The following is a 57,671-nucleotide window of genomic DNA, read 5'->3' as shown; positions in this document are numbered from 1 at the left end:
TTAGATAAACCATCACCACCGTCATGTCCGCCACCATAAGCAATATTGCCCTCAATCTGTCCTTGATTATGGTCGGCCATAGGAATACCATCTAATACAATCAATGGAGAATTGGTTCCTAAAATAGAAGCATTACCACGTAATAGAATTTTAGATGAACCACCCGCTCCTGTTGAATTAGGAGTGATCACCAATCCTGCTGTTTTACCTTGCAGTGCATTTATAAAATTTGCATCTTTTGCGCGTGTCAACTCTTTACCGTCTACCTTTTGAGTTGCATATGTCAGTGATTTAGCAGCACGTTCAATTCCCATAGCAGTAACTACCACCTCATTTAGCATTTGGGTATCTTCTTCCATTACGATATCGAAAGATTTAGTATTGGCAACAGGAAGACTTATTTTCCGATAACCGATATAGGAGATTTCTAATACAGCACTGTTATTAGCCACTTCAATAGAATAATCTCCGTTTATGTCGGTAATAGTCCCGTTAGCGGTACCTTTAATCAAGACACTTACACCAATTAGTGGTTCTCCGTGTGTATCGGAGATATGTCCTTTGATAACACGTTTGTTCTGCGTTACAGTATTTACAGTTTCCCCTTTATTTGTAAATAGTACTAAATACTTGTCACGAATAGAATAAGAGGCACCTGAATTCTTTAATAAACGTGTCATCACAACTGATAGCTTTTCATGAGAAGCTCTGATTGTGACCATCTGATCAGGATTTACATCTTTTGTATTATAGACAACAGAAAGAGAGGCTTGATGCCCGATTTCAGTTAAAACCTTACTCAATGAAGCATTTGTAAAGTCTAAATTCAATAATACATCTTGTGCAGAAGCGCTCAACACTGTTGGAGCCAGAAGAAAAAGGAATAATAGCAAGATTCGGCTCTTGCCCTTTGTAATTTTTTTCATTTCATATTCTTTTAACGTTAACAATTCCTAGAATTATCTCAATATCAAACTTCGGTATAGAAAATAGTTTGTGTGTAATCTATAATTCTTTATCAAATTACATATTAATAATTTAAACGTTTTATATAATACAATCCATTTAATAAACTTACTAAAGAAAAAGAAAAAAAAATCATTTAATTACATTCCATCATTTTCAACGAGATGATAGGACACTTCAGCTTAACTATTTCGATTATCCAACATACTTTATTGACAACCTATGTCTTAATTATATATTCTTTGGTAAGAAACAAACAAACTTATATCCACTCATTTCGTATACTTTGGGGAATCTATATCTATATTACCTAATAGACATAAATCCCGTATCGTGCACTTAAAACATCCGGATGTTTTCCTAAAGAACATGGGGATGTTGTACATAAAAACATCCCCATGTTTTATATAACAACATGCGGATGTTATTGAAAGAGAAGTCTTATATAAAGATGAACAAGAAGCTATGGTACAACCTGGTACATCCATATATTGTTGTACTACAAAAAGCTACGAAATAGCCTGGGTATAAACACCAACCAGTTACCGATCAAACAAGGCTGATTTTTCTGCCTTTTTCATTATTTATAACTAACAGCCTGCTTTCTCTTTCCATTATTGTTGCAGATAAGCAAAAAATAATCTACTTTTGTTCTTCATTCAGTAAATAGTAAACTATATAAAGCAAAAGAATATGATAGACGTAAAGACTTGTATCAACGATTCACAAGAGAAAATGGATATGGCCATTATGTACCTGGAAGAGGCACTGGCTCACATCCGCGCCGGTAAAGCAAGTACCAGATTGCTGGATGGAATCCGTGTAGATTCTTATGGAAGCATGGTACCTATTAGTAATGTAGCTGCCGTAACCACTCCGGATGCACGTAGCATTACTATCAAACCGTGGGATAAAGGTATGTTCCGTATCATTGAAAAAGCAATTATTGACTCTGATTTAGGTATTATGCCCGAGAACAATGGTGAGATCATCCGTATCGGTATCCCTCCTTTGACAGAGGAACGTCGTAAGCAACTGGCAAAGCAGTGTAAAGCTGAAGGTGAGACAGCCAAAGTAAGCGTACGTAATGCCCGCCGTGACGGTATTGACACACTGAAGAAAGCCCTGAAAGAAGGTCTTGCAGAGGATGAACAGAAGAATGCAGAAGCCAAACTGCAGAAAATCCATGATAAGTATATCAAGCAGATTGATGATATGCTGGCTGAAAAGGACAAAGAAATTATGACAGTGTAAATTAGTAGTTAAGTAATCAAGTAGTTAAGTAGTAAGTAGCAGATGTTTCTGTTTGTATCCTACTTAACTACTTGACTACTCACTACTTGACTACTAAAGAATGATGAGAGGACTGGTAATAAAGAATACAGGGAGCTGGTATCAGGTAAAAACTGATGACGGGCAGTTTATCGAATGCAAGATAAAGGGAAATTTCCGTCTGAAAGGAATACGTAGCACCAATCCTGTTGCTGTGGGCGATCGTGTTCAAATCATACTAAATCAGGAGGGTACTGCTTTTATCAGCGAAATAGAAGACAGAAAGAACTACATCGTTCGCCGTTCCTCCAATCTTTCTAAACAATCTCACATCCTTGCTGCCAATCTCGACCAGTGTATGTTAGTGGTGACGGTGAATTACCCCGAAACATCCACAATCTTCATCGACCGTTTTCTTGCCTCGGCAGAAGCCTATCGTGTACCGGTAAAGCTGATATTCAATAAAGTAGACGCTTACAATGAAGATGAACTGCATTATCTGGACAGCCTCATCAACCTCTATACAAATATCGGTTACCCCTGTTTCAAAATCTCAGCTAAAAAGGGAGAAGGGATTGATACCATCAAAGAAGAGCTGAAAGGACGGATTACTCTATTTTCCGGGCATTCGGGAGTGGGGAAATCAACTCTGATCAATGCCATACTTCCGGAACAGGAAGTAAAGACCGCTGAAATATCTGCGTATCACAATAAGGGAATGCATACTACTACTTTCTCCGAAATGTTTGCCGTAGCAGACGGAGGTTATATCATCGACACTCCGGGTATCAAAGGATTCGGAACCTTCGACATGGAAGAAGAAGAAATAGGACATTACTTCCCGGAAATATTCAAATTTTCTGCTGACTGCAAATACAACAACTGTACTCACAGGCACGAACCCGGCTGCGCAGTCCGGCAAGCCGTAGAGCAACATTACATCAGCGAATCACGTTACACTTCTTATCTGAATATGCTCGAAGATAAAGAAGAGGGAAAATACCGTGCCGCCTATTGATTTATTAACTCTTTTTCACTCACTGCGTATTAAACTATCTTCCCAATCGCCTGTCTAAATTAAGACGTTATATACTATACTTAACAGGTACACAACACCACATCGCGTACCTATAATATAAAACATACATGGACAAGAGGATTAAATGGGGTATTATCATCATCGTAGGCGCCGGATTGATAGGAGGTGGCATCTACTCGCAAATGCCTAAACAAAACGCCGAACTGGCAGCAGCCGACAAAGTAACCCAAAATCAAAAGGGAGGTAAAAAGATTCTGAATGTAAATGCACGGATTATAAAGCCGCAATTGCTTACAGATGAAATACGCATCAGCGGTAGCCTGCTACCCGATGAAGAGGTTGACCTTTCATTTGAAACATCGGGAAAGATTGTAGAAATCAACTTTGAAGAAGGCAGTGCCGTAAAAAAAGGCCAACTATTGGCTAAAGTAAACGACCGGCAACTGCAAGCACAACTACAGCGCCTTGTCTCCCAACTGAAGCTGGCAGAAGACCGTGTATTCCGCCAGAATGCCCTGTTGGAAAGAGATGCTGTCAGCAAAGAAGCTTACGAACAGGTAAAAACAGAACTTGCCACACTGAATGCTGATATAGATATTGTCAAAGCAAACATAGCACTGACAGAACTTCGTGCCCCGTTTGACGGCGTTATCGGTCTGCGACAAGTCAGCGTAGGAGCCTATGCCTCTCCCAGTACCATTGTAGCCAAACTAACCAAGATATCTCCGTTGAAAGTAGAGTTTGCAGTACCAGAGCGATATGCCGGGCAAGTAAAAAAAGGAGCAAACCTGACCTTCCACCTCGAAGGGCAACTTGACGGGTTCGATGCCAAAGTATATGCCACCGAGTCAAAAATCAGTGAGATGCACTCACTAACCATACGTGCACTCTACCCCAACAGTAGTGGTAGTGTACTTCCCGGTCGTTATGTAAGTGTTCATTTGAAGAAAGAAGAGATTCCCAACGCAATTGCAGTACCTTCGGAAGCGATTGTCCCCGAAATGGGAAAGGACAAAATATACCTTTACAGAAACGGAAAAGCACAACCGGTAGAGATCTCCACCGGCATACGTACCGAAGCTGAAGTACAGGTACTAAGAGGTCTGCAAGTAGGCGATACTATTATAACTTCGGGAACACTGCAACTTCGTACAGCACTACCTGTCACTCTTGATAACATTGATTAAACCAGCCGCCTTATGAATATATCCGAATTAAGCATACGCCGGCCGGTATTATCAACGGTACTGACAATTATTATCCTCCTCTTCGGGTTCATCGGATACAGCTATCTTGGTGTACGCGAATATCCGTCGGTGGATAATCCCATTATATCGGTATCCTGCTCCTACCCCGGTGCAAATGCTGATGTTATTGAAAATCAGATCACAGAACCACTGGAACAGAATATCAACGGTATTCCCGGTATTCGCTCTCTGTCGAGTGTCAGCCAGCAGGGACAATGTCGTATTACGGTAGAGTTTGAGCTTTCCGTCGATCTGGAAACAGCGGCCAATGATGTGCGTGACAAAGTATCACGTGCCCAGCGCTATTTGCCCCGCGATTGTGATCCTCCTACGGTATCAAAAGCCGATGCCGATGCCATGCCTATCCTTATGGTAGCCCTCCAGAGCGAAAGACGTTCGCTACTGGAACTGAGTGAAATAGCCGACCTTACCGTAAAGGAACAGCTTCAGACAATTGCCGATGTAAGTAGCGTATCTATCTGGGGTGAAAAACGTTACTCCATGCGTTTGTGGCTGGACCCTATCAAGATGTCCGGTTATGGTATCACGCCTATCGACGTAAAGAATGCAGTGGACAAAGAGAATGTGGAATTGCCTTCGGGTAGTATCGAAGGAAACACCATAGAACTGACGATTCGTACGCTGGGTTTGATGCATACGGCAGAAGAGTTCAACGACCTCATTATTAAAGAGGACAATAATCAGATTGTTCGTTTCAGTGATATTGGTCGCGCCGAATTGGGTCCGGCAGACATCAAAAGTTACATGAAAATGAACGGAGTCCCCATGGTTGGTGTAGTTGTCATCCCCCAACCGGGTGCTAACCATATCAAGATTGCCGATGCAGTGTACGACCGTATGGAAAGAATGCAAAAAGATCTTCCGGAGGATGTGCACTACAACTATGGATTCGATAATACCAAATTTATCCGTGCTTCCATCAATGAAGTAAAACAAACGGTGTACGAAGCATTTGTACTGGTTATCATCATCATTTTCCTTTTCCTGCGCGACTGGCGCGTGACACTCGTACCGTGTATTGTGATCCCCGTTTCACTGATTGGCGCATTCTTCGTCATGTACCTGGCGGGATTCTCTATCAACGTGCTTTCGATGCTTGCGGTAGTTCTGTCGGTGGGGCTTGTGGTGGATGATGCAATTGTTATGACCGAAAACATTTATGTCCGGATTGAACAGGGTATGGCACCGAAAGAGGCAGGAATCGAAGGAGCCAAAGAAATTTTCTTTGCCGTTATCTCCACTACGATTACGCTGGTAGCCGTGTTCTTCCCTATTGTGTTCATGGATGGTATGACAGGACGGCTCTTCCGGGAGTTCAGTCTGGTTATTTCAGGATCGGTTATTATATCCTCTTTTGCAGCATTGACTTTCACACCGATGCTTGCTACCAAACTGCTGATAAAGCGTGAAAAGCAAAACTGGTTTTACAGAAAAACAGAACCATTCTTTGAAGGAATGAATCGCCTATATAGCCGTTCGCTGGCAGCATTTCTGCGGAAACGCTGGTTGGCATTACCCGTTATCGCCGTTACTATCGGAATCATTGTATTCTTATGGGACTATATTCCTGCAGAAATGGCACCGCTGGAAGACCGTTCTCAAATCAGTATCAATACACGTGGAGCAGAAGGTGTAACCTATGAATATATACGAGATTATACAGAGGACATCAACGACCTTGTCGATTCCATTATTCCCGATGCAGAATCCGTAACTGCCCGTGTTTCAAGTGGTAGCGGTAACGTACGTATCACACTGAAAGATATGAAGGACCGTAACTACTCACAGATGGACGTAGCCGAAAACCTGTCTAAAGCAGTACAGAAAAAGACCATGGCACGCTCGTTTGTGCAGCAGTCTTCTTCTTTCGGAGGACGACGCGGAGGTATGCCTGTACAATATGTATTGCAAGCTACCAATCTGGAAAAACTTCAGGAAGTACTGCCGAAGTTTATGGCAAAAGTATACGAAAACCCGGTATTCCAAATGGCCGATGTCGACCTGAAATTCAGTAAACCCGAAGCACGTATCAATATCAATCGTGATAAAGCCAGCATTATGGGAGTCAGTACCCGCAACATTGCCCAAACCCTGCAATATGGATTGAGCGGACAGCGTATGGGCTACTTCTATATGAATGGAAAGCAATACGAGATTTTAGGTGAGATCAATCGTCAGCAACGTAATAAGCCTGCGGACCTGAAAGCCATCTATGTACGCAGCGACAACGGAGACATGGTACAGCTTGACAATCTGATAGAATTGACAAACGGTATCGCTCCTCCGAAACTCTACCGCTATAACCGTTTCGTATCGGCTACGGTTTCTGCCGGACTGGCAGATGGTAAGACTATCGGACAAGGACTGGACGAAATGGATAAAATAGCCAAAGAGACGCTGGACGATTCGTTCCGTACGGCACTGACCGGAGATTCAAAAGAATATCGCGAAAGTTCATCAAGCCTGATGTTCGCCTTCGTTCTGGCTATCTTCCTGATTTATCTGATCCTGGCCGCCCAGTTTGAAAGTTTCAAAGACCCATTGATCGTGATGCTGACAGTACCGCTCGCCATTGCCGGTGCCCTGATCTTCATGTACTTCGGTGGAATAACAATGAACATTTTCAGCCAGATTGGTATTATTATGCTTATCGGACTGGTAGCAAAGAATGGTATCCTTATTGTGGAGTTTGCCAATCAGAAACAAGAAAGCGGCGAAGACAAGATGAGTGCCATCAAAGACGCTTCTCTGCAACGTCTGCGCCCTATCCTGATGACAAGTGCATCTACCATATTGGGACTTATTCCACTTGCTTTTGCCACCAGTGAAGGTTGTAACCAGCGTATTGCCATGGGTACGGCAGTAGTAGGAGGAATGCTTATCTCTACGCTGATGACGATGTACATCGTACCGGCCATATACAGTTATATTTCAACGAACCGGAGACTCACGCCTGTCCTTTCCAAAAACGAGGAAGACGAAACAACTCCAACGACGACCCATAATTAAGTAAGAAAGATGGATAAGAAGAAACTTTTAATCTCCCTACTCGTTCTCTGTACCTGCTCTCCCTTCCTTGGGAGAGGTTTCGGAGGTGAGGTATCAGCACAAGAGGTCTATACTTTGAAGTCCTGTCTGGAAAAGGGATTACAAAACAACTATTCACTACGTATCATTCATAACGAAGAACAGGTGAGTAAGAATAATGCTACCCCGGGGAATGCCGGTTATCTGCCTACTCTCGACTTCTCAGCCGGATATAAAGGTACGGTGGACAACACGCAGACCAAAGTACGCGAAAGCGGAGAAACGATCAAAGAGAACGGTGTATTTGACCAGACAATCAACGTGGGACTCAATCTCAACTGGACCATCTTTGACGGATTCAACATCCAGGCAAACTATAAGATATTGAAAGAGCTGGAACGCCAGGGTGAGACCAATACACGTATCGCCATTGAAGATTTCATAGCGAGCCTTGCCGCCGAATACTATAACTACGTTCAGCAAAAGATTCGTCTGGCCAATCTGCATTATGCCGTGAAACTCTCCAAGGAACGGTTGCGCATTGTAGAAGAACGTTATCACATCGGAAACTTCTCCCGACTGGACTATCAGCAAGCCAAAGTAGACTTCAATGCAGATAGTGCCAAGTATATGAAACAGCAGGAGCTATTGCATACCTCACGCATCAACCTGAATGAACTAATGGCAAATGCCAATGTAGACCAGCCGCTCTCTATTGTAGATTCTATTATCAGAGTCAACGCCAACTTAAACTTTGAAGAATTATGGGATGCAACACTGGCTACCAATGCCTCTTTGCTAAAAGCTGATCAGAATACTACGATAGCCCAACTGGACTATAAGAAGATAAACTCCCGCAACTATCCGTATCTGAAACTAAATACCGGCTATGGATATACGCTCAATAAATATGATATAGCTGCCAATAGCCAACGTGGTAATCTGGGATTCAATGGTGGGTTGACTGTAGGTTTCAATATATTCGATGGCAATCGCCGCCGGGAAAAGAGAAATGCAAGTATTGCCATTAAGAATGCCCGTTTGCAACGTCAGGAAGTGGAGCAGGCCCTACGGGCTGACATCAGTAACCTATGGCAGGCCTATCGCAACAATCTCAAAATGCTGAACCTGGAACGTCAGAATCTTGTTGCAGCCAAAGAGAATCACGAAATTGCCATGGAACGTTATATGCTTGGAGACCTTGCAGGTATCGAGATGCGCGAAGCCCAGAAAAGCTTACTTGATGCCGAAGAACGTATCCTCTCTGCCGAATATGATACCAAACTTTGCGAAATCTCGCTGTTACAGATTAGTGGTAAAGTATTGAAATATCTGAATTAGTGATAAGTGAGTAGTGATAAGTGATTAGTACCATGCGGTATAATTGCGCAGCCAGCTAATCACTTATCACTACTCACTCATCACTAATTATCAATTTTCCCCCTATATAAAACAATTTTTACCGTCCCTTTCTTCCACTTTCCGCTACCTTTGCCTCCATACAATAAGTTTTAAACAATAACAAACCATGAAGAAATTAGTATTGATGGCTTTGTCATGTTTCTGCCTGACAAGCCTTTCTGCCCAAACGGACAATAATTACAAAGAAAAGCATCCTTATAAAGACTGGGTAAAAATTGCACCGCAGTTTGATGACGCTTTCTTCAAAACGCCGGAAGCCACCCGTATTGCCGACAATGTATTACTCTATCAACAAACTACCGGAGGATGGCCCAAAAACATTTACATGGCTGCCGAATTAAACAAAAAAGAACGCGCAGAGGCACTCAAGATGAAAGAAAATGTAAATTTGAGTACCATTGACAATAAAGCTACCATTACAGAGATTAATTACCTGGCCCGCATCTATTTAGCTACTCAGGACAAGAAATATAAAGACGCTGTACTCCACGGATTGCAGTACCTTTTTGAAGCACAATATGAAAACGGAGGCTGGCCACAGTTTTACCCCCGTTCCAAAGGATATTACATTCACATCACGTACAATGATGATGCAATGATCAATGTAATGAAACTCCTGAGAGACATTACTAAAAAGAAAGCTCCTTATACCTTCCTACCCGATTCTATTATTCAAAAAGCCCAGGTAGCTTTAGACAAAGGAGTGGATTGCATTTTGAAAACCCAGGTAGAACAAAATGGAAAATTAACCGTATGGTGTGCACAGCACGACCGCGAAACACTTGCTCCTGCCAAAGCACGTGCCTATGAACTCCCATCACTGAGTGGACAAGAATCTGATGACATCGTATTGTTCCTTATGTCGCTCTCTAAACCTTCACCGGAGGTGGTCACATGTGTTGAAGCAGCAGTAGAATGGTTCAAAGAGTCGGAAATAAAAGGATTGAAAAAAGAATACTTTACCAATGAAGAGGGTAAAAAAGATTACCGGATGGTTCCTTGTACAGACTGTGACCCTTTATGGGCACGTTTCTATGAGTTAGATACCAACCGTCCTTTCTTTTGTGACCGTGACGGGATCAAAAAATATGATATCTCGGAGATTGGGCACGAACGCCGCAACGGATACAGTTGGTACAATAACGGTGGATTGAAAGTATTAAAGAAATACGAGGAGTGGAAGGAGAAACTGCAGAAATAATACTGCCTTTCAGTTAAGCCTCAAGATAACCGTTCCCATTGTTTGCAATAACACCTTGTAAGCAATGGGAACGGTTATTAAATAACAGAGCTATCTTCCTCCACCAAGGTATGAAATAAGCAATATCTCCAATCCTTCGATTTACGATGGAGGGTTATTTATTTCTTTGTATGAGACAAATGAGCACAAAATAGACAGAATTGTATCATTAAGCAGCAAGCAAATGAATTACTTTTGCCTATCGTTTAATAATTCAAAATACAAATCCTTTAAATCAAACAAACCGTATGACACAACTCCCCTCATCAAAGCTTGTTTGGAGAAACACATTGCCAGGTCTCTTTTCCCTCTTATTAATCTTCTTGTCGAACTCCTATCTTAGTGCACAAGAGTATCCAAAGCTGATTCTGCCGGGCGATTATCCCGATCCATCTATCATGCGCGATGGTGACGATTATTATATGACACATTCTCCCTTTACTTATAAACCGGGACTACTCATCTGGCACTCGAAAGACTTGCTGAACTGGGAACCGATAGTCCGTGCCCTACCCGACTTTGAGGGTTCGGCATGGGCCACCGATCTGCTTAAATACAAAGATACCTACTATGTATACTATCCTTCGGCAGGTACAAACTGGGTGATCTGGGCAAAAGATATCAAAGGTCCTTGGAGTACCCCCGTCGACTTGAAAGTTAGTGGAATCGACCCGGGACATATAGCCGATGAAAACGGCAATCGGTATCTGTATGTGGACAATGGAGCAGTCATCCGCCTCACAGACGATGGGTTGGTCACCATTGGTGAGAAAAGGAAAGTGTATGACGGTTGGAAATATCCTGACTCATGGGAAACGGAGTGTATGTGTCTGGAAACTCCGAAGTTGAACTTTCACAATGGTTACTACTACCTTACTTCAGCACAAGGAGGAACTGCCGGCCCTGCAACGAGCCACATGGTTGTTTCTGCCCGGTCAAAGAACATTACCGGTCCCTGGGAAAACTCCCCATACAACCCCATCGTGCATACATATAGCGCGGCAGACGATTGGTGGTCTAAGGGACACGGTACGCTGGTGGATGACGTTAATGGCAATTGGTGGATATTCTATCATGCTTATGCCAAAGACTATCACACACTAGGGCGGTCTACCCTGATGGAACCTATCGAATGGACAGCAGACGGATGGTTTCGTACCAAACAGACCGTTACACCGATAGTGACACGGCAGCAGATAAAGCACGGCATGGAACTTTCGGACAACTTTAAAAACCCAGAATTAGGTCTACAATGGACTTTCTGGAAAGAGTATGCCCCGCAGGCAGTTTCGATTGAACGGGGTACACTGTGGCTGAATGCCAATGGAGAGACGCCTGCCAATGGACGTACCTTGTTGGTGAACGTAGGAAATAAACAGTATGAAGCGCAAGTGGAGATCAAAGTAGGCAAAGCGAATACAGCCGGATTAATTTTATTCTACAACGAAAAGGCTTATGCCGGAGTCGCTTCCGACGGAATAAAGTTCACCCTCTATCTCAATGCGGAAAAGAAACTGGAAATTCCCAATACATTGGGCAAGCACTTTATCGCCAAAATACGAAATCAAGGTAATCGTGTAACCATCGCCGTTAGCAAGAACGGGAAAAAATGGATTTCGCTAATAGATAATTTGGATGTATCTGCTCTGAACCATAACAATCAAGGGGGATTCTGCTCCCTACGCGTGGCACTTCTCTCGACCGGAGAAGGCAGAGCCGGCTTCAGCAGTTTCCGCTATCGTGACAAATTTTTGTAAGAGCAAGAAGTGAGTTACTTTACAACGGATGAAGGTAGTACATTGATATTATGTAGTCATCCCTTAAAAGTATATTTCAGCGAAACATCTCCTGCAATGAGTGCTTCGCTGATTAAAAATACCGACTATTTATCCATGTAGAAAAGGGACTAAAAGCAATCCCCAAGAACCTGTTTCGCTGTATCCACGCAGTCTCCTTCCGGTTCAGCTTGATACGGATTCGTTCTTTTTACCCAAGCTTCTTCCACTGCGTAGAAATCTGTTTCCGGAATCGTTTCCCCTTCCATCTTACGGGAAAGATTATCAAAGTATAGCTTCCAACGCACATAATAGAAATCTTTCAGCAGACCGTTCCACTCTTTATGAGCATAATCCCGAAGGCCTCCCCTTTCGGCAGCATTCCGGTTTCCCCAAGTAGTAACCTGTACACGGGCATTCCATTCGTACAACGCTTTCTCTTCAGGAGTAACACCCAGAGCACGAGCGCTGTTAATCCATCCTCCCAACCGAAACTCTGCACGAGTACCCAACAATTGATCCTGCAACAGTATCAGATTCAGGAATTTCTGAGAAGCCATTGCAAAAAGTTCTTTATCACCTGCACGATAAGCAGCCGTAACCGCTTTCTGCATCAGCCTTCCTTTCTCAGCAATAGCCTGACGAACAACATCTACCAAATCGTACTCAAAGTTAGTATTCCCTCTATACCGGTCGGCCACAGAAACCATCAGACGGGCAGCCTCTATCACCTCTTGCGGGTCATAATAATCTTTCATTTCCGACCAACTGGAGACCTGATAAACATCCAATCCCGGACGGGCACAGAACACCGACTCGTGTGTTCCTTGCTGGGTCAGCTCCTTCGGAGCATTATAGATAGAATTTGCCAGCTTGCCCCAGGCCAGTTGCAGAGCCGGTTCGTCTTTACCATAACGTGCTTTAACATATCCTTTCAACCAGTCTTCTTTCGTAAAACGCTCCGGACGCCAAGGCAACTCCATCAGCAGTTCGTACATCACAGGATTATTATCTATCCCTTCGGGGGTCATACCTACTCCTTTCAGAGTAGCGCAGGCCCGGGGATTTTCTTTCGCTAAGTAGTAGTTATCGATCACGTTGTCCATCTTCCCATGCAATCCGACATTGGCACCATAATTCAGTAACATACAATATACCCAATTATGCTTTCCATATCCATCTTTACGATACCACTCTGATTCCGGGTCACCCCATTGCGGCCGGCACTCACTTGTGAGATCAAGTATTAATAAATCTCCGGTTTCCAAATTTTTAATCAGTTCAGGACGAGGATTTGCCTGCCACGCTTGAATCACCCAGACAGCTTTCGGATTCGCCTTCTTCATGGCTTTCATTACAGCTTTACCTACAGCATCCAAATTAACACCGTCCGTATTACCCCCCTCATGGAAAGGATCCATTGAATAGTAGTTTGCCTTGCCATATAGTTTTTCCAGCTCTTTGTAATAGAGTGATGATATCTCTTCGAAACGCGAATCGTCAGGTTGAAGGAAAGCAGGGCGACGATAACCACACCACACACCGGGATCGGAAACATTCAAACCTAACTTTGCTTTTGCATTGTGAGGCACCATTCCACAATATCCCGGCAGGACGGGCTCTATCCCATACTCATGCATTCGTTTCAGAATTTTCTTCTGAAGCGACACCCGCTGTGTATACCAATGATCCGGATTCGGACCACCCCATCCTTCAAGATTATTCATCAGCCACCAAGCAAAGAAGCCCGGTCCTGAGATGAACTCATTTATCTCCGTCTTGTTATATCCCAGTTTCTGAAGCACATTATACCATACTGTTTCCGTTCCGGTGATCGCCAAAGGAAGATTGATACCGTGCAATGCCATCCAGTCAATCTCTTTCTCCCACCGTTCCCAGTCCCAGAATGCCATGGAATAGGAGTATGTACAATAATTCAGATCATAACGCCACGGTAATTTCGTCTCATGGCGCTCTTTCTTCATTACAGGAGGAAGAACATCCGGCAGTGTAGCTGTCATCCCGTTCCATGAAAGATGAATACCGGCATAATACTTCAGATACCAGTTCAGCCCGGTTGCTATGCTGACAGAGTTATTTCCCCGAATCACCACCCGGCTACCTTTCTGGTCAAATTCAAAGAAGTCGGTATCAGACTTCACCTCTTCAATAATAAACTTCTTTGAAGCTCCTCTATCGATACGCTCTAATAAGCCTGTGATGGGAGAAGCTGAGGCGATGACTGTAATCACAGCTAACAGCAATACTACACCAATCCGTTTCATTGTATTATTCTATAAATTAACCCACAAAGTATTTCGCACCTTTACTAAAATACCGATAAATCATCGCTACAAAGAGCCATGAGATACAGAATGCCACCACGGCAGCGAGTGGAATCTGGATACTTATAGGAACGTTCAGTGCTCTCATAAGAAGTACGGAAGGTCCGGTCAGGAAGTAATGAACCATATAGATACCAAAGCCACAAAGTGTAAGATTGGCCAAAGCTTTCCGTACACGTTCCGAACGAATCTCCGCTTTCTTTGCCAGCATAAACACAGGAATCGTCATCATCACCACATTGATAGAACAGTAGGTAAAGAAGAGTTCGTACATTTCGGGCGTACATTCCGGCAATGCAGAGATATGGCGGAAACCAAAGAATGTAATAACATAGCCAACAATAAACATCGGGATGCCGATAGCCAATGTCTTACTCAAAGACCAATCAAGATTTCTCAGATAATGTCCCAGTAACAGATAACCATTGAATCCGGCAAAGGCATAGAGCATGCCAAAGGAATTCCAGGAACAAGTACCCCACAGATATTGAGCTACAAACTGATTGTAGTAAGGCAAGAATAGCGTGATTCCCCATACCAACAGAAACCAGAGTTTGGCACGTTCGGATGCCTTCTCCACCCAGGCTGAGAAAATGGGCATATAAAGATAAAGTCCGATCAGCAGATAGATATACCACATGTGTACAGCCAGAATAGAGAAATTGAAAGGTATCTCCAATATATATTGAACAGCCACAGAGAGCGACTGACGCATTACATCTTCTCCGGCATAAGGGAAGAAATCAAGTACAACCTGAGGGCTAAGTCCCAACAGCCCGGTCACCCACGGAAAAATATTGTAAATAACCGACCAGATAAGGAAAGGGAACAGCACACGCGGAATACGCTTCTTATAAAATACAGAGGCATCGCCACGTACCGGTAACAGCAAAGCGCCGGTAATCATAACAAATAAAGGAACACACGGTCGTAACGCCGCACCATAAGCAGCTCCCCAGAATTTGATTTCATCAATATTGGGAGCGTCGCCCGGATAAAAATTGAAAGGGTCCGTGCAATGGCAGCAGACCACGGTAAACATGGCTATCAGTCTTACGACATCCAGCCAGACAATGTGATTCTTTTGTTGCAGTAGTTCAGTCGGTGCTTGTTTCATGATATGTATAAGGTGTTAAATTATAAAAAGGGCACCTGTACTAATCTAAAATACAGATGCCCAAAAAGTTACTCAAATGTTACAGATGATACATAGTCGCGGCATTACTTACCTTCGCAACTACCACCTGCACAACGCGGTTTAATCTGTTTGAAAAAGTCATTGCCTTTATCATCTACCAGAATGAATGCCGGGAAGTTTTCTACTTCAATCTTCCAGATAGCTTCCATACCCAGTTCGGGATATTCCACACATTCAATGCTCTTGATATTGTTCTGAGCAAGGATAGCTGCAGGGCCACCGATAGAACCCAGATAGAAACCGCCATACTTCTTACAAGCATCAGTCACCTGCTGGCTACGATTACCCTTGGCAAGCATAATCATACTTCCACCGTGACTCTGGAACAACTCTACATACGAGTCCATACGTCCGGCAGTAGTGGGGCCCATAGAGCCACAGGCCATTCCCTGAGGAGTCTTGGCAGGACCGGCATAGTAAATCGGATGATCCTTAATATACTGAGGCAGATCCTCACCACGGTCCAAACGTTCTTTCAGCTTAGCATGAGCGATATCACGACCTACGATAATTGTTCCGTTAAGTGACAGGCGGGTAGATACCGGATACTTAGTCAGTTCTTTCAGAATCTCCTGCATCGGACGGTTCAGATCAATCTTAACTGCATCGCCTTCACCTGTATTGCGAAGCTCAACAGGAATCAGGCTACCCGGATTTTCATCCAGTTTCTCAATCCAGATACCATCTTTATTGATCTTACATTTAATATTACGATCAGCAGAACAAGATACGCCAAGGCCTACCGGACAGGAAGCACCATGACGGGGCAAACGGATGATACGTACATCATGTGCCAGATATTTACCGCCGAACTGTGCACCAAGTCCTATGCGCTGAGCCTCAGCCAGCACTTCTTTTTCCAGTTCGATATCACGGAAAGCACGACCGTACTCATTTCCGGTAGTAGGCAGTTCGTCATAATAATGTGTAGAAGCCAACTTCACGGTCAGCAGGTTCTTTTCGGCCGAAGTACCACCAATCACGAATGCAATGTGATAAGGAGGACAGGCAGCTGTGCCCAACGTCTTCATCTTCTCCACAAGGAAAGGAACAAGCGTACCCGGATTCAGGATCGCTTTTGTTTCCTGATATAAATAAGTTTTATTGGCAGATCCACCTCCTTTGGTCACACAAAGGAATCTGTACTCCATGCCTTCTGTTGCCTCAATATCGATTTGGGCAGGCAGGTTACATTTTGTATTCACCTCATCGTACATGTTCAAAGGAGCATTCTGAGAGTAACGCAGGTTCTCTTCGGTATACGTTTTGTAAACACCGAGTGAGAGTGCTTCTTCGTCACAATAGCCAGTCCATACCTGCTGTCCTTTTTCACCATGCACGATAGCCGTACCGGTATCCTGACAGAAAGGCAATACACCTTTAGCTGCAACTTCTGCATTACGCAGGAAAGTGAGTGCTACGTATTTGTCGTTATCACTTGCTTCGGGATCGCTCAGAATCTTTGCCACCTGCTCGTTGTGCGAACGGCGCAACATGAACGATACATCACGGAAAGCTGTATTAGCCATAGCCGTGAGCCCCTCTTTCTCTACTTTCAGAATCGGATTTCCTTCAAACTCGCTTACCGATACATAGTCTTTGGTAAGCAGATAATACTCAGTCTTATCTTCTCCATGTTCAAACATGGGTTGATACTTAAACGGAGGTGTTGCCATATCTTTACTTTTTATTACGTAATGTTAGTTAGTGAGGCAAAGGTAATAATAGTTTTCCGAAGTACAGAAAATGGAGGGCTAAAAAAGATAAACAGAAAAAGGCGGTTACCAGGAGAATCTTGTCAAGAGCAGATTTATTGATTCTTAACTGAAAAGAGGACATTTCGGGAGAAAATGGCTGTTACATTGCAACACAATAGCATTTGCATCGCAACATACCGGGAAATGCATCGTAACATAGTAACAAACGAACCGTTACATGCCGAGATATTTTCGGTAAGTACCGGGAAGAATTGTAGAAAACACCCTACTCACAAACGTTCTATTGGCTATATACATAAAAATAAGGAGAAAGCTTAGACTTCCTCCTTAATATGTGTAGTTTAACTGAATCTACTTTATAGTTACAGTGACAAAGATACGATATAAAATGTAAAAGTCAAGTTTCCAAAAGTTTATTTTAGGCGAATGGCTCTTATTACTTTCCACAAGACTATAGAAAAATTGACTAATCCTATCAAAATTACAATAGAAAATTCGATATACTGCTCTTTTGCTGGATGAAAAAATATATATAAGAGCGTAAACAAGCATACATATGCTATGGAATATACAAAGAAAAGAATTAAGAATAGTATATTATAAACTTTGTTCTCCCAAAACAGCCGCAAGACGCACAATGCCAATGCAATGGCTGCCGACACAACAACCTCCATCATCCCCATGCCTCTACACAGCAAGAGTAATAAAGCTTGAATCATCCAGTATATAGCCCATATTCGTTCCATAATCAATCTTTGCTAACTTTCATAAATCGCGCTAATTTAATAAGAATAAACGTATATTTACTAATTGGCCCCAAATTAATCAACAAGATTTTCTATCGGCTTTCAATCACAAGAGTAGCTTTCTTCAATCCTTTACCGGTAACTTCCAATACAATTTTCCCTGCATTATCCGAAGATTGCACTATTGCTGTCATCATGCCATTGAAAGCATGCATCTGAGGCAAGTGAAACAAATCCAGACAAGCGGGATCTCCATTGGCTCCTGCACGATAAGTACCTGCACCTTTTACTTTAAAGTTTAACAGATGCCCCGCACCAGGACAAAGGCTACCCTCTTTATCAACAATCCGCACAGTTACAAAAGACAAATCTTTTCCGTCAGCCTGAATTTCTTTCCTGTCGGGAATCAACTCAATATGGTGGGGCACGCCAGCAGTATGTATCTCTTTCTCAGCGACTGCCTTCCCATCCTTATCATAAGCCACAACCTTTATCGTACCCGGCTCGTAACGGGTATCCATCCACATTAACCGATAACGTTTCTGACGTTTGAATTCACGCATAGAAACAGAGTCTTCGCTATTGAATAAGGTGACACTCATGTCTTTGGTACGCTTACCCTGACTTTTACCATTAATAAACAGTTCGGCCGAAGGATAATTGGTATAAACAAAAACCGGAGTTACTTCTCCTTCACGCCCTTTCCAATTCCAATGCGGAAGAATATGTAATGTTTCTTTCTCCCCATTCCAATGGCTGCGATATAAATAATAACGATCTTTAGGTAAACCGGCAAGATCTACTATACCAAACAAAGAAGAGTGGCTGGGCCAATCGGTATAGTAAGGAGTAGGTTCACCTAAATAATCAAAACCAGTCCATACAAATTCACCAATACAATAAGGTAAATCTTCGTGCTGAATGAAATCATCTTCGGGCAGATTGGACCAGGCACAGAATTCTACATCGTAAGAAGAGGCTTGATGATCATCATACTTCTTCATATCCTGACGTACTACCGGGAATTTATAAACTCCCCGGGAACTAACCGTAGAAGCCGTTTCACTACCAAGTATTATTTGTTGCGGTAGCTTTGCATAATTTATCTGATATCTGTGCGGACGATAATTAAAACCGGGAATATCCAAAACAGCAGCCATATTGTTTTTTATAACCACATCCGGTGCATCCATTCCCATAGTTACCGGACGTGTAGGGTCTTCCCGATGGCATATATTCTGTAAATAACGGGTTATTTTTGCTCCTAACTCCGCATTGCTCCACTGCTCGGTAACTTCATTTCCGATGCACCACATAACAATACTCGGATTGTTCCGAAACTGGTGTAACAAGTTAATCATGTCTTTTTCCGACCATTCTTTAAAATTCTGATGATAACCGTTCACACATTTAGCCTCCATCCACTCATCGAAGGTTTCAGCCATCACCATCATCCCCATTTCATCACAAGCTTTTATCAATTCGGGCGCAGGCATATTATGAGAAGTACGAATGGCATTACAACCCATTTCTTTCATAATACGAATCTGCCGACGAATAGCTGCATCGTTTACAGCACCACCCAATGGCCCTGAATCATGATGTATGCAAACTCCTTTAAAATAAGTCTTCTCACCATTCAGAAAGAATCCTTTATCGGGGATAAACTCGAGTGAACGAATACCAAAAGTAGTTACATGTTCATCTAACAATGTTTGCCCGGAATATATCCTGGAATATGCTTTATATAAATCAGGAGTATCAGGCGACCATAGTAAAGGTGATTTCACTATGAAATTCTGTTCGAAAACATTCTCATCACCATATTCTAATAACTTTTCTCCATGATCTATTATCCTGCCATCCTTATCCTTGATTTCTGTAATAATACGATATCCTACTGAGTTTGGCATGCCTGCATCCAATCTCGTTTTCAAATTCACTTTGGCAAAATCTTTATTTACTACCGGAGTAGCCAATTGTGTCCCCCATACCGGAATGTGCACCGGATTATTTATCCGTAAATGCACATTACGATACAAGCCTGCTCCCGGATACCACCGGGAAGATTCCGGCTTATTTTCCAAACGGACTGCTAATGTATTAACGACCTTTTCTTTTAAATAAGGAGTTACATCTAAATAAAAAGAGTTATAACCATAGGGCCAGTATCCGACCTTATTACCGTTAACATAGACCTGAGCATGGCTCATGGCACCGTCAAAAATCAAAGTAGCTTTTTTATCTTTCGTAAATTCAGGAACTTCAAATTTCAGGCGATACCATCCTGTACCTACAAACGGTAATCCTCCTGTCCGTCCGGCATGTGCCATCTCAGTTTCCTGTCCATCCTGCACAATCGCGACCTTCTGCAGGTCATTATTCCTATCGAAAGGACCATAGATAGCCCAATCATGGGGGATTGTAACCGTTTGCCACGAAGTATCATCACAATTGGCAGCACTAAAACCAGCATTGTCTTCACGGGTAAACTTCCAGCCCTTCTCTAAATAATGTTCTGTGCGAACCTGTGCTTCTGCATACCAAAGCTGCACAATTAAAATAAGTAGTAGATTTATTCTTTTCATCATAAGAGTTACTCTTTACAATAGTTATAAACTTTAAAATTACTAATATGGCTCCTGAACTTCCCAGCCTTTTCCAGTGGAAACACAAGCGTCCGGTAATACTCTAATGAATCTTTTCCCTGGTTATAATAATTCATTTGAATATTCATATGATCTATTACTTTGCCATTCACTTTCAACGTAGTAGAACAACTGTCTCCACTGATCTGTATATGATCATTCTCTCCGTCACGAACTTTATATCTGAACGTATTCAAATAGCCATCGCGTGCAAACCCTAATAATCCACAGATCGGATCGGACAAATAAAAAACAGCATTAGGTGAGCGGAACAGTTCTGTTCCTTCTGTTTCATTCATTGATTGAAGGTCAAAAGAAACTGTATAATTATAACCAATCTCAGTCAGCCCGATCGCAGAACCAGGAGTTATCTCTTCTGTTTCATATACCAATGACATCCCATCTCCCACCCGTGCCAGTTGATTCACTCCGGGTGCTTCACTCAGTATTTTGCGTTTTTTATTGAAATCGGCAAAAGATAAAGATGCCTGATCCCTTGTCCACGTTTTTACTGATAGCGTTTGCATGGCAGGAAATATCCGATGATTAATATCTTTAATAGAAATCCCATTCCCAACATGGTCATTCCATAAAGCAAACATTCCCCCAAGAATAGCCGGATTGTCCTCAGCCAAAGTTTCTCCTCCAATCTGTCTGGGGGTCCATTCTTCATACAACTGCTTCAAATTCAAATAGTCATGGTAATAAGGAGCACCCGGAACAATATATAACAATCTGTCCGGAATACTAATCAGCTGATATCCCTCTGCAATCATGTCTTTGGGGTTGGCAAAACCAATGGACCAGTTACTCATGATAACGTTTTCCGACTTAACCGGGGTTTCTCCTTTGGCATGTGTCAATGCTCCCCATAGACAGGCTTGTTTACCATAACTTTCTACCAGACGAATGTAATGATCGGTAAAATACCGGAATTTTTCCACCACTTTCCGGTCTTCATTAGAATATTCATCCGTACCGATGTGGACACGTTTTCCACAAAACACCGGATCATCTCCTTCCAGATATTCTTTGAAAAGTCCGTCTAAAAAATCATAGGTTTTAGACGAAAAAAGATCCAGATGATCCATCCCATATTTCTCACTACCTATTTCGGGCATATATTGAGAGAAACATAATGAATGTGCAGGTACATCGATCTCCGGAATTATTTCAATTCCATAATTCACAGCCCACTTCTGAAACTCCCGAAACTCAGCCTTTGTATAAAAGCCATCAAAAGCAGTCAAACCCGGATAGGTATCGGACTCCAGTCGGAAAGCAGCATATGTCTTACCCCAGTTATGATCAAAATATTGCTTAAATCCATTATCATTCAAATGAATTTGTAGCGTATTCATTTTATAATAGGACATCACTTTCACCAGATCATTCAGATAAGACATCGGAATAAACTTACGTCCGCAATCGAGCATAAAGCCACGGATAGATGAGTCGGGATAGTCGCGGATAACTCCTCTTGGGATTCGCTGATTATCATTCTGTTCTGCGAGTTGTAATAGTGTACGGGTTCCCCAATAGATACCGATAGCCTCAGGTGCAGATATCACTACACGATCTGATAAAACAATCGAATATCCCTCTTTACCTAAATGTTTATCAGGATGTAATACGATTTCAATATCACCAACCCGGGATGCTCCGGAGACAATCTGTAACTTTCGATTAAACATTTTATAATAATCATCAGATAATTGCTGTGCAATACGTACTAAATCCGGCTGCTTCTGATTATACACAATTCTCGAACCTTCATCGAATGTAAAATAGCCTTTCTTTACCGTCCATTCCTTTAGTTCAGGAATAACAAATGGCTTATCTGTAACTTTTGCTATGCAGAAATCGCATAACAAGCAAAACATAATTAACAGAATATTTCTCAATGTATCAAGCATGGTTCTCTTTCTTTTAATCTTCATCTCAAAACTGTAATTCATTAATAAACAGAGCCTCAGGGGCATTACATTCTGTGCCGAAGAGACTCCATTAAAATATTTACTTCCACAAAAGAAATCTATTAATCATAGTCATATTCATCATTACCTGCAGCCACGCCAGCACTCTTATAAGGCCATCCAGGACTCTGATAAATAGTAGATGTAGAAGCATCTGAGTTTTGAGATGTCATAATAATTTCACTTACAGGTACGGGATCCAAATAATGTGCTTTCGGGAAGTTATAACCGCCATAAGCTTTATCCGAAATATATCTTCGGTGAGGACAAATACGTGCACCATCACTTTCCGGACTAACAACACCTGCTTTGTTTAACTCAGACAGGACATAACGAGTATAAAACTGATCCCAAAGATTGAAACCCCTCATCACATACCCTTCATTATCATCCATTGGATTTTTATTTCCTTTCGCATTCATCATATCCAAAGCTCTCCAACGGCGTAAATCATCCAAACGGAATCCTTCGGCAATAAATTCACATCTACGTTCACGACGGATGTTATACAAGGTCTTATCTATCAATATCCCTTTAGACCACACAGCCAAATCATTCTCTTTATCCAAGTCGGTATGATCGATTGTATATTGATAATTAACATTTACCTTTGCCCGAGTTCGCAAAGCTTCCCAAAAAGTTTTACAATAAGAATCTAATGCATTATGTCTTTCGTAATAAGCTTCCATATAAATCAGATAAGCTTCTGCCAAACGAAATATTGGAGTATCCGTAATTCCTTTGGAAAATTCATTGGCCTGCTCTGGATTCGTAACATGATACTTACGAATTTCATACCCCGTGGGAGAACCTGTTTCAGTAGTGTTAAGGATACGTGGTATCCCCAGATAAGATGCAGCAACATTATCGTAAGCTTCCACATTCAAATCACCAGGTTTATTAACGGATACTACCAAACGCTCATCACGATCTATCATCTCCGTTACAATAGAAGTATCTCTACGTTCTTCCACATATTCATCTGAAGCATAAATTGGTAATCCATCTTTCATTAAGAAAGAGTTCACTAATGCTTGTGTATATCCACAATTATTAGAACCGGCAGCCAATAGTTTTGGTACACTGTGAGCTACCGCCCCAACAGCATATTTTTTCACCAATATCATTTCTGAAAGCTTCTCCGTGCCGGTAGAATTGAATAAAGCCTCATAATTATCGGAGAGCGTTCTACCCTCTGAAGCTTTTTGCGCATATTCAATAGCTAAATCAAAAAAATACTCAATTTCTTTTTCAGCACTGCCACTCTTAAAAGCAAAATCAGGATGTGCTTTCGCGCCAAACCATTTAGGATTACCAGGGACAAACACTGTATTCGCATGGTACTTCTCCCACGTAGCCTCAAACAATGCCACACGTGCCAACATCAATTGGGCGCAAGCTCTATTCAAACGATTCATCTGAGGAGCAGCTGGTTGTAATAATCCACATGCAGTAATTAAATCATCGATAGCAAAACGTGCTACTTCATTACGAGGTTGCCGTATACTAACCAACTTCAATTCTTCTTCATTATCACTTGGAACTTTATTTATAATCGGAGCATCGCCAAAGGATTTCAGTAATCTGAAATGCTCATAAGCCCTAAAGAAATAGAATTCACCCAGATAATGATTAATATCGGCTTCTGGCCCACTTATTACACCAGCTTTCATTCGTTCCTCTATCAAAGCAATAAAGTAATTAATTTCACGGAGATCCCCAAATTTCCATTCACTATTTTCCAAATCAGGTGTAACTCTACTGCCTGGATAAAAATTAGAATCCGACCATCCTCCACACTGATTGTCGCTATTGTTGTCTACAGTAAATAATCCATCTTTCTGGGGTTCATTATTTCCCGGAAAAAGCTCATAAAAGTTATTTGCAGCATCCCGCAAATCAGTGGAAGTATTGAAATAAGTAACCGAAGAACCAAAATCCAGCGGGGTACGTTGCAAAAAGTCATCGCAGGAAGAAAGCAACCCCATTGTAACCAATACTATTATTATATTTTTTTTCATTTCTATAATCCTCATTATTTAGAATGTTGCAGATAAACCAATTGAATATGTACGGAACATTGGATAAGTCATACCCGGCCCCCAAGTTGCCGATGACAATCCGATAGCTTCCGGATCATAAATACGCAAAGGAGAGAATGTCAGAAGATTTTCACCAGATACATAAACACGAAGTTTCTTAATAATTTTGCTCACCCTCAGATTTTGAGGTAAAGTATAACCAATAGTAACATTCTTCAAACGCAAGTATGCCCCATTTTGAAGATAATAATCATTCACCTGATTGTTTGCAGCATCCGTCCGGGGACGAGCGTAATAAGCATCCAGATTCTCACCAAAATAGTTATCTGCATACCTGAAATAATCCATATGTTCTTTGGCTATTGGACGGTCATAGGCATCTCCTATACCATCAAAGTTACTAGCTGTAAAATACAAATCTCTTTTACCGATACCCTGCCAGAACATACTGAAGTCGATAAATTTCCACACCAATGAACCACGAAATCCATATTGATATCTGGGAGTAGAATTACCAATCACATCTAAGTCGCCACGATTATCCCAAGTATTAGAACCATTGTCAATTTTGCCATCATTATTCAAGTCCTCATACATAAAGTCACCACCTCCCCATACTTTAGAAAAAGCGCTTTGGTCGTGTCCGGCTGCAATCCATTCATTCATTTCATCATCATTCTTAGCAATACCGTGCACCCGATATCCATAAATATCACCAAAATGTTTACCTGTAAAAAACTTACCTTCTTTCAATGGTTTATCGGCAGAATCATACTTCAGTATCTTTTCAGTATAGTCACTCACCGAAGCGCTAATCTCATAACTCCAATCGGAATTAATACGATCACGCCAAGCTATTTCAAGCTCCCATCCTGTAGTACGAAATTCAGCATTGTTTGTATCAGGCACCTCTGCTCCAAAAACATTAGGCAACGCTTTGGCAGGACCAACCATCTCCTCCGTAGTACGTTGGTACCAGTCAAAAGATGCACTCAAACGATTTGACAATAACGCGATATCAAGACCTAAGTCTATCGTTTTAACTGTTTCCCATGTTATACTGGTAGAAAATGGCTTCGGTGCAAGAATACTCCCTATTTGAGAACCATCAAAAGTATATGAGGGAGTCCCAGTTTCTACATGTTCAAAATATGGATATATATTTTTTGTATTCTGATTACCCAAAGAGCCATACGATGCTCTAAGTTTCAACATATCAAATCCTTTATCTCTCAAGTTTTCAAAAAAGTTCTCCTGAGCAATATTCCATCCGGCCGAAAAAGAGGGAAAGTATCCCCAACGTTGATTCGAAGGAAAACGGGAAGCAGCATCCGTACGGAAGTTTGCTTCCAATAGATAGCGGTCATTCCATGAGTAATTAATACGAGCAAATATACCGAGAGTAGCCCAATCGCCTTTACTATTGTAACCAATAAGATTACTTTCACCAGAAGTTGACGGAAGAAATGGAGTATCATCAAGAATAACTCCCGTGCTTCCCACGGCTACTTTGTTAGTTTTATAGTATTCAAGTTGTGTACCCAGCAACACTTTAAAATAATGTTTACCAAACTTTTTCTCATAATCCGTTCTGGCATTTGCATTATAATAAGTTATATGCGTATTCTGCTCCTCATACCAACGGTCTCCAGCAGCCGGTTGTATATCAAAACCACCATCTTTGACCTTATAGTCTCCACTACTAAGTCCCTTGAAAACAGGTATATATCTTTCCTCTCCGTTAGGTAATACTTCTTGTAATTGTTTAATCTGACGAGTATAAGTAGGCGTTTCAATACGGTTAGAAAAGTCAACGTATATTTTCCAGTCCTTTACCGGTTCAATAGTTAACTTAAACTGGTTGTAGAATAATTGATTATTAGAAACCTGCTGCCCTCCATCACGCAACGCCGGAACAAAAGAATATGCATTATAATCACCGTTTGGCATAGTTAGCGGAGTTGTAGGAAACAGTTTACTTAGATTTCTAAAAAACAAATCATTCATAGCAGAAGGTTTGTCAGTAGTTTCAGACGTCAAACGTGTATTCCATGCAAATGAAATTTTATCATTGATTGTGAAGTTAAAGTTACCATTCACAGAAAGTGTATTATACTCATCTTTCATATAGTTATATAAACCGTTTTGTTGGTAATATCGTCCCGAAACATAGTATGTCAACTTATCATTGCCACCACTTAAATTCACATTATGTTCCTGAGAGTAAGATATTTTTTTCAGGTAAACATCATACCAATTTGTATTGGCCCATGTTCCACTTTCCCATTCCCAATCATCCATAATCGTTTCACCACGAGGTCCTGTACCCCATTCTATATGTTTATCATTACCATCTTTATCATACATCTTTTGTCCTTGCTGATAAGCTAAAATCTTGTCCAGCATACCCTGTCCAAAAAGAGCACCGCCACCAGCATTCTGATTAGCATCGTTAGAAACCAATGCGTGTGTATATGAATCGACCATATGAGGAGTATTCAACGGATTTTGCATACGGATATTTCCGCTATAAGTGACAGCAAGCCCTTTCTTACCTTTCTTTGTAGTAACCAAAAGTACACCGAACGGAGCACGTGAACCATAAATAGAAGCAGCGGCTGCATCTTTCAACACTGAAATATTCTCAATATCATTCGGATTTACCAGAGACAAATCACCTTCAATACCATCAATCAACACCAAAGGGTCTCCTTTGGACGATGTCCCTACTGTACCCGTACCACGAATATTTATATTCATTTTTTGTCCGGGGGCTCCTCCATTATCATTCGTAATACTCAAACCTGCTACAGCTCCTTGCAAGCCAGAGACGACATTGGTTATCGGGCGTGCATCCAGTACTTTTACATCAACACTTTTCACTGCACCTGTCAGATTCTCTTTCTTCTGCGTACCGAATCCAACTATAACCACTTCATCAATCATCTTTGAGTCTTCAACCAATTTAATACGCAAACTGTTTTTATCTCCTACTGATACTTCTTGTTGGGCATATCCGATAAAAGAAAAAATAAGATTGGATTTTCTACTTGGTACTTTAATCGTAAAATTACCATCTATATCAGTTATTGTACCTGTTGTACCATCCTTTAGAGTAACATTTACACCCGGAAGCCCCATATTCTCACTGTCGACTACTATCCCTGTGATTTTTAATTCTTGTGCAAAAACTGTTGTTGCACAAAACATTAAGCAACACAAAAATAATTTAATAAATAGACTTTTCATTTTGACATAATATTAGATGATGTTTAATAATTTCCCTTCTGAAAAATGACATACTTCTTCACACAGGAAGAGTCACCTGTTGTAAAATAGATATAAGCGCGACGATCCTTAACACTCGTATTTACTTTTACGCTTGAAGTTGTAGTAGAATTACCTCCCCCAAAAGTAGGTTGCGGATTTGCGAGCCAGGTTATTGAACCTGTTGCTGCCCATGCTTTTTGCTTTGAGAGCTTCCAGCTTGCATTGGATGTAATATGGAATATAAAATCAAAAGCCTCTTTATCCAACACAATTGAATCTCCTGTTTTTTGAAGAATCTTTTTAGAACGAAGTAGGGTATCGACATCCAAATTAGTTCTGTCAAGAGGATAAGCTTTGAGAACGACACCTGACGCATCTTTGACTTCAATCTCCATGGTAATTTCTTTTTTAGAATTAGAGTCATCATCGCAAGCCCAGAAAAAAAGAAATAGCATTGCAAAAAATAGTGGAATAATAAATTTGTTCTTCATAATAATTAAAATTAAGTTCACTTCAAATTTGGGAACAAAAGTATGCAGACACTCTTCTTTCGACATCAGACAACGTCTAAAATATATCATAAATCATATATAATGCTCTAAAAGCTAAAAACAAACAATATAATAACAATACCTAACCACATGTTTTATCAGATTTAGCAAATTTCTGACTTCTTTGAGACAATAACGGAGTTCACCCCACGAAACGATTCGGATATTTGCATCCAGAAAAGACAATGATAAACTGTCTTTTTTATAAACCGATTTATTAACCATATTATTTTTTTATTATGAAGAAGATTACATTATTTTCAATGCTAATTTCATTAGCTATCACTAACGCTACATTTGCTCAAGAAAATGTAGACGTAACTCCTGCTAAATTTGTATTTGCTAATCAGGAAGTAGGACCTTTTGTATATGATGGAGTGGCAGAAGCAGAGTATACTACTAATGCAACAGCTAAAAATCCTGTTTATAAAAGTGATGCAGGTGGTTATACCTACCTGATGGGATGGGGAAAGTTTAATGTCAAAAACGGTATAGATCAAGGAAATACTCCTTATATGCGTACTATGAGTAACATTATAGACTTAGGAGGAGAAGTAGGTAAAGTACTGTGTTTTAAAGGGCATGCATGTACGGACGAAGTATTTAAATACGGTATTAAACCGAATGCAAGCCAACTTGTTGGTGATATAGAATGGCCAGCCATGGCACTCTTTTTAGGATATAAAATGAGTGGTGCTAATTATCAAAATAAAGAATATAAAGCACGTTTATCCATAACATGGAGAATTTGTCTCCCGGCAGACGATTATTCAGATGATTCTAAAGCATTTGCAATACGAATGAATGATTATAGTATCAATACCAAACCATTTAATAACTATGGTGACGAATTACTTGCTTATACCTATGAAACGGAAGATGCTGATACATGGTGTACACAAGAAGGGGATTTCACTTTCAATGGTGATGATGAACAAGTGCCCCTCCTCATCAAATTCTCATTCGATAAATTTGTAACTACGAGTGCTTTATTAATTAAAGAAATCAAAATAACAATCAACCCCACCGGAGAGCCCGTCACAGTAGCACACAAAACATTAACGATGAATCCAGCACCAACTGCTATTCAAAATCAAACAGTTTCTTCATACAATTATTCTGTAACTGGTAATAACCTATACATTGGTAATCTGTCTGGTGAAAAGATTACAGTATATAATACTTTAGGAGCAATGATTACTTCATTTACTGCTACGCAATCTACCGAAAATATCTTATTAAAAGATAACGGTATCTTTATCGTGCAAGTAGGTAATGAAAGATTTAAAGTATCTAAGTAAAAACTAGAATTAAAAGAAGTTCGTCAATTCTAAATTCCGGATTGGCGAACTTTTTTCATAATAAACTATATAAAAAAAATGCTTATGAAACGACACATCTTGTTTTTCTTTCTATTATTAAGCGCCGTATCCTCTTTTGCACAAATAGAGAATTATGCGTTCAAATTTACGGATTCAGGAAGTATCAATTGCGGTTCTATCACTTCATTAAATAATAAAGATACATACACCCTTCAGTGTTGGATATCTCCTTCAGTATGGACACAAGGAGCCTGCATCTGGAAACGAGGTACTGAAACAGAGTTTATGGGATTGAAATTGGGAAATGAAGGAACCCTTATCTACAAGGCAGGAAATCAAGAATTGCCAATCACATCAGAAGCACTTAAAACTAATGTCTGGACTCAGATTACAATTATGCAATCACAGGAAGGGATCAATGTATGGATCAATAATATGAAAGTAATTTCCAATGCAACGGCTATGAACATTCCCGCCAGTGAAGCAGATGTAGAAATTGGGCACAATTATACAGGACGCATCGATGAAATACGTTTCTGGAATACCAATATTGATACCAACTATCTCTTATGGCAAAACACAGTGAATTCTTTCCATCCTAATTATCAAAATCTGGTAGCATATTATAAAGGAGATCAAAAAAACTGTATACAAAAACTATATGATTATACCAATGTCCATCATGGTAAACTAAATGCAGGAGTTACCCGGGAAAAGGTGACAGACAATCCATATTTTGAATACAAAATATTAACCGCATACACCAATATTACACGTTTTTTTGATCGTAATATCCAAAAAGAAAATTACCTGATGGCTAATGATATTATCATCTTAGGTATTGAAACAAACAACAAAGGAGAAGCCTATTTATCTACCCCTAACAACCATGCAACAATTATCAATGGAACATATCTGAAAGATTTCAAGGAACACTCTGGTGTATTGTCTCTACAAGGAGAAGGTGCACAAATAAATGCTGGTCTAAGGGCCTTACACCCAGAAGACGGATGGTACAAAAAGAAAAATCAATATTCCCTCTTAACATGGATTTATCTTGAAAAATGGACCCAAGGTGCTTATTTATTCCGTAAAGAACGTTCTGCAACGGAAGGTTTTTCTGTACGCTTGGGAAATGAGGAGAAGCATGAGTTAATTGTCAGGTTGAACGGAACAGATTATATTTGGAAAGATTTAGGAACAACAAGTAAACCCTATCTCAAAACCGGCGAATGGATACATATCGGTATAAGTACCTCAACTGCAAGTGCTACCAGTGCTGTTCCGGGAAGAGAAAAGCAATTATTCAGGGTAGGTTTTAATGGAAAATCTCGTTTTCCTGACGAAGGGCCATCAATAATTCTCGATTCTGATCTATCAATTTACAGCGATGTTCCCCTAATTATCGGAGAAAATTTAAATGCCAAACTAGATCAGACCACCGTATGGCATCGGGAATGCAGCTCTGATTATATGAAAAAAGAGATGGAAGAAGGAATGGCAATGCCTTCCATCGGAGGCTATATTGATGAAGTATATGCAGCCTGTGCCACGACCTACTATCAATATGATGATCCGGAATGGTTAGGATATGACTCCTTCTCAACGGACGAATTCATAAAAATTATGCGTTCCGCTTTCGAAGGAAGAACCGGCTATACCATGAGACTGGGTATCTCAGGACATGATAATTGGCAAAACACGTTAGGAGACGCTGCTAAACGTGAAAAAATGGCCAATCAGATAAAAGAGATAGTAGATGCCACCAAAGTAGATGGAGTAGAGACGGATATGGAATGGGCTTACTCTAATCCGGGAGTAACCAATTATTCTAATCTCATCGCTTTATTAAAAGAGAAAATGCCGGATAAAATTGTTTCATCTTCACCTCATGCCGTAGCTTATAACTTAAACCAAAATGCGATTGATGCTGCTAATAGATTCTCATTCCAGGTATATACCAACAGGCAGTTCTTCACAATGGATGGATTCAAAAGTGCATATAATGGTATTAAAAATAAATATCCTAAGAATAAAATTGTACTCTCTTATGGTGCAACTACTTCAACAGGAAGTACCAGTGGAGTAGAAAATGGCTATAGAAGTGTCATCGGTTATGATCCCCGTCCGGACGTCACAAGTATAACAACTCCCGATGGAAATAATTATCTGGTATGTAGTGTCAACCAGGTAAAAGAACGAGCTCAATTTGTTATAGACAACGATTTGCCAGGACTAATGTATTGGGATATGGGGAATGACTTAGCGGCAACAGACGAATTATCACTGTGTCGCGCCGTGAATTTTGTAATGGCATCCAATGTAGATTACCTCTATACAGATGAGAATATGCCAACTGGAGTAGAAGCAGTGCACCAAAGCAACAAACAGCACATTGTTTATCCTAATCCGGTAAATGATTACTTCACCTGTACATTGCCTAATGATGAACGAATTGTGAACTTGTCTATTTATACGCCCGAGGGAAAGCTCATCACGCAAAAATCATATTCGGAGGAAAACTCTGTAACGCAAAATTGCCAACAATTGGAACGCGGCATTTATATAATCTCGGTTTTGAATAGTAAGGGAAGAAGATATTCTCAGAACCTCATAAAGAGGTAGGATAACAACGTCTTTTTTCTAAATAGGATTAACAGTAGTCAAAGAAATAGTAATTCGGGTTATTACTGTTAATTCTTTTTTCATACATTTAAAACTCTATCAATATACAACTACCATGAAAAGAATCATCCTGTTACTTATGTATGCATTCATTGCAGGAAGAGTAATGAATGCCCAATCTTCACAGCCTCAATTACCCGATTTTATCCACACAACTTATTCAGTAGGAGGATCATTGCATAACACAAAAGAAATAGAATGCTCAGATTATGATACATTTCAGTTTATTTACCTTATGGCTGCTCCACAATGGAATGAAATAGATTTCGATGTATCAATGGATAGCATATATCAACATGCTAACTTATTTGAGTATGAAAAGGCACCTTATGGGATGCCTCTTGTTCCTCAAATGATCAATACCGCTCATGAAAAAGGAACCAGAGTATTACTTTCTTTTGCAGGAGAAGGTTTTAATGCGATTGTTGAGAATACTTCCAGGCGAAAAAAGTTTATCAATTATATGATACGGCTAATAGATAAACACAATTATGATGGAATTGAGATAGACTGGGAAACCGGAGTGGAATTAGGCTTGCATGCGATCTTTATACATGAAATTCGCACTGAACTAAACAAACTGTCAATCCTCAAAAATAAATACTATTACTTAACCACCGCCCTTCACTATTTCCAGCGATATGACCAAAAGTTAGCAAATAAGGTCAGTAAAGATGTGGACTGGATTAATATTATGACTTATGATATGGGAGGAGGCATATGGGGAAACACTGCCACTCATAATACTCCGTTAGCAGAGATCAAAACATCATTAGAACATTGGAAAGTGTTCAGCCCGAAACAATTATGTATCGGACTCGCAAACTATGGTTTCCGATACAAAAACATTATGCCTGGGCAGAAGATAGAAGGTAAATTAAATCAGTATGGTCAATACTTCAGCTACAACGATTTTCTACCTCTTCTCAATCAAGGATGGAAAGAAGAATATGACAAGACCGAACAGGTATCCTATTACTTCTCTCCTGATCAAAAAGAATTCATCACAATGGAAAACCCGTCTACAATCTTAGAAAAGATTAAATGGATTACCCGACAAGGTTACAGAGGAGTATTCTGGTGGGAGTTTCACTACGATTTCATACTACCGGATGATTCTGCTACTACGGGTAAACATCATTTAATTGATATCGTTTCCGGTTATCTCAAACCAAAATCATCCGTTCAATAATAACTTAACACGATAAATTATCTCTTCTCTTTTTCCTCCTGAGCATTCTGGCGAAATTGAGAAGGGGTAACCCCCTTTGCCTGTTTGAATACCGAACTGAAATAACGCTGATAACTGAAACCTGCTTGTTCGGAAATCTCTGTTATGCTCAGATCGGTGTTCAGTAGCAAATCAATAGCTTTGTCTATCCTGAATTTGTTGATATAATCATTCACCCCCATATCAGTTAATGCCCTTACTTTATTATACAAACTTGCCCGACTCATTGCCATATTATCAGTCAAGAACTTCACATCTAATTCCGGATTATCGATATTATCACAAATCAACTTATTCAATTTCAACAAGAATCGTTCATCTACGTTACTAATAGTACTCTCTTGGGCAGTTGGTAATAATGAACTGTCTCTATAACGCAGTTTTATCTTTTCCCGGTTTTTAAGAATATTCTTCAATACGGTTACAAGTAGTTCTGTTTCAAATGGTTTTGGTAAGTATGCATCAGCCCCCATCTTATATCCCAGCATATTACTTTCCGTATCATTTCTCGCAGTTAGTAAAACGATTGGTATATGACTAATATCCAAATCATTTTTAACTGTTTGGCACAATTCAAATCCATCCATTTTAGGCATCATAACGTCGCTAACAATAATATCCGGCATGCGGTTTCTGATCACTTCCATTGCTTCACAACCATCCATTGCCGCATAAACATGTAGAAAATGTTCTTGCAGAATTTCCTGAAGAAACTTATTCATATCCAGGTTATCTTCAACAATAAGCACGGAATATTTTTTTGCACCAGATGTCTCCGGTTCTGATTTTACAGGATCTTCCAAATGCAACAACTCATTCAGATAGGGTTTAGGTTGACAATTAATTACGGTTGTCATCCCCTGCAAACATGGCAAATCGAAATAAAATGTAGCTCCCGGAGCTTCACCGTTATCAAATGCACCAATTCTTCCCTTATGCATTTCTATTAATACTTTTGAATAAGAAAGTCCGATTCCGCTACCACTCCGCTCAAAATTCCCCCGGTAGAAACGGGTAAATAATTTATTTGAATCAACATCTTTCAAGCCAATACCCTGATCACTTACTGCGACTCTCACCATTTGTTCCTCACGTAAGAAACAAGTGGAAATAGTAACTAATGTATCCGGAACACTATATTTAAGAGCATTCATTAATAAATTAGACAAGACGATCTCACATTTCGTCCGGTCAAAAGATACTTCAGATATATCATTGTCAAAATGATAATCTATACGGATATTTTTTGCAGAAAACTCATTCAGGAAATCATTTCCAATATCATTGATCCATTGATTCAGATTATGAGATTCAAGTCGTAAAGAATCTTGTCCGACTTCCATCCTACGCACATCCAGAACCATATTAATCATCTCTTTCATTTGGCGGGCACATTTAAAAATCCCAAACAGTTCTCGCTTTAAATCGGGATTACCTATATTTTCTCGTTCTAAAATTCTTTTCAGAGGGGCATAGACCAATGTCAAAGGTGTCCGCAATTCATGACTCACATTGATAAGAAAGCGTATTTTCTCTTCATCAACTTCCTTTTCATGTTCTTTCATTTTCCATTTCAACTGGTTTTTATTTTTGCGGATAATCATATAAGCAATAAAAATGACTAAGAAAATACCACATAAAACACATCCGCCAATAAACCAGCCGGTTTTCCATATTGGTGGAATAACCGATATATGTAGTATGGACACCGGGGTACTCCAACTACCATTTTGAGAACTGCACGATACCATAATAGTATAGTCACCCGGCGATAGAGATACTAAGTTCAAAGAATGATTATAACTTTCAACATACTGATTATTAATTCCTATAATATTGTACTTAAATATTTTCTTTCTGAAAACATCTGTCTCCTTAGTATCCAGTTTTATTTCTATGGAGTTGGTATTCCAAGGTACAGTGATGGAATTTTCATCGCTTCTATTTACTTCACTCAAGCGGGATACTCCATTGACTACAACATCCACCAGTCTCACAACCGGAAGAACATCTGACTCAAAAACTATATCCTCATTAATACAAATCAGACCATTATTCCCTCCTAAATACAAAGTATTACTATCAGACTTATACAAAGTCATAGGAAACAGTTCATTAGGATAAGCACCATCAGATTCACCCAAAATAATAAACTTATTCTCAACCGGGAAATAACAAAACAGCATATTCTGTGCCCCCACCCAAAGACGCCCCCGATCATCATAACGCAAAGAAGAGACACTGTGAAATAAAGCTGTCTCTATTTTTTTCATCGTATGGTCTGAGAGATCAAACTGATACAGCCCCTCGTATGTACCTATCCAAATAATATCTTTCCCATTATAAGCTGCAGATACCAGATTTAAACTTCCATGATTATCATATACAACTTCTGATTTACCAGTATTACAGTCAAGCTTTAAAATATGATATTGTCCAAGAAGGTAAGCAATCGAATCACCGGTTGTTATCTTCTGAAGTAGTTTGCGATAGTAAATATCAACATTATCGGTAGTAGAAAAAGTTTTTGAAAGCTTATCATAAATATAAATATCCTTTCCTAATATCAGGATCTTATCCTGCATACATTGATCTAAATACACGGAACTTCCAGCAAGGCATTCTTCGGCATTTATAACTGGGTCAACAAGAAGAAACGGAGTTAACTGACTTGTCTTCTTATTAAATAAATAAAGTCCCTTTCCAAAGAGAGAAACAAGCAACTCATTTTGAGAATAACCAGTAATGGAAACAACCTTATTAGAATAAGTTCCCAGATGATGAGTAAACTTCCGCACATTGGGGTTATAAGAGTTAATCCCTCCCCCATCTGTACCAATCCATAATGTTTTATCAGTATCTTCAAATAAACTAACTACAACTTCATTACTCAAACCATAAGGTACATTTAACGGAACATTTTTATAAGTCCGGATAAAAACTTCCTTAATCCTTAATAAGCCTCCTCTGATACTTCCAGCCCAAAGAGTATTATCAGCATCATTGTATAAACATAAAATAGAGTTTTCCGGTAAAGAATAGGAATTACCTGGTTCCTCCCTTATAACCTCTATTTCTCCATTTTCCTGATTGTATATATTAATTCCACCACCATCTGTAGCTACCCAGATTTTTCCATCACGCTCAATTATATCTAAAATAATATCATTGGTTAACTTGGAGTTGTTTTGTTTTATATGGAGCACTTGTTGCCCTTCAAAGTTAAAGCAGAATAATCCTTGTTCATATGGTGACAACCAAAGTTGTCCACACTTATCAACATAAATAGCTGTTATATCTTTTTTCTTAATAAATGAAATTTCTTCCAGCATTTGCTTTTCTGTATCATAGACATAAATTCCATCATATCGGCTGGCAAGTATCAATTTATTATTCGTCCATCTCAAGATATGGTTATATTCTATTTGAGGTAGATTGTTTCGTAAAACAAGTTTTTCAAGTTGTTTTGTTTTATATCGATAAAAATATGACTCACCAAACCCTCCAAATATGATTCCGTCGGCATCACAATGAAAGGAATACACTGGAACAGATTTATTATCTAATAAAACCGGGATAAAATTATCATATTCTCTATCATAAATAACCAATCCTTTAGATGTTCCAATCCATATGTTATAACAGGCGTCCTCGGCAATAAAATTAATATAATTATCCGGCAAAGAATTAGCAGATCCCTGATGATAATAACTAATCAATTCATATTGAGTAAACTTATTGAGTCCATTTTTCGTACCGATCCAAATTGTACCATTATGATCATTCAATATACACAAAACCGTTGACTGTGACAATCCTTGTTCAGTAGATATCTGCTTAAAGCAGTAATCTTTAAAGTTACCTTGCGCTTTACAGAAATAGCAAAGCAACAATAAAATCAATGCCAGGATATATTTCATACGTCCAGTAATAACCATAAAAATCTAACAATTAAGTATATATAAAACCGGGAGTTATTTAGATGTCAAAGATACAGAAAATAAATATCATAAAAGCATCTTATAAAATCTAATATATATATTTAAATAATATCATATACTAAAATTTATCCGTAAATAGAGTCTGATCTCAATAAAGCAAATCATTCATCATTGGAAGTATAATATCAAACTAACTACAATATACGACCAAAAACATATAAAGGAGAAAAAGTGTACTTTCTCCTTTATATGTTCCAGCTATGAATCTATTTCATTATAAAAAAGTGACGATATACAATCTTACTGTTTAGGCCTCGGTAAACAATTAATTTATCAAATTAAGATAATAACCCCGTATATATCAAATACAAGTACATAAGAAATATAATACTACTAATAATATACATTCAAGTTCTTTATTATATAACTTTACTCTTTACAATAATTATAGACTTTCAAATTCTCTACCTGGCTCTTAAAATGTCCGGCTTCTTCCAACGGGAAAACCAACGTGCGGAAATACAACATAGAATCCTTCCCACAGCTAAAGTAACGCATCTTCGGTTCCAGCTGGTCAATCAATTTCCCATCTATCTTAAGAGTCGTTGTACGAGATGTGCCTTCTATCTGAACATTTATCTTTTCGCCCTCCCGAATCTTATATCTGAAAGTATCCAGGTAACCATCGCGTGCAAAACCCAAAAATCCATTGATCGGATCGGCCAGATAAAAAACTGCATCCGGCGAACGGAAAAGTACAGTACCCGATGCTTCTTTCTGACCTGTCAAATCAAAATTCACCGTGTAACCATATCCTATTTCCTGTATCTGATTCTTACTACCCGCCGGAACATCCGTTTTCCGGTAAACCAAAGAACCCGGTTTTCCTACCCTGCCCAACAGATTCACTCCCGGTGCTTCGCTCAATGCAGCACGAGTTTCATTAAAAGTGCTATAAGGTATAGTCGTGTTTTTGCCTGTCCACATTTTCACAGCCAAGGTCTGTAATGCCGGGAAGGTACGATAATGAATATCTTTCACCGTTATGCCATTACCTACAAGATCATTCCACAAAGCGAACATACCACCCAAGATAGACGGATGTCTCTCTTCAAATCTCTCATTTCGGCCTATTTTAGCCGGTGTCCACTCTTTGTATAACTTTTCTTCGTCCAGATAATCATGATAGTAAAAAGCACCCGGTACAATATAGACATCCCAATCGTACATGCTTACCAATTGGTATCCTTCCGCAATCATTTCCTGAGGATTGGCAAAACCAGGATTCCATAAACTCATGACCACCTGATCTGCCTTGACCGGAGTACTACCTTTTGCATGAGTCAATGCCCCCCATACACAAGCCTGCTTGCCATATTGCTCTACCAGACGAATATAGTGATCTGTAAATTCTCGAAACTTCTCAACCAATTCGGGTGTTTCATTGGAATATTCATCCGTACCCACATGTACTCGTTTACCACAGAATACTGGCTCGTCACCCTCCAAATATTCTTTAAACAGGGTGTCTATAAACGGATAGGTCTCCGGTGAGAACAGATCCAGATGATCCATACCATACTTCTTACTTCCTATTTCGGGCTTATAACGTGAAAACGCCAAAGAATGTGCCGGGACATCGATCTCCGGAATAATTTCAATCCCCAGTGCCATTGCCTGTTTCTGCAAATCGATAAATTCTTTCTTGGTATAAAAACCGTCATAGGCCGTCAATCCGGGATATGTATCCGATTCCAACCGAAAAGCCGAATAAGCATTCGTAAAGTCATCATCGAAGAATTTTTTGTGTCCGTTATCATTCAAATGAATTTGCAGGGTATTCATCTTGTAGTAAGACATGATTTTAACCAAATCCTGTAAATAAGACAAAGGAATAAACTTACGTGCACAGTCTATCATGAACCCACGAAGGGGATAGTCGGGATAATCCCGGATCTGCCCTTTAGGCAAACGATAATTATCATCTTGTTCTGTAATTTGTAACAAAGTACGGGTTCCCCAGTATATGCCTTCAGGCTGAGGAGCCGATAAAAGTACTTTATCGGTTATTTTAATAGAGTAACCCTCTTTTGCCAGTTGTTTATCCGGTTTCAATGTCAATGCAATATCGCCGGCTTTTGCCCTACCGGCCACGATTTCAGGTTTCCACTGAAACATTCTGAAGCAATCGTCAGCCATCAGTCCGGCAATACGAAGCAACTCCGGTTGTCCGGCATCATACACAATTCTTGTATGGCTCCCTAAAGTCATATAGCCTCCGGATGCTTTCCACTCTTTCAACTCCGGAATTACAAAAGGTTTCTTCTCTCCAGGAGCGGCCATCAATACAACACTCATTAAGGAACAAAGTAACAACGACATTCCTATTTTTTTAGATACAATATTCAATATAAGATTTTTCATTCTCTTTTCAATCATCAAATAAAAACTACAATACTTATGTTCAAAACACCAATCTTTCTGATAATGCCTAACTGCCTCCTCTTTATTTTCGTCAGTATGATTCCAACCTTAGTCTTAGGAAGCTATATCTATTTTTCTCCTATAGTAGCTTTTCTCAGTGAAAGTCACATACTTCACATAACAATGTTTCTTTAGGGGCGCAATTGATTATTCACTATATCTTCTACCCTTAAAAAAAATAAACAGTGGACAATATACGATAATCTCATCATTACTGCCCACTGTTATCAGGATCTATTTATAAATACCTATCAGAAAGTACACTGACATATCTGTCATATTATCCCTACCTATCCTTATTTGCTATATCCTGGATTCTGGTCTTCAATGGAAATCATATCATTAGTAGTTAATTCCATCTGTGGAATAGGAATCAACTGATTACGTATCAGATACGTATTCCAGTCTTCCTCGCCATCACTGGGATACCAATACTCTCTCCAAGGGGCAGCATAATTGTTTTCAAGACCATAATGATAACAAGCAGAAGTTATATGATGGTTATTATTGCGTTCAAGTAGCTTCTTACGCCATTCAATACCCCGTCTTCTTGTATCCGTAAATCCGTCAAATTCTGCAGCCAATTCAAAGAGACGTTCATGGAAAATGTATTCCCGCACTGCCTCTTTCGACAAAGTAGCCGATAAATCTTTCGGATAAGTGGCTATCGGCTTAGCCGAATTACGTGCACGCTGCAATACTCTGTTTACCAAAGAAATAGCAGTACCTGTATTTCCTAATTCATTTTCAACATCCGCCATCAACAAAAGGAAATCAGCAAAACGGTATACATACAGATTGTTATTAGCATAACGTCCGGAACAATCGTTAGTCATATATTTTCCAAAATAAGGCCAGTCATTAATATTCCAATCCGATGGCCCCTTTGTTTTGCAATATGCTTCACGTAGTAAAGAATCCAGTTCTTCTACTTTCGGATTCGTCGGGTCCTCATATCCACCATTGATATAATCGATAGAATCCACCAATTCTTTATGTGTAGTTACTACCGGTACCTTAATAGGAGGTCTTCCCGGTCTGACAATCGAATCGACCCATGTTGTATCGTTAAAAGATTTTGTTACATAAGGATATGCTGCCTGCCATTCGTCCGACGGAATTTTATTAACATACTTCACCCATTTAGAAATGAAAGTAACCTTCAAACGCGGATCATCCTGATAAGTACCATGTGCCCAGTCATAAAAAGATTTATTAGGTTGCGAACGTCCCCAGGTTTCCCCCTGAGAAGAGTTCTGAGGAGAAAATGTCCAGTGCAATGAATTGTATCCTACATTCTCAGTCGTATTTTTAGTAGCATCGATTACAAAGACAAACTCTTTAGAAAAGCTGAGACGTGTACCATTATATAAAGTATTAAAATCCGGTTCAAGGTCAAAATCACTTTTGTCTAACACCAAGTCACCATATTCCTTTGCTTTCTTAAAATAAACATTGCTGGCTTGCATTTCCGACCATGTCTGTTTCAAAACACCTGTAGCCCAATAGTCACCGTTTTCAGCAGCCCAGGAATTACAGCCCATCACCCAATAAAGCTTAGCTAAATAAGCATAAGCAGAATATTTATTAGGAGCGGTCGGTTTGTTGCTTGCCAAAGAAGAGGTTTCATCCAAATCAACAGCAGCCTCCGTCCAATCTTTTATAATTTGGTCAATCGTCTGCTGACGGGTAGCCCGTGACACAGCTAAACTTTCCCGATCAGACGGTGTTAATCGCAAGGGTACTCCTCCGTAAAAAGAATAAAGAACATAGTAACATACCCCTCGCATAAATTTAGCCTGAGCTACCATATTGGCTTTCGTACCCCAATCAGCACTCTCTCCATCTTCACACGCTTTTATAAAAATATTACAATTTGCAATTGCTTGATAAAGTGCACCCCATACCAAATTATTAAACTCATTCTCAGTAGGAATAACTCCTGCAGTATACTGACAACGATTATCGGATGTATTATAAGAGGTCCAGCATAGGCCGGAAGCTTCCGTATTAATCTCAGGAAGCAATTGTGCAAAAGATCCCTGTACAGCCATCAGACCATAAATTCCGGTCAGAGCCATTTGTGCTGACTGTTCGTCGCTGTATACCACTTTTGAATTTGTAGTATACTTCGGATCCTCGTCCAAACAAGACCCTAAAACAGCTAACATTAAAAACAGATAAATTATATTGATTTTCTTCATAATCAAACCAGAATATTAGAATGAAACATTAAGTCCAAATATAAACGAACGGGTATGCGGCATTGAACTCGTATCGATACCCGGACGCGTTCCGTCAAAAGCAAAGCTGTTTACTTCAGGATCATAACCGGAATAATTGGTTATTATAAACGCATTTTTCACTGATGCATAAACCCCAATACTATTAAATCCGATCTTTGAAACCAGATTTTTGGGTAAATTATATCCCAATGTAATATCCGAACAACGCAGATAGCTTCCATCCTCCACATATCTGTCCATTATAACTTTAGGAGTTACCGCGCCGGGCGAGGGCATTTCATTTCCATGATATTCTCCTATCCATGGATTATCGTTTCTCCACATTTTCTCAAATGAACTTTTATAAATCATACTGGTCGAATTAGACGGTAAGATAGAATAACGTGCATTCGTATTTAGAATATCATTCCCCTGTACCCCGGTAAATGCCATGGATAGCGATAAGTCTTTCCATCTAAAATCAGTCTGGAATCCATACGTAAAATCAGGGTTAGGATCTCCTAAAATGACCCGATCTTTTTCATTAATAGCACCGTCACCATTCTGATCTACAAACTTCAAATTACCTGCTTTTACCGTTCCTATAGACTTAGTTGCATCTATCTTATTTATATAAGGATCATTCTCCTGAATAATTCCATCCGTCTGATAACCATAGAACAAACCTGGGGCCTTTCCGGCAATAAATATATTCGCCTCACCGAAATGATCACCCAAACTATTTCCCATATATGCTTTCCAATATTGTCCTGTCCCCCACTCTTCTTCCGGCAATCCGAAATCCAGAATCTCAGGTCGGTTGAAAGCTATATTGCCGGAAAGCGACCATGTAAAATCTTTTATACGAATAATATCTCCATGCAACGAAATCTCTAACCCTTTATTACGAAGGCTTCCCTGATTGATTGTCATTGACTTATAACCTGTAGAAGGTGGAAGGTCGCGCTGTATGAGCAAATCTTTAGTCTTTTTAGAATATAAGTCGACAGTACCTCCAATACGATCCTGAAAGAAAGAAAAATCGACTCCGACATTATAAGAAACGGTTCTTTCCCATTTCAATCCGTCATTTTCCATTTTGTCCACCACAAGGCCTATTAATTTATTACCGTCTCCGGTTGCACCTTGCGCAGGTTTTTCTGCTCCCTGTGGCGTATTTGTAAACTGTGTACCGTAACTTGAGAATGTGCTGTACGGATCAATAGATTGAGAACCCGTTTCACCATATCCGGCACGAAGCTTCAATTGATTGATCCATGAATGATCTTTTATGAAATCTTCCTGTTCCAAACGCCATGCAACTGTTGCTGCAGGGAAATATGCCCACTGGTTACCTTTTTTAAACTTACTGGAACCATCACCACGAATAGATGCAGTGAGCAAATAGCGCCCTTGCAAAAAGCTCAAATTTGTACGTGCCAGGAAAGACAATAACTGATAATCCCGTTGAGCCGGTTGTTTATACTCCACATTACCGGCCATGTGCATTCCATTGGAACGAAAACTATAGTTGTTAAAATCATTTCCGACAACCAATGTATTCAACGAACGATATGCATCATACGTGACACCAGCCGTAGCATTGATATCCACAATCCCCTTTACTTCATGGTTGAACTGGAACACATTTTCTACCGAATAATTGCTACGGTTAAAGTCCGACTGAGTAATATAGCCGTTCTGTGCTGAACCTGTATAAAGTGTAATGTTGAACCAACGGTCGCGATCTTGAATAGAGATATTACCACCAGCGCGTAGATTATAAGATAAGAATTTAAAGATTTTCCAATTTAAATCCAACGAACCACGAAATGTCTTTTCAATGGTAGTATCATCATAATCATCCACCCATGTCCAGACCGTAGCACGATCAGCAAGGTTCGGAGTAGTCAATTCCATTTCTTCTTCCGACTTTACATAAGGTGCACTCGACAGAGCAACATTAGAGATAGAGCCGGTAGCGCCCCCCGTCGTATTGCCACCGGACATCATGTCATTCTGTTTGATAGACCCATTCACCGAAACAGCCATCGTAATGTTCTTGGCAAGTGTAGAATTCAAATTCAAACGGAAGTCGCCTTGCTTTAAGCCGGTACCTTTTACTAATCCCTCAATATCCTTGTACGAAGCCGAAGCAAAGTAAGTAGTTTTCTCAGAACCACCGTTTACTGTAACAGAATAGTTCTGTGAAAGAGCAGTACTATAGATTTCTTTCTGCCAATCTATCGGACTCAAAAGTGTCCACTTCTCTTTTAACTTAGAGTTTTCACCATTTTTCCTATACACACCACCGTCTTGCAAAAAGAACTGGAAAGTGTCATTCCACTCATTTTTACCTGTTTCCTTATTTATTTTCCACAGATTCCAATCTCCGTTGTCATCCTTTTTATAACCTCCGCCATATACCAACCGGTATTGAGCATATTCCTCAAGACTCATCAAATCTAACATATTGGCAGCATTGGCTACAGTAAAGTTAGCCGATACTCCCACAGTCGTCTTTCCTGACTTACCTTTCTTTGTAGTAATCAAGATAACTCCGTTTGCACCACGAGAGCCATAAATTGCAGTGGCCGAAGCATCTTTCAATACCTCAATACTTTCAATATCGGCCGGATTCAAAGAACTCAATGCATTGGTAGCAATGGTAAAAGTACCATCATTGCCGGAATTGGCAAACTCTCCCGTAGAAGCTTGAGGAATATTATCGATAACATACAAAGGCTGGTTATCTCCACGTAGTGAGTTGGCACCACGAATCGTTACCGAAGAAGCGGCTCCCGGAGCATCGATAGAAGCTCCGATTGAAAGTCCGGCAATTTTACCTTGTAACATATTGTCAATAGAAGCAATTTTACCTACTTCTTTCTCATCGGGACGATAAGAAGAAACAGCACCCGTCAAGTCACTTTTCTTCATTGTACCGTAACCTACTACTACCACTTCATCCAACATTTCACTGTCGTCTTTCAGGACAACGTCAATGGTGCGCTGTTTGCCCACGGTTATTTCCTGCGTAGACATACCGATGAAACTATAGATCAGTACTGATTTCTCAGATGGAACTGATATACTATAATTACCATCCACATCAGTGATAGTACCATTTGTAGAACCTTTAAGTAGTACATTGGCTCCCGGCATTCCAAAGCCGTCTTCTGCTTTCACTGTTCCTTTCACCATTATCTGTGAAAAAGCCAAAGCAGGAAGAAATAACAAACAAAACAACGCGAAGATGCGTCCCTGTGTTTTTCTTTCCATAATACTTAGATTTAATTAATATGCAATTTTTTTGTATAACTACCATTATTAGTACGTACCTGTATCAGATAAGTCCCTTTCTCTAACGAAATCGTTGGAATCACATTGGTTACGGCATTCAGACGACCCTGCATCGCAGTTTTCCCATCCATAGCATAGATTTCATAAAAAGCATTACTTATATATTCTTCTTTAGACAATGTCAGAACAATTTGCCCTTTTGACGGACTGAGGTAGAATGAGAACACCTCACCTTGATTATTATTATTTTTCACATTCTCTATGCCTACAGGGGCTAAATCAACTTTAGTAATGAGTGTATCCACGTTAGATGCAAGTACATCATTCTGTGCACGTATTAAACTCTTATAATCACTAACGGGTTGGTCATTACCCATATCAAAGTACATTGTTCCGCGGCAATCCTTTTCTATAATAAAATCTTGCTTACGTTTAGTCTGATTGACACCATTATAGTATCTCATTGTGCCACCGCAATCCCATGAATTCAAATCCGGATCAAAATTACTATCATTCATTCCGTACTTTTCAAACAGGTCCTTATATCCCTCTTCACCGTTATTCACAAGTAGTATTCCATAAGACATCAATATTTTGTCTTTAGGAAAGCCGTACCCGGTAAACCAATTATAAGCCTCCGGATAATAATCCCAATAATAAGTTTCTTTGTTAGGCCCATAGAGCTGGAAAGTGAAATAATCAACATCTTTCATCAAATCTTTAGAAAAGCCATTGTAAGATACCTTATGTAAGGAACAGGTAAATGTTTTGTCTTTTCCAGCCATTACTTCATTAATTAAACGCCCTACAATCTTGTTGTATAAAGTCCAGTCAGACGCACTATACATCCATTCCAAATCAACATCCAGACCATCGCAATGTTCCAATAAAACTTTTGCATCACGAATCAGATTATTCGCATATTCGTCATTATTCAAAACACCATATTTCCAGTTTTCACCTTCAGGATAGATAATACCTATACGGATTTTCATTCCACGATAACCAGCATAATAATTACGTATAAAATCAATCATGCCGGTATAACTTTGCGAATCCTTACCTATATTTTCAGGGTCATCCCCTTTCCAATACGCGTTCAGAAAAATATTATTCCAATTTCCAACATTCCATTGATACCCATTTTCTGAATCATTTTTAGCAGAACCGGAACGATCTGTTCCCCAAACCATCACTTCATCAAGTTTTCCATCAAAGTTTTCGCCTAATATGATACGACTTTTCTGAAACGCAGGAACCTTTTGAATAGTCATACTTTTACCGCCCAACTCAACAGGACCATCAGAAGAAAGTCTGTCATGATCTTTATAGTCCACACTAATTAGAAAAGGATTAAATCTTCTGCTAGATGCATCTCCTGCCATCGGTTTAAAAGTCACACTTATATAATGCCACTTATCTATTTCTACTTGATTTTTTAATGTACCAATCGTACCACAAAGATTGACAATAATTTCTTTATCAGCTTCTTTTCCAAGCTTTATAGTCATACAATTATCCTCATCCACATAATTGGAAAATATACCGGCACCTTCCACCCAGCTATCTATATATACCCAACCTGCTACAGTAGCATTATTAGGAGATGCAGATTCATAAAAACGTGTAGTAGGGTCAAAAGGTACTCTACCGTCTTCTGATATCATATTAGAACCTACGCCATGAAAATCCATCACCCCATTGCGTCCTTGAAATTCTGCAAGATAAGATACATTGGTAGGAGTGGCCGAATTGTCCGGGTATTCAGGAAACAGGCTACCATCTTTCTGAACCTTTGCAGAAAGCAGAATCAGATCATTCGTCATCAAAAACATGTCACGATCAATATTAGCACGGTCTGTAAATCGCATCAGATTGGTATATCCGGTTACAACACGATAACGCATCACGGCATTATCTTCCACAGCAATCCGTTGGACATTGTTCATCTCTCCATGATGAGCAAAACGATAATCCACCAGATGTTCGCACTGCTCCTGATCGCATTTCCAATAAGATACTAAATCAGTATAATTGGGATTAAACTTATGAAGTGTGTTATTCCAATATAAATCGGCTTGTTCCAATGCCTTTTTCCAAACTCTAATCTCATCAATTTGCCCATTAAAATTCTTTCCTATCAAACAAGGGTTTACAGCATCCGATAATGTTGGCGGAAGAGTTCCTGACACTTCTTTCAATTCATTATTTACATAACACTTTACATTACCATTATTAAAAACTATCGTCAATTGCGACCAACTGTTCAATACAATACCGGTTTCACATATTACAGAGGCTACGCCCGCTTTAATTACCAATGATTGGTTATCGCTCGACTCTATAATAAAATTATCTTGATTGAAAAGTTGAATACCCTTTACCCATGAAGTAGGTTTTATCCACATCTGAACGGTCATTTCTGAAGAACCGTTTAACTCCTGAATCACCGATGTTTTTACATAGCCTGCACCCTCGTTGCTGATTGCATAATTAACAGTTTGCGCATAGGAAGTTAATGAACATCCTATCAGGCATGCCAACATTACTTTTCTCAATACCATACTTTATTGTTTTTAAGTTAAAATTAAATGGGTTAACAAAAAAGGAACGAATCTTTATCCCACAAAGGATACCAAGATTCGTTTCCTATATATATCAAAAATTATAAAACAACTTTTCTACTGCTATTACCCACCTTAACAATATAAACCCCTTTTTCTTTAATAGGAATAGTCGTCAAGTTAGACATAGGAGCTTTGAAAGCCACCAATTCACCAGAGATTGAGTATACAGAAACCGGAGAAGCAGCATCAACAACTGTTATTTCGCCATCTTTACCCCATACAATGGCTCTATCATCTCTCTCCGCATAATTAAGACCGGTAGGTGCATCATTCCAATCTTGATCTACTATCTTACAAGGAACGCGTTCCATATCAATCGCATCAATCTTCTCTAATTTGATATCATCAAGTAATAAAATAGCCTGATCGACTCCATTTAAATACATTTTAACAACCAGTGGTAGCTCTTTATACTTAGGGTCTGTATTATCCTTAATTGTAATATCCATTTCGCCAGTAGCCCAATACTCATTATAAGCTGGGTCAAAGGCCAAATCATACTGACGATAACCATCTCCCAAACCTGTATTCTCATCGATTCCGTCATAATGTGATGTAGCTACCGTCAATGCCAACTTACCTTGACCATTAGCTATCACACGAAAACTAACAGAAAGACGGTAGTTAGAATTAAGGGGTACATCCGTATTCGAGAGCCAGAACAAAGTAGAATTAGGCATTGATTTAGGATTTTTAACAGCTCTAGCATCTACAGCAGTCGATTTATTTCCCTGATAACAGAATATATGACCTAATGTACCACCATCCACTATCTGACAGGAATTATAAAAATCTTCAAAAGCTGCTTTATCGCCTTCACTCATGTCGGCATAACTCTTACCACCGATAGCTATATCCCCTCCTGCGGCGGATGTAAGACCAATAGCACCATCTAAATTATCCGCCAAACGAAAAGGAGCACTCGCATTCCAATCCGTTTTTGCCATTTCACGAATAAATAATCCTTGAGCACTACCTATTTCTTGAGTACTGAATTTCCACGCAGCCGGAGCATAATCCTGAGCCATTGCACCTAACGAAAAAAGACAAACAGCCGAAGCTAAAAGTAAATTTCTTCTCATAATAATAAAAATTAAAGTTAATAAATAAAACATTGAGATAACATCAATCGAATTATCATAATTATATATAATAGTTCAATTTTAATTGTTGCAAACATAGATGATTAAATACAAATTAATGTTCAAAAACAACCGTTTGTTATTCCAAAACTGTCCTAAACATCCTCCTTATAAGAGTTTTGAACATTTTTTGAAAACATATGATTGATTTTGAAAACGGCTAATAAAAATGCATTTTCATATCTATACTTTGTACATAAGTGGATTCTACGCTTCGTAATCTCTAAAAGCTTACATCTCAAATTTTTTCCACTTTCCTTAAGTACATCTATTATATTCATCATAAATAATATGTCTCAGGTTTCGCATATCCAAAACTTAAATAACATTTCATCATTTAAATTTATTGAATCCATTCTGTTATCATTTCCACTGAGGTACATGTGTATAGCCATAGGTTTATATCAATAGATAAGTCACATTTGCATAAAAACAGGTGATACATGGTGATGATAAATTCTATTATCATCACCATGTCATCGCCGCTTAGTTTCATTCTTTTTCAATAAATCAATCATAAAAGACGACAAATTACAATTCTAAATCATTTTTTCAAAATTGATCGTATATTTAATATTTAAATGTCAAAAGTCCTATTGGGAATCTATTAGTATTCCAATCAGCACCATCCTTTTTTACGAAATAGTCTCTCGCTTTTTCATTGGCATGTCGTTCATACCACTTTAACTTATGAGTAGTAAGAGGAGCATATCCATCAATAGGTTTAGATTTCTTTGCACTGAAAAGACTTGGTAATCCAACATTAAATAAATATCCCCAACCATATTCCTGACTTTGTAAATAGTGTCCGTATTCATGTAAATACAAATCATCCAATAATGGATCAAATTTTCCTAAAGCATTTACAGGTTTGCCACCTCTATCGTTTATGTTTATGTAACTACCAAGAGTAATTCCCTTATCCTCAGTAGAATGTTCATTTATTACATAAGTCGCTCCCCTGAAATATTCTACATCATCAACCAAACCAATAGTATTTTTAGCCAACGAAAAATATTCACCAATAGCAGTTTGAGGTAATTGCCATGTAAAACGGCTTAATAGTTCTAAAGTCCCTTTCCAGAAGTTATTTGTTTTATCAACAGTAAATAGTCCTCCATATATTTTAGCTTCATTCTTTACAGACTTCCATGCCGTCTTTATCGGATTCTTTCCAGTAAAAATACCTTTCCAAAAACCAATAGCAGCCGCAAGAAAGAATTCACCATCTTCATCTGTATACAATAACGGATTATTCAGACAATAGCTATAGCGATTAAAACTTTGGCTATTTTCCGGCATCTGCACATATGGATCCGGACTCAAAAAACGACCTAATAATGGATCGTATAAACGAGCGTTCATATTTATCAATCCGAACATGGATAAGTGCTCATGTCCTGTATAACCACGATTTAAGAATAAAGACGGTTCACTTCCCGGAGCATATATAGATTGAGTTTCAGGATTACGTAGACGTCCCCAGGCATCATAACTCAATTCTTGTACTACACTTCCAGAAGAATCTGTAATATGTGTAATACTTCCCAAATAATCACGACAGATATAATAAATATTCCAAGAATCATTCCCCCTTACATAAACCGCAGGGGCAGAATATGCATTTCCACCAATATACAGAAAACTTTTTGTTCCATCTTTTTCATAACAATCTCCCAAATAATAACGATACTGGCTATCATTATCACTCCGGTTTATAGTCATTTTGGCACGGTCTCCATTAGCCTTATAAACAAATGTAGCAGTAACGCCGTTCTCAATAACCGTTGCCGGACGTTTAAACGAAGTATAAATTACATTTTGGGTATTCTTCGGAACTAAATAACCAGAATAGGAAATAAATCCAGTCACCGCATAAGGTTTCGAAGCATTCGCATAAGATAGCTCACCAATTCCAACAAGCCTAGTAACATTACCTTTCGAATCATAAATATTCTGCTTAGGACCATAATCGACCAAACGTTTCAATTTATCATAAGTAAAATACTCACTGATATTATGAGCTACGTCTGTACGAATTCCTAAGTTACCGGTCCGAACATCAAACATATATTTAAAGTGTTGTATAGAACCCGTTTTACGTTCTGTCACCATACCATAAGTATCATATTCATAGCTACGAGTCAATGAGCCGGTTGTAACAACCGTAGGTTGTCCTAACTCATTTTCACTTACTAATTTCCAGATCGAAGCTGTCCCCAATTTTATTTCTGTCAGATAACCATTCGTATAAATATGGCTCTCCTCCATTACAGAACTATCGTCAGATGTCTCATAGATGATTTTCGAGAGATTATCATCAGTATTATAGGTATAAGTACGTTTCAGCCAAACGCTATCCGGTACATATTCTACCTCTGTAGCAATTCGTCCAAATTTATCATAAGTATAGTACTTTGACGTTCCACTAGTTGAAATCTCTTGTTCAAGAAGCTTTGTAATAGCATTATACTTCCATCTTGTTTCAAATTCAGGTCGCGCTACCCTTACAATGCGCCCATCCAATCTAAAGCTGGATAATATTGTTTTACCATTGGCGTCCGTCTCTCTTACATCTCTTTGATCACCACTAACGTTTTCCGAGTAACTTTGCGTACCAGCGCTCGGATCGATAAGCTTGATTCGCCGCCCATAAGTATCATACTCGAAAGAAGTGACAACATCTCCCGGAGCTATTATTTTCTTAGGTTGTTTATCCGGTCGATATTCATAGGTTATTGTCCCTCCCAGATCGGATACGGTTGTTAACAATCCACTCTTATCGTAGTTCCGGGTGGTAGCCATCCCTCTTGTATCAGTAGTAATCACTTGATTTCCTGAATAATCAGTAGTATTTATTCCACCAGAGACTTCTGTTACGGATATTGTACGATCATAATTATCATAACTATAAGCGGTCCATAGTGAGGGCTGAGTTTTAAATGGTTGAGAAACTCTTTTCACACGTCCATATTCATCATACTCGGTAGCCGTATATTGCCAACTTCCATCAAATCTCTGATTCCCACTCCGAATTTCCCGGTTCAAGGCATCATAATAAGTTTTACGTTGCGGTTGTCCGGCATCAGTTTCCGTTACACAATATAGTCCCACTAAAGAATTCCAATTATATGCAATCGTTTTTTTAACATCAAATCTTGTTGCAGAATTAACATTTAGTACACGAGTCTGCAACAAACGTCCCAACATATCATAAGTATAGAGGCTGTTAATAGACAGATAATCTGTCATAGTAGAAAGATTTCCATGAGCATCATAATTACCATAGTATGTAATCCGGCCGAGCCTATCAGTTTCCTTTTCAACATTACGATGATACATATCATACATATAAGTACTTCCTTGAAACTCCGTATTTGTATATGGTGCACTCATCTCTGTAAGTACATTATTATATTCATCATAGGTCCACCGTACCTCTTCTGTCTTATTACCGTTCGTTTTAGTAATTCTGCTTTCGGGAAGCACAGTAGCTGACTTATAAATTATTTCTTCCGATTGCACCCAAGAAGCCCCGTCACGATGGTTTGTGATCGTTTTTAAAACAGGAAACCCGATCCAATAACGATCCGTCGTAACTTGGTTTTGATAAGTTTGCGTAACATTCGTCTGTATTATATTAGAGGTTTTATCGTCCGTATAAGCGGTAACCTCGGATATAGGATTACTATAGCTATCGTAACCGTATGTTTTTGTAACAGTCGTATTTTTCAGTAAATCTTTCACAGAAACCCGAACCGGCCTAATCGTAGTTTTTTTATTCGATGCAACTCCAACATAATAAGTATAATTGGTTTCTGTTGTAGGCGTAGTTTCTTGTACCGGTACTCCGAATCTCGAAGGATCATTAGTCCGGGAAGAGACAGCCCGGCTGCGCAATTTATCATAAACTTCCATCTTTTTCATTCCGATTAAGCCTAATCCCTGACGATGGTAAATGGCTTCCTTATACGTATATGACAGATTACTTATAAATACACCTTTGAGGAGTGCCTCCTGTGAAATAGCAGCCCACAAGGGACCGTTGAAATCAGTATATGGGAAAGTAGCTTCCGTACCTTTTACATAAAACCAAAAAGGGCTTCCGTATTCACGTCCATTCAAACGCTGATAATAGTTACGATGTACCACCCCGAAACTATTAACCATACCCGTCAGTAAATATTGTTTCGCCCCATTAATCATACTATTTACTTTCACCAACCTCGGCCCTTTCACAGCTAATAAAAAATTATAATAATTGGACGTAGCAACAGAAGAGGGCACAATATAACTATCCTTGGGAATACCCACAAAAGTAAGTCCGATTGAAAAGGAACCATTTTTATTAAGCCAGGCATCTACACTTGCAGCCGTATTGGCCGATTCATGCCTTATCAAATCGACCAAGCCGTCAGCATCCACATCTTGTAATGCATAGTGCTCATCTGTCCGGTATTCCATAAGTTCTTGTTGGGTTTTAACCAAACCACTACCGGTAGAAAGATAAGTATCCCATACTGTTCCATTATGATAGGGTATCGTTGTCGCCACTCGATAAGCAGCACCATGTTTAGGACATTCACCATTAACGAGAGGCTTTCTGCAATTGACGCATTCATTGACATATCCTATGGGATAATGGCACTGCGGACATACATCACTATTCGGATAATGCCAAAGGCATGCCGGGCAGTATTCGGAAGTTTTTGTCAAAACATCCAGATTTCCCCACTCATCATAGGATTTAACCGGAGTAACAACAAAATCCACTTTGCCATCCCCATTCACATCGCCAAGCATTAAGTTTCTATTTCGTAATTTATTAATATTCAAATCCGGATATGTGAATAGTTTATTCAATGAATAGGCCCCATTGGTTATTTTAAAACTATAAACATCCATTCCACTTTCATGCAAATGGCAGAGATCGGTTTTTCCGTCTCCATCCACATCCATTGGAATAACCATATCCTTTTTAACATTAAAATTAAAAACATGGGCATTGAAAAGGGTTCGCCGACCGGATAAATCAAATAGCATGCACTTTGAATCCAACTCTTTCTCGAGGGGATGGTACATAGACACTGCCAACACTTCAATTTTCCCGTCCCCATTATAATCACCCGGCAGATAGGTTTTAGGCCAAAAACTCTTATTATTTATATGCGTTACAGCATCGCTGGTAAATGTAAAAGTAGACTCCAGACTCATGGAATTTTTTAAATCCGGCTTATAGGTTTTTATCGTAACCACATCCCGGTCGTCAACCAAAGTGTTGTTAATCTTCAAGATTTCATCGCCGGATTTTCCATCCACATCTGCTGACAATAACGCCTGAAAACCATCCTCAGCCAAAAGCTTGGTAGGTGAAGGAGCAACACTACCCAGATTTTGGTAAACCAACAATTCCTGTTCCGGAGCGAACTCTGAAAAATAGTAATATACAGAATGTTGAAAAGTGCCGCTCGGCTTATAATAAGAAGAACAGGGGCTTTTGTCCGGATAGACTATCAAGGCGTCGTCATCAGAACCATAATCAAACTTTCCTTTACTTACCACAACTGATACAGATTCATCAAAATGTAAAAGTAAACCGGTCTCCTGTTTCTGAAGTTTTTTCGTTGTATTATCGCTATATCCATAATAGAATTTTAGCGGATTCAAATTGTCTTTTCCAATTCCAGTCAATAATGATACCCTATCCGTCTGATAAGTAAAAGTATACTCATGAACATAGTCCCCTTTATCCCAACATTTTATCTTATCAAGCAAACATGACAACTTAAACTCCATGCCATTCTGATAACTGGATATAATATCAGTGCGCGATTTATAAATAAAATCCATCTCTGTGAAATATATATCGGATAAAGAATGGATTCCGGAATAGATTTTCGTTATATAACTATGATTATCAACCGTTTCATATTCATAGGTATTATAATTTCCCAAAGCATCTTCAAATCGTGTGATAGGGAAAGATATATTATTGGTATTGCTGTATATGGCCTTACTCCCATCCGGATATTCCACAGTAAAAGAGTTTATAGTATTTCCGGACACATCGGCCTTTATACGCATATTTCCCTGCTCCGGCTCATAAGTATTTGCCTGCCCCGTTACCGGAAGCAACCTCATACCATCCAAAGTAAATGTATCATCTACGCCAAATGTCATAGCAGCCGTCACTCCATCATAATAGATACTCTTATTTATCCGGGTAATAGAGGATAAGCCATTAATACTCCAGCCATACCCTAATACATTATTTCCTCCCTGACTATTGTAAGCTATGGAAATTTCCGGATTAAAGCCATTCCGTATAGGAGTAATTTCAATAGGAACATTGTAAGTAATAGCTCCCATAGACGATACTTCAGAAGTAAAAGGTATCTCACCTACCGTATATTTAGTATCGACAGTTACAGAAGTAGGAATATGAGCATGCGTTTCCTCCACCAATAAAGGGGTAACCATTTCAGTTTTGAAGGTATTATTTGTATCTGTATTCCGGACCGGATGTTCAATGCGAATAATAGAATCCGGAACAATAGAACTGAGACTATCTACAGTAATTCGCCAATGTTTAGACTGTGAACCGATACTATAAGTCTGAGCATTTATATGAGAAACGAAACAAAAACTTAGAATCCCAAAGACGTAACAAGGGTATAAAAATGTATTTTTCACTTTGATAATATTGAGATATTAAAGGCTATTCTTTGATAATTTTCCACGCAGACTGCATCTGTCCGAAAACCAGCTTCATGATATATACACCCGGAATGAATTCCCGCATAGAGATCACTGTTTCCGTTGTACGAACTGTTTCTTTCAACAACAGTTTCCCCTGCATATCATAAAGTTGTAATGTGCCGACACCCGGTTCCGGTAATCCGGACAAGCTAACAGTTAAATCTGTTATTACAGGAGTTGGATAAACACGAATATTCTCTCTGGATAGTTTATTTTCCCAAGTATCATTCTCTAAAGAATCATTTTCGATAAAAGGAGAAAAAGATCGGGAAGTTACCAAAAGACGAGAAACCCGGTTACCGGCACTGTCATAAGAATACTGTAACTGCACAGTTTGTGCAGAAACATTTGTTCCAACAGCAATAGTTGCTGAAAATAACAAGAAAAGGAAAAAAGTTTTCATAGCATGTAGTATTAATAATGTTAACTCAAAAAGGTATTATCTAATTAAGGTTCTTTATGTTGGGCAATAATACGAAATCAAAAATATTCCGATGTTTCAAATCATTCAACTTTTTTCTAAAATCATTCTTTAAAGGATATTCAGGACAATCTCGGGCATATTTAAACAATTTGAAACATCAAAATAAAAATAAATATGATTCAATAGGAGTATAATATTCTATTTCCAGAGTAATATACGGAATTAAAAATCGATATTCACAAAATACTCATATTTCCAAGGATTCGGCAAACCGATGCAGTAGAATGTAGAACGGTAGTTTACTCCGATTCCGAAAAGCTTGCAGAAATTTCCATAAATATGAAGTAGAATACCGATTGCATATTTTTTATAACTTAGTTCCTATATGAGAAAAAGATTCTTCAAAAACGACATGGCATATTTTCGGTTCATAAATCACTAATAACCAATACTTTTAAAAAAAATATTTATAAATATTATAAAAGTGTACACTTAAGCATGTGTTAATGGCGCTTCTATTAGATGCTAAAAGTATACACTTATACATACTAAGATTGGTTTCTTTGCCAATTTAGTTGAAAGATTTATTCTTGTACGGTTCTGAGTATTGTACGATAGAAATATACAGTACATGCCTACTTACAATTTGACAAAGTGACATTCCTGATCCTCTGGAATCCTCTAATTACGAGAAGGTTTCTCACAGGTGATAAAAATCTTCGGCATTTCCGATTTTGATTATTCCTATTGTACGATTTTCGGAGAATTATATAACAAAAGCATCTCGTTTTTTCGATCTTCATTACACAATTCAATATCATTAGTTTATTTGATTATACTTTTAATAGTTAAAAATGGAGCGAATTTAGCTATCAGTTAGCGTCCAAAATGTTTTTTAAGGCGGTTTTTATTTTTTCTCGTAGAGTCTCGAATCGTTTCTCTACGAGGTTCGAGTCGTTCCTCGTATACTCTATTAAAACCAAATGTTTCCGCAGAATATTGCTTTAATAAATGTTAACTACGAA

General features: G+C 39.2%; 26 protein-coding genes and 1 pseudogene (1 of these 27 running past the window's edge). 10 read left to right on the top strand and 17 right to left on the bottom strand.

What is annotated here, in order from left to right; genetic code table 11:
* Nucleotides 1-926 carry the start of a SusC/RagA family TonB-linked outer membrane protein gene (locus HCG69_RS16235; RefSeq protein WP_221650904.1) on the bottom strand. Its footprint begins 2,596 nt before the window's first position, so the window shows 926 of its 3,522 coding nt (coding positions 1-926); the start codon lies at nucleotides 924-926; its stop codon lies beyond the left edge, outside the window.
* 733 nt (nucleotides 927-1,659) lie between these two features.
* Between HCG69_RS16235 and frr the strand changes: the two genes are divergently transcribed.
* The 7 genes and pseudogenes from frr to HCG69_RS16200 form a co-directional block, all read left to right on the top strand.
* A complete protein-coding gene (frr, locus tag HCG69_RS16230; protein ID WP_002559226.1) occupies nucleotides 1,660-2,220 on the top strand; it encodes a ribosome recycling factor in 561 nt (186 codons plus the stop codon).
* A 103-nt stretch (nucleotides 2,221-2,323) separates the two neighbouring features.
* A complete protein-coding gene (rsgA, locus tag HCG69_RS16225; protein WP_221650910.1) occupies nucleotides 2,324-3,256 on the top strand; it encodes a ribosome small subunit-dependent GTPase A in 933 nt (310 codons plus the stop codon).
* 128 nt (nucleotides 3,257-3,384) lie between these two features.
* The gene (locus HCG69_RS16220) at nucleotides 3,385-4,464 is read left to right on the top strand and encodes an efflux RND transporter periplasmic adaptor subunit (protein WP_221650903.1); all 1,080 of its coding nucleotides are present in this window, start codon (nucleotides 3,385-3,387) and stop codon (nucleotides 4,462-4,464) included.
* A 12-nt stretch (nucleotides 4,465-4,476) separates the two neighbouring features.
* Nucleotides 4,477-7,554 (top strand): efflux RND transporter permease subunit, encoded by a 3,078-nt coding sequence (locus HCG69_RS16215; RefSeq protein WP_221650902.1) that lies wholly within the window; start codon nucleotides 4,477-4,479, stop codon nucleotides 7,552-7,554.
* 9 nt (nucleotides 7,555-7,563) lie between these two features.
* Nucleotides 7,564-8,913: a TolC family protein gene (locus HCG69_RS16210; RefSeq protein WP_221650901.1), complete on the top strand. Its 1,350-nt coding sequence runs from the start codon at nucleotides 7,564-7,566 to the stop codon at nucleotides 8,911-8,913.
* 187 nt (nucleotides 8,914-9,100) lie between these two features.
* Nucleotides 9,101-10,195 (top strand): pectate lyase, encoded by a 1,095-nt coding sequence (pelA, locus tag HCG69_RS16205; protein WP_221650900.1) that lies wholly within the window; start codon nucleotides 9,101-9,103, stop codon nucleotides 10,193-10,195.
* Nucleotides 10,196-10,524: 329 nt separating this feature from the next.
* Nucleotides 10,525-11,979 (top strand): annotated as a pseudogene (locus HCG69_RS16200) (family 43 glycosylhydrolase); the annotation flags it as partial.
* Nucleotides 11,980-12,140: 161 nt separating this feature from the next.
* Here the strand turns inward: HCG69_RS16200 and HCG69_RS16195 are convergent.
* The 8 genes from HCG69_RS16195 to HCG69_RS16160 all read right to left on the bottom strand — a co-directional run bounded on the left by HCG69_RS16195 (nucleotide 12,141) and on the right by HCG69_RS16160 (nucleotide 28,443).
* Nucleotides 12,141-14,294 (bottom strand): alpha-N-acetylglucosaminidase, encoded by a 2,154-nt coding sequence (locus HCG69_RS16195; RefSeq protein ID WP_221650898.1) that lies wholly within the window; start codon nucleotides 14,292-14,294, stop codon nucleotides 12,141-12,143.
* A 16-nt stretch (nucleotides 14,295-14,310) separates the two neighbouring features.
* Nucleotides 14,311-15,471, bottom strand: a complete 1,161-nt coding sequence (locus HCG69_RS16190; protein WP_221650897.1) for an acyltransferase — start codon at nucleotides 15,469-15,471, stop codon at nucleotides 14,311-14,313.
* A gap of 104 nt (nucleotides 15,472-15,575) precedes the next feature.
* A complete protein-coding gene (locus HCG69_RS16185; protein ID WP_221650896.1) occupies nucleotides 15,576-17,228 on the bottom strand; it encodes a fumarate hydratase in 1,653 nt (550 codons plus the stop codon).
* A gap of 880 nt (nucleotides 17,229-18,108) precedes the next feature.
* Nucleotides 18,109-20,607, bottom strand: coding sequence for a beta-galactosidase GalB (gene galB, locus HCG69_RS16180; RefSeq protein WP_221650895.1), 2,499 nt, complete (start codon nucleotides 20,605-20,607; stop codon nucleotides 18,109-18,111).
* Nucleotides 20,608-20,612: 5 nt separating this feature from the next.
* Entirely contained in the window at nucleotides 20,613-22,604 is a 1,992-nt protein-coding gene (locus HCG69_RS16175) for a family 20 glycosylhydrolase (RefSeq protein ID WP_370634158.1), read from the bottom strand.
* Nucleotides 22,605-22,702: 98 nt separating this feature from the next.
* Nucleotides 22,703-24,661, bottom strand: coding sequence for a RagB/SusD family nutrient uptake outer membrane protein (locus tag HCG69_RS16170; RefSeq protein WP_221650894.1), 1,959 nt, complete (start codon nucleotides 24,659-24,661; stop codon nucleotides 22,703-22,705).
* 18 nt (nucleotides 24,662-24,679) lie between these two features.
* Nucleotides 24,680-27,931 (bottom strand): TonB-dependent receptor, encoded by a 3,252-nt coding sequence (locus HCG69_RS16165; RefSeq protein WP_221650893.1) that lies wholly within the window; start codon nucleotides 27,929-27,931, stop codon nucleotides 24,680-24,682.
* Nucleotides 27,932-27,954: 23 nt separating this feature from the next.
* Complete coding sequence (locus HCG69_RS16160) at nucleotides 27,955-28,443, bottom strand: hypothetical protein (protein WP_221650892.1); 489 nt, start codon at nucleotides 28,441-28,443, stop codon at nucleotides 27,955-27,957.
* Nucleotides 28,444-28,742: 299 nt separating this feature from the next.
* On the opposite strand from HCG69_RS16160, the gene HCG69_RS16155 reads away from it, so the two are divergent.
* The 3 genes from HCG69_RS16155 to HCG69_RS16145 all read left to right on the top strand — a co-directional run bounded on the left by HCG69_RS16155 (nucleotide 28,743) and on the right by HCG69_RS16145 (nucleotide 33,702).
* A complete protein-coding gene (locus HCG69_RS16155; protein ID WP_221650891.1) occupies nucleotides 28,743-29,804 on the top strand; it encodes a hypothetical protein in 1,062 nt (353 codons plus the stop codon).
* A gap of 84 nt (nucleotides 29,805-29,888) precedes the next feature.
* Complete coding sequence (locus HCG69_RS16150) at nucleotides 29,889-32,450, top strand: LamG-like jellyroll fold domain-containing protein (protein ID WP_221650890.1); 2,562 nt, start codon at nucleotides 29,889-29,891, stop codon at nucleotides 32,448-32,450.
* A 115-nt stretch (nucleotides 32,451-32,565) separates the two neighbouring features.
* Entirely contained in the window at nucleotides 32,566-33,702 is a 1,137-nt protein-coding gene (locus tag HCG69_RS16145; protein ID WP_221650889.1) for a glycoside hydrolase family 18 protein, read from the top strand.
* 17 nt (nucleotides 33,703-33,719) lie between these two features.
* On the opposite strand, the gene HCG69_RS16140 is transcribed toward HCG69_RS16145, so the two are convergent.
* The 8 genes from HCG69_RS16140 to HCG69_RS16105 form a co-directional block, all read right to left on the bottom strand.
* Nucleotides 33,720-37,661 carry a hybrid sensor histidine kinase/response regulator transcription factor gene (locus HCG69_RS16140; RefSeq protein ID WP_221650888.1) on the bottom strand — a complete coding sequence of 1,314 codons (3,942 nt, stop codon included), beginning with the start codon at nucleotides 37,659-37,661 and terminating at the stop codon, nucleotides 33,720-33,722.
* 450 nt (nucleotides 37,662-38,111) lie between these two features.
* On the bottom strand, nucleotides 38,112-40,064 hold the full coding sequence (locus HCG69_RS16135; RefSeq protein ID WP_370634159.1) for a family 20 glycosylhydrolase: 1,953 nt from the start codon (nucleotides 40,062-40,064) through the stop codon (nucleotides 38,112-38,114).
* Nucleotides 40,065-40,462: 398 nt separating this feature from the next.
* Nucleotides 40,463-42,370, bottom strand: a complete 1,908-nt coding sequence (locus tag HCG69_RS16130; RefSeq protein ID WP_221650886.1) for a RagB/SusD family nutrient uptake outer membrane protein — start codon at nucleotides 42,368-42,370, stop codon at nucleotides 40,463-40,465.
* A gap of 15 nt (nucleotides 42,371-42,385) precedes the next feature.
* Entirely contained in the window at nucleotides 42,386-45,673 is a 3,288-nt protein-coding gene (locus HCG69_RS16125) for a TonB-dependent receptor (RefSeq protein ID WP_221650885.1), read from the bottom strand.
* 11 nt (nucleotides 45,674-45,684) lie between these two features.
* The gene (locus HCG69_RS16120) at nucleotides 45,685-48,258 is read right to left on the bottom strand and encodes a LamG-like jellyroll fold domain-containing protein (protein WP_255586153.1); all 2,574 of its coding nucleotides are present in this window, start codon (nucleotides 48,256-48,258) and stop codon (nucleotides 45,685-45,687) included.
* A 101-nt stretch (nucleotides 48,259-48,359) separates the two neighbouring features.
* A complete protein-coding gene (locus tag HCG69_RS16115; protein WP_221650884.1) occupies nucleotides 48,360-49,403 on the bottom strand; it encodes a T9SS type A sorting domain-containing protein in 1,044 nt (347 codons plus the stop codon).
* A gap of 630 nt (nucleotides 49,404-50,033) precedes the next feature.
* Nucleotides 50,034-56,156, bottom strand: a complete 6,123-nt coding sequence (locus HCG69_RS16110; protein WP_221650883.1) for an RHS repeat-associated core domain-containing protein — start codon at nucleotides 56,154-56,156, stop codon at nucleotides 50,034-50,036.
* A 25-nt stretch (nucleotides 56,157-56,181) separates the two neighbouring features.
* A complete protein-coding gene (locus tag HCG69_RS16105) occupies nucleotides 56,182-56,625 on the bottom strand; it encodes a T9SS type A sorting domain-containing protein (protein ID WP_221650882.1) in 444 nt (147 codons plus the stop codon).
* Between the last annotated feature and the right edge of the window lie 1,046 nt (nucleotides 56,626-57,671).

It is taken from the genome of Bacteroides sp. K03 (assembly GCF_019734355.1).
In the GTDB taxonomy this organism is placed as follows: Bacteria; Bacteroidota; Bacteroidia; order Bacteroidales; family Bacteroidaceae; genus Bacteroides; species Bacteroides nordii.
Note: the sequence above shows the minus strand (reverse complement) of the source record. Positions and strands in the feature narration are given on the sequence as shown.

Excerpts from the sequence above, each read along its gene's own strand:
- HCG69_RS16155 (WP_221650891.1), top strand. The coding sequence starts at position 28,743 with ATGAAGAAGATTACATTATTTTCAATGCTAATTTCATTAGCTATCACT.
- HCG69_RS16185 (WP_221650896.1), bottom strand. The coding sequence starts at position 17,228 with ATGGCAACACCTCCGTTTAAGTATCAACCCATGTTTGAACATGGAGAA.
- HCG69_RS16120 (WP_255586153.1), bottom strand. The coding sequence starts at position 48,258 with ATGGTATTGAGAAAAGTAATGTTGGCATGCCTGATAGGATGTTCATTA.
- HCG69_RS16130 (WP_221650886.1), bottom strand. The coding sequence starts at position 42,370 with ATGAAGAAAATCAATATAATTTATCTGTTTTTAATGTTAGCTGTTTTA.
- HCG69_RS16165 (WP_221650893.1), bottom strand. The coding sequence starts at position 27,931 with ATGAAAAGTCTATTTATTAAATTATTTTTGTGTTGCTTAATGTTTTGT.
- frr (WP_002559226.1), top strand. The coding sequence starts at position 1,660 with ATGATAGACGTAAAGACTTGTATCAACGATTCACAAGAGAAAATGGAT.
- HCG69_RS16150 (WP_221650890.1), top strand. The coding sequence starts at position 29,889 with ATGAAACGACACATCTTGTTTTTCTTTCTATTATTAAGCGCCGTATCC.
- pelA (WP_221650900.1), top strand. The coding sequence starts at position 9,101 with ATGAAGAAATTAGTATTGATGGCTTTGTCATGTTTCTGCCTGACAAGC.
- HCG69_RS16115 (WP_221650884.1), bottom strand. The coding sequence starts at position 49,403 with ATGAGAAGAAATTTACTTTTAGCTTCGGCTGTTTGTCTTTTTTCGTTA.
- galB (WP_221650895.1), bottom strand. The coding sequence starts at position 20,607 with ATGATGAAAAGAATAAATCTACTACTTATTTTAATTGTGCAGCTTTGG.
- HCG69_RS16125 (WP_221650885.1), bottom strand. The coding sequence starts at position 45,673 with ATGGAAAGAAAAACACAGGGACGCATCTTCGCGTTGTTTTGTTTGTTA.
- HCG69_RS16210 (WP_221650901.1), top strand. The coding sequence starts at position 7,564 with ATGGATAAGAAGAAACTTTTAATCTCCCTACTCGTTCTCTGTACCTGC.
- HCG69_RS16195 (WP_221650898.1), bottom strand. The coding sequence starts at position 14,294 with ATGAAACGGATTGGTGTAGTATTGCTGTTAGCTGTGATTACAGTCATC.
- HCG69_RS16175 (WP_370634158.1), bottom strand. The coding sequence starts at position 22,604 with ATGAAGATTAAAAGAAAGAGAACCATGCTTGATACATTGAGAAATATT.
- HCG69_RS16135 (WP_370634159.1), bottom strand. The coding sequence starts at position 40,064 with ATGTCGTTGTTACTTTGTTCCTTAATGAGTGTTGTATTGATGGCCGCT.
- HCG69_RS16220 (WP_221650903.1), top strand. The coding sequence starts at position 3,385 with ATGGACAAGAGGATTAAATGGGGTATTATCATCATCGTAGGCGCCGGA.
- HCG69_RS16105 (WP_221650882.1), bottom strand. The coding sequence starts at position 56,625 with ATGAAAACTTTTTTCCTTTTCTTGTTATTTTCAGCAACTATTGCTGTT.
- HCG69_RS16170 (WP_221650894.1), bottom strand. The coding sequence starts at position 24,661 with ATGAAAAAAAATATAATAATAGTATTGGTTACAATGGGGTTGCTTTCT.
- HCG69_RS16160 (WP_221650892.1), bottom strand. The coding sequence starts at position 28,443 with ATGAAGAACAAATTTATTATTCCACTATTTTTTGCAATGCTATTTCTT.
- rsgA (WP_221650910.1), top strand. The coding sequence starts at position 2,324 with ATGAGAGGACTGGTAATAAAGAATACAGGGAGCTGGTATCAGGTAAAA.
- HCG69_RS16145 (WP_221650889.1), top strand. The coding sequence starts at position 32,566 with ATGAAAAGAATCATCCTGTTACTTATGTATGCATTCATTGCAGGAAGA.
- HCG69_RS16215 (WP_221650902.1), top strand. The coding sequence starts at position 4,477 with ATGAATATATCCGAATTAAGCATACGCCGGCCGGTATTATCAACGGTA.
- HCG69_RS16140 (WP_221650888.1), bottom strand. The coding sequence starts at position 37,661 with ATGAAATATATCCTGGCATTGATTTTATTGTTGCTTTGCTATTTCTGT.
- HCG69_RS16190 (WP_221650897.1), bottom strand. The coding sequence starts at position 15,471 with ATGAAACAAGCACCGACTGAACTACTGCAACAAAAGAATCACATTGTC.